Here is a 54858-nt window from a genome sequence, read left to right on the forward strand (position 1 = left end):
CACAGAAGTAGATAGGAGTCTGGGGGTGATTATTTTGAGGCAGAAAGACTCCATCAAGACGAAAAGAAAGTTGTTTGACTTCCACTGAGTCAAAGCGGTAGTTATTCGCTTCGGTGATAGGGAGTTGAATTAATTCAAAGAAGATAGAGGGGAATGATTGAAAGAGTTGATAAAAAATCGTGTCAGTTTTCATGCTCTTATTTTATAGCACTACGCGCTAAGATTAGGACGTTTTGCTCACCCCTAACGCCCCTTAATAAAGGGGGGAATAAGGACCGACTTTAACCCCTAAAATAGCTCAATCTTAATCATTACTGATTAATTTAAGATGTTTCCTTGGCGAACCCTTCCAGTCTCTCCCTGATGGGCTTTTTTCCGGATTCATCAATAAAAAACGGAGAATACTTGACAAATTCGGGGGGGGGGGGTAGAATGAGGCTGCTTATTGCTGTTAAGCAATGATTTATGGGGTATAAATATCAATTTTTCCCCATTATTAGCCATGAAATTAACTTGTCAATTAATCAAAAATGACTAATCAACTGCTAAAAGCCCTTTGCCTTCCTGGGGTGACTTGTGCCGTTTTCACTGCCATTCCCGCCCATGCCGCCATTTTTACCGCTACCTATACGGATACTGTTTCCTATGCTGATGTCGATAACGTTATTGTCGGTGATACTGCGGTTATCACCTATCAGCTTGACAATGGGGGAACTTCCCTGTTCAACCAAACATGGAACGCCAGTGACATTGTGACTGTCACCTTCAACTTTGGTAATGGGGCCCACGTTACCACCTTTAATCCTAATGGGGGTGATGGGTTGATTGTTAGCACAGGAAGCTTTGTCACCAATGCCTCAGGACAGTTAACGGCTGTTCCTTCTGAGTGGTATGATGCTACTAATCTCAATGTCGTCTCAACCAATTCTACACAAACACCTAACGCATGGTTCGTGAGTGGGTTCAATGCTGTTTACTTTACTAATGATTTCGACTACTCTGTCGATTTGACCAATGTATCAGGTAATATAGTTGCTGCTAACTGGACCATTCAACCTGCCCAGACACAGACAACCCCCGAACCAGGCACCCTTTTAGGCTTATTAGCGGTGGGTTCTCTGGGTGTATTGGCTTGCAAACGGCAATAAATGACCAATTCTATGGTAAGGAAGGTTTAAAAGCCTTCCTTTTTGGTTAGGGAAAAAGGCACTCTCGCCTATTGAATTTTGGGACATAATGGATAAGTAGCTAGACACAATTAATTACACATATCTAATACTAAGTAGGGTCTGCTGAAAAAGTACGGGCGAAGCATTCGGATAGAAAATCTCCGGTTTCACCGATAGGTTATTGCCCGAATGCTTCGCCCCTACAGAACGCGGGCCGATGAAGACGCAAGGTTTTGAACGACGATTCTCTCAAAATCTTGCACCTGTTTCGGAAGAAAAGCCCCAAAACCCTTACTTTGCCTACATTTCACATTTATTCAGCAAACCCTAAGTAGGTAGGTATTAAAAACTTTCAGATCCCCCCGCCTATCGGCACCCCCCTTATCAAGGGGGGCAGGGGGGATCAAACCTAAAATCCATTTTTAATTTAATTATAACCAGCTACTTAACTAGGGTTTATAACTGGGAAAATCGATATAACCTTCCTTGTCAAAAGAATACCAATCTTTCATCTCAGCATCGGGATTAAGAGGCCAATTATTGGCGAATCTTTCCACCAAATCGGGATTACTGATATAGGGGCGACCGAAAGCAATTAAATCCGCATCTCCTAACTGAATAGCGGCTTCAGCAGTTTCTTTGGTATAACCACAATTGCCGATTAAAGCACGATTAAAAACAGCCCGAAACTCGGATAAAAGCATCGGTTGACCCTTTTCATGAAAACCAAAAGCCAAGCCATCTAGCAGATGCAAATAAGCTAAATTGTACTCATTTAATCTTTGGGCAACATAGAGAAAAGTTTCTCGAAAATCCTCGGAACCCATGTCATTATAAACGCCATTGGGAGACAGACGCACCCCCACCCGATGACTGGGAAAAACAGTTAAAATTGCCTCGACTACTTCCTGTAAAAAACGATAGCGATTTGCCAAACTGCCACCGTACTTATCCTGACGCTGATTAGTGGCCGATTGTAGAAAAGTATCGATTAAATAACCATTAGCCCCGTGAATTTCTATGCCATCAAACCCCGCTAATTTTGCCCTCTGAGCGGCTTGGCGGTAATCGGCGACAATTGTGGGGATTTCCTCGGTTTCTAAGGCTCTAGGGGTCTCGTAGGGCTGTTTGCCGATGGGTGTATGCAACTCCCCCTTAATCTTAATTGCGGAAGGGGCAACGGGTAAAGCGCCATTTTCCTGAAAACTAGAATGAGAAGCGCGACCACAGTGCCACAATTGACAAAAAAGTGGTGTTCCTTTTCTTTGGGCGATTTTTGTCACCATTTGCCATGCTTGCGCTTGTTCATCGGTGTAGATACCGGGGGTATTTTGCCAACCGTTAGCTTGGGGAGAAATTACCGTCGCTTCCGTAATCATTAATCCCGCGCTGGCCCTTTGTCGGTAATACTCGGCCATTATCTCATTAGCAAGACGTTTTTCTCCGGCTCGCGCTCGCGTCATGGGGGCAAGCACAAGACGATTTTCTAGGTTTAAATCTCCCAATTTAAATTGACTTAAAAGAGCCAGGGAAGTAGTGAAGGAAGTCATCGAATTTGCCGATAGAGAGTTTAGGTTAATTTTACCGCAGTTAGTTAAAACCAGACAATCGCACCCAAGGATGATTGATTTTCTGGCTATCTGCGAGATTGTTCCTCTGCTAAGGGAGGAGAATTAATCGGATCAACTAGCTGAATATAATTAATATTGGTCATAAATCTGACTATAATTACAAGTTATTTAATTTATTCATCATCCAAAATTAAAGAGACAGAAACTATATTTTCTGGTAGTTAAGTCATGATGGTTCGGTATAAAATAGTGTAATTACGCTTATGTTTATCTGACCAGAAATAGTCATTGTCGAGATGTCTAGTAACTGGTGTTTTACCGATCAAATAGACTTCCTAGTGACTGAAACAAAACCCTTACTATTCGGTGCTTGCGAATTTTAAGAGGGTTTTTCAGAATCAGCATTTTTTAGTAAACTTACCCAAAAATACCCAAAAGAGGCAAACAGCCTCTACATTGCATTGATAAAAATGGGAAAACAGGAGTTTTTAGCAAGCATCATTCATTTAATTGTGCTAATCTCCAAAAAATAGCTATTTTTTCACAATTTATAGCGTTTCTCACACCTGTGTGGCACAGTTAAACCTTTGCTGATTAAGCCTTTCAACCTCAACAATGTACCTCTTGCGAACAGGAAATGCTATATTTAGAACTAATTTATGAGTAAAAAAAAAGTCTTGATCGACTTGGGCTTTGTGGCTAGTATGTAAAGCATCTAGCTTCTTCATTGGAGACACCTGAATGAAAGCCCTATTACTGTGGCCGCTGATGCCCAACTCCTTTTGGTCCTATCAAGAGACTTTAGACCTAGCCGGTTTAAGATCAACCAATCCGCCCCTGGGTTTAATTACGGTGGCAGCCCTGTTACCATCGGATTGGGAAATCCGGTTTGTTGATCGCAATGTCCGATTAGAAACGGCTTCCGATTGGGAATGGTGCGATTTGGTAATCATCTCCGCCATGATCATTCAGAAAAAGGACTTTCAAGAATTGATTGCCAAAGGGTTGCAGTTGGGTAAAAAAGTGGCGGTGGGCGGGCCTTACCCCACCTCCTATCCAGAAGTTGCCCAAAAAGCTGGGGCAGATTACCTGATTCTGGATGAAGGCGAACTGACAATCCCGCTGTTCCTGGCGGCCCTGGAGCGGGGTGAACCGAGTGGTGTCTTTAGAGCCAGCGAGAAACCCGATGTAACCATGACACCGATCGCCCGCTATGATCTACTAGATCTGGATGCCTATCTGGCGATTACCGTGCAGTTTTCTCGCGGTTGCCCCTTTCAATGCGAATTTTGTGACATCATCAACCTCTATGGCCGCAAACCGCGCACCAAAACCCCAGAACAAATGTTGGCTGAGTTGGAGACGTTATACCAACTGGGCTGGAGGCGCTACATTTTTGTTGTGGATGACAACTTCATTGGCAATAAGCGGAATGCCAAGGTGTTTCTGCGGGAGTTGATCCCCTGGATGGAACAACACCAGTATCCCTTTAAACTGATTACGGAAGCTTCCCTTAATCTGGCCGAAGACAGCGAACTGATTGAGTTAATGGTCAAGGCCGGCTTTGTGCTGGTGTTTATGGGGATTGAGACACCAGATACCGATAGCTTAATGGGCATTAACAAGGTTCAAAACACCCGCCAATCCCTGATCGAATCCTGTCACAAAATTACCCGCATGGGGCTGCAGATTATGTCTGGCTTCATTATTGGTTTTGACAATGAGAAATCTGGCGCAGGGCAGCGGATCAAAGATTTTATTATGGAGGCGAGTATTCCCCAGGGGCAGTTTAGCCTGCTCCAGGCACTGAAAAATACCGCCCTGTGGAATCGCCTGCAACGGGAAGGTCGTCTGGTAGATGGCATGGGCACTGTCCATCAGGGAGCCATGATGAACTTTGAGCCAACTCGCCCGGTGGAAGAGATTACCGAAGAATACATCGACGCTTTCTGGGAAATCTACGATCCTGTTAACTACCTGAAACGAACCTTCAACCATTTCATGATCATGGGGGGATGGCGCGGCAAATCGAACCGTAAATTAGATTGGCAACAGTGGCAATTGTTCCGTTCCTTGCTCTGGCGGCAGGGAATTGTCCGACCGACGCGGTTCCGTTTCTGGTGGCAACTGGCGGTGATTGCCTGGGTTAAGCCCCGTCTGCTAGAAGAGTATCTAGCGACCCTAGGGATAGGTGAGCATTTTTTTGCCTATCGCTATGAAGTAAGAGAACAATTGCTAAAACAACTAGCCGATTTGAAGCAACAGAAAGCAAGGGTAGCCCAGCTGGAAAAAACGCTCAAAAACTAGACAATATCGCCGACGAACAGTCATTTATCCCTAAACAGCGCTCTTGAATCCTACCCCAAAGTAGAGCAACAAAAAGCGAGTGGGGTTGTTTTACTGTCAAGTCAGGTAATCTGTCCCCACAATTCATTCAAACTTACATTCCGCACTTCAGTTTGTAACATAAAAAGTTACAAACAAGGGAAAAGACTAACTGAGTATTTATACTCAGAAATTCCTCGACCAAAACCTGAGATCATGAAAAAAAACACAAGAAATGTCTGCTTCAGCAGAAATACAACTTAAAAATATAGACCATTTAGGAATAGTGGCAGGACTAATTGATGAAATAGGAATAGTCGAAGTAATCAATGAAAAACTAGGTATTGATAAAAGAGAAAAAATTAGTTCGGGACAAGTCTTAAAAGCCATGATTCTCAATGGGCTAGAAATGGTGTCACACCCCTTGTATTTATTTAGGGCTTGCTGAATAATGGTAAAACCCTTTTAAAATAAGGCTTTTGACCTGTTAAAATCCGATGTTCATGCTGCGAATATAGGATTAAGACCTTCAAAAACCTGGCATTATCCTTCTTTTAGTACATAAACTGGTACAAAAAAAGAGGGCAAGAAAGCCTGAAACGACCCGCTGCTGACGACCGACGACCGACGACCGACTCCTAACCCCACCAACAAACTTTTTGCCGCAAACCCTATTTAGTCAATTTTTTGAAGACAAAGCTGTAGAAAAATTATTAGGAGATGAGATTAAAAGTGAATATTTAAACGATGATAAAATTGGTAGATTCTTGGATGAAATTTATCAAATAGGATTGAATAGTTTATTATGGGGGAGTAAAACAAAGATGGTTAATTGTAGAAAGTGAATCAAGAAAGAAAAGTGATTGGCAAAGGCTAGAAGAAAAAATTAAAAAAGAAGAATCAAAAGCTGAAAAGTTACTCAGGAAATTAGAAAAAGAAGAATTGGAAAATCTAGCGGTCGTTCAAGATAAATTGAATCAGATAAATAAGTTGCTTAAATTAGCCTTAATTAAGGAGGTTCAAGTTATTGAAATAGTTTCAAATTCTCGGCTAAAACCGATAAATTTAAACTATTTAAAATCTGGGTTTTTATCGGTCTTTTTTCATCCCAAAATATCAAGGAGGAATAAAATTCTCTGCCTAGGGAAGAATTGAGAAGCTGTAAGTTTTTTTGAGCGGTATCTAAATCATCGAAGCTTAAAAAGTAAACAGTATCATCGAAAATAACGGGTTGATTTTGATAGGGTAATATAAGGTTAAAATTCAGTTTTTTATAAAGTCCAGAAATGGCGATTTTAAAAGGTGAGAAGCTGTAAGAACCCACACCAAATATGCAAAAGTCTGGCTGATTTTGATAAATTTTGCTCTTTCTGTCTAGAAAATAATTTTTATGATTAACTAAATATTGCCAAGTTTTTGGTGCTATATCCCGTATATTTTCTGTAGATTCACCGATAAACTTCTGAGTTACCAAAATGTATTTATTGATAACCTTTAGGCGATTTTGTGCCACATCTGAACCTTTAAGGAGAGGATAAAGATAGGTGGTTTCAAGATTAACGACTTCCTTTAAACCATTGACAAAAATTCCATTAACTAACTGCAATTCCATGACTTTTGAGCAATCATGTTTAATTCCTGAACGCCATTTTTCTTGAGGATGCTTATGATATAAATATTTTAATCTAGTAAAAGCATTTAAATCTCTGACTAGGATATTATTTTGATAACCAATGCGCTGAAATTCCCCTTCTTCAAAACTATTGAAAACATCACAAAAGTAATTGTCTGAATGAGAATCAAATTGACAAAATAGAAGACAAGCATCTACATTTGCTTGAAAATATTTTTGAGTATTGATCGGATAAATTGCCGAGTAAACGAGATTAATTTTCTGAGTATAAATATAGTTCAAAATTTTTCTAGAAACGGCTGTTTTGCAGATAATTGCCAGATAAGCTGAACGATGATTAAGACATTCAATCAATTTAATTAACATCCATTCTGAAATATCAAAGTTACTTTTTCCTGTGATAGCATCTAAACCCTGATAACCTTGAAAGTTACTTTTTTGCGGTAAATTTTTTCCGTTAATAAGTCCTTGTTTTGAGTTGGTTATCCAAGGCAAATTCCCCAAGAATAAAATATTCTCTTTCCATGCTTGAGTCAGAGAATACCAGTCACAATCAAAAAAATTCTTCTGTTCAACTTGTATTCTTTTATCTTGGCATATTTGCCGATCTTGATTAATCTGAGTGATATAATTAGGATTAATTTCAAAGCCGAGGATTTTTTCAGTTTGTTTAAAGGTAAGTGCTGCTGCTTTTAAAAAGTTACCTATACCACAAGTTGGCTCAATAATAACATCGGGGTTAACATGAATTTGCCATAATTTTTGACAAATCTTTTCGGTTAACTCCGGGGGAGTTTGAAAGTCTCCATATTCAATTTTAACCTGAGAAGCTTGCATCACTAATTCTCTCTATAAATGGCTATTAATCCTTCTTCTTGACCGGCAAGATCGATTACCCTAGTATATTGTAATCTCCATTGTAAGGCATTAGAAATAGTTAAAAAACCTTGCCCCAGGGGATGAACAAGAATTTCATCAGCTATATTGGCCGCTTCCATTTCATCAACAGGTAAGTTTTTCTCTAAAATAAAAGCAATTAAATCATCTTTGTTTCCCTGATTGTTTAAGATGTTGCGGATACCACAAGTCATCTGGAAATCGGCTGTTCTTTCGGCACTGACAAAAATTGTCCTGATAATTCTTAAACTGGCAGTACGATTTAGGCTATCATCTAACTTTTCATAAACAAAAATAATTAAGGAATATCCCAGTCCAAAAATTTAGAGTGAAGATTCTTGATGTTGAGATTCCAAAGCTGAGAAGACAGCTGCCTCGTCACATAACAATTCTTGGGTCAATCTTGCCATAGATCATACAGGGTTTAAAATCAACTCTAGCAGCAAAATTTATCTAAGTAACTAAGCAAAATTAATATCGAATCTGTTTGACTTTCTGTTCTTTGTGCCTCTGTGGTTGCTCCCGAACCCTTCTGGGATAACCCGATAGAAAAGTGTATGTTAGGCTAGATTTAACTGGACTACTCGACTACTGCACGACAAGAATATCGATCGATCCGGTCTAAATTTTTAATTCCTGTAACTAATCCCTCGATACTATCAGGGTTTCATTTCGTGGCCTGGAAAAAGGACTGCTGGTGAAATCCCCAAGCTTTAGCGAGGAGCGAGGTGGGAAATGCTTGGACTTGCTGGTTATAAGCTTGTACCGCCTGATTGTATCGCATCCGTTCCACCGCTAGGCGGTTCTCCGTGCCTGCCATTTCGTACTGGAGGTTGATATACAGTTGGCTAGACTGTAACTGCGGATTCGTTGCGGCATACTGGTGGAAACGTGCGATCGCCTGATCGATTTTGGCAATAGCAGCGGCTTTTTGTGCGGGGGTTAGTGCTTGCAAATAGGACTGACGGGATTGCACCAGCAAGGTGACTAAGGCTTTTTCCTGTTGAGCAGATGCTTGTGTGACGCTGACGAGATTGGGGATGAGATCCGCACGCCGCTGGATTTGGTTTTCCACTTGCGCCCAGGCTGCATTTACTCTTGAGGCAGAACTCACCAGGGTATTATATGTCCACATTCCCGAAAGCGCAATCACCCCTATTATACCTACCCCCACAGATAGCAATCTCTGGCGTTGTTGTGTCGCCTTCTTCTGTCGCTCTAACTTTTGCTGGCGTTGCCTCTGAACTTCCCGAATCGCTTGTTGGATAAATTCAGCCGGAATCCGCACTTCTTTTGCAGCCTCTACTAATTCCGACTCGGCGAAGCTCTGCGTGTAATCAGCATAGTATCGCGAGGCAAGTTCTAGCACCTCTGGCACAATTTCTTCAGGAATGCGAATTTCTTTGTCGTTCATGGCTAATCTTAGAAAATTTCCCAGAGATTCACTGTGTTTGATCACAAACAGCCATTACCAACTGTCCCCAGCACCACCGCCGCCGCTATCTCCACCACCAAAACTACTGCCGCCGCTATCTCCGCCACCAAAACTACTGCCACCACTATCTCCGCCACTAAAACTACTGCCGCCGCTATCTCCACCACTAAAACTACTGCCGCCGCTAATTAGATAGAGGCTAATCCTATATATCAGGTAAAAAATAACCGAACCCAACCACAGAGCAACTAACCACATCCAGAAATGTTGTACTCCTCGGCTATCATTCTGGGGGGTATCTTGAGTCAACTCTTTACTCAAGGATGGTTCTAAGGAGACAATTATGGCTCTTGTCCCCGCCAAAGTCCCGCCATCAAAATCTTTTTGCCGGAAGCGCGGCGTTATCTGTGTCTCGATAATATTGCCAACTTTCCCATCGGGTAAAATCCCCTCTACTCCATATCCTGTCTCAATTTCTACGCGGCGGTCTTTGACTGAAATCAAAAATAGCACGCCGTTATCTTGACCTTTTTTGCCAATTTTCCAATAGTTGAAAAGGTTGGTCGTAAACTCTTTAGGAGAGGCGGCGGGAGCAGTTTCCGGTACAGTTACCACTGCTATTTCCGCTCCGTTTTTGGCTTCTAACCGAGCGATCATCTGGTTCAGTTGGGTTTCTGTTTCCGGTTGAAGAATCTCGGCTTTATCTGTCACCCATCCCCCGGAAACTTGTCGAGGATTGGGTACTTCTTGAACCGTCAGAGCTAGGCCAGGACAAGGAACTAGGAAAAAAGCTACGCAGAGCGAACCTAGCCAAATAACTGGATGAGATTTAACTACTAAAGCTTTCATGACTTTAACCCCCAGTAAATAAAGATTTGTGCCTTTCTGTTGCTGTATGTGACAGAAAGGCACTCTCGAACCATATCGCTGCTTCTATTATATTAGACTCCAGCTAAAAACCCTGCTCCCTCACTGACAAAAAATTTCTTCAAACCAATTAATAGCTCGATTTGCCAAAGCTTCTAGGGAATATTTTTGCTCCACTACTGCACGACAAAAATATCGATCGATCCGGTCTAAATTTTTAATTCCTGTAACTAATCCCTCGATACTATCGGGTTCAACTAAAAAACCAGTTTTTCCATCTTCGATAATTTCTACCGGACCACCGCGACGATAGGCAACTACGGGAACACCACAGGCTAAAGCTTCAATAGCCACGTTACCAAAAGCCTCAACCCAGCGCGGGGTCATCAACAGGCCAAAACAGTCGCCTAGCTCTTTTTGTAGGCTCTCAGTGGGCAAAAACCCGCGATAATCGACTAAATCGAAACTGTAGGTATCCTGTAAATTTTGCCAGTAGAGAGGATCGGAAATATGACCGAAAACCCGTAAAGGGACACCTAACTGTTGACAAGCTGCGATCGCATCTTCTAAAGCTTTTTCTGGGGCAATCCGTCCCACCCAGGCTAGACAGGGGGAGGAATCGGCCCGAAACTGATACAAAGATAGGTCTAAACCATTAGCCAAACAGCGATAGGGGGGAGAGAGGGAGAAAGTTTCCGCTTGGGCGAGGGTGTGAAAAGCCAGTAAATGGGGAAAATTGCTGTAGGTTTTTTCAATAATATGATCCATCGCCAAAGAAACGGAAGCCATGCTGACTAAATGGGCGACGGGAGTGGCAAAAAAAGGAGTGAGATAAAAAGGGAGCCAATCGTAGGCAAAATTAATAATTAAATCGTACTGATTTTGTATCTGTTGGGCGTAGTGCCACATATTGGCCAAAACGGCATTTTCGGGCATTAAAATCGGGGCTTCCCTGCCTTGACTTTGGGCGGGAATCTGGGCATTTCCTGCTATAGTGATTAAGGGAATATCATGCAACTGCGAGGCTTCTGGAGCCACTACCCGCACCAGATAGCCTTGCCTGGTCAGAGTGCGAGCGAGATTATAAAGAGTTAATTCTACGCCACCGCCGCCCCCCGAACCCAAAAATCCCACGGGGGTGGAGATAAATAACAGTTTTCGACTCAATTTTGCACCTCTGTGGGTGTGGTTTCAGTGAAGGAAGTATCCTGTACGTCATCATCTTCCGGTTCACCAGTGGTTTCTAGGGGAGCAATATCTAAACGGGGCGGTAATTGCAGATTTAACTGTCTAATTGCCCAGCGTGCTGTTTCTTGCACTTCTTCATCGGAATCATCGAGGGCATGACAAATTAATTGACTGATCTGAGACATGATATCGTAGAGTCTGGTTAAATCCCGAATGGCATTTTTCCGCACCTGTGGATTTTTATCCTGGAGAGAGATAGCCAAAGCTTGGTTCATCGGTCGCAGGGAGCGGGTACAGATTTGAGCGAGGGCTTCTAGGGTTAAACTGCGTTCGTAGGAATCCCCATCCACCATACTATCGACTAAAGGCTGCATTGCCCTAGAATCAGACATCTGTGCTAGTTTCCAAACCGCCCTTCTACGGGTACGGGGATCGTCATCGCGCAGACTTTCAATCAAACTCAGGATTAAGTCGGCGTTCGGAATACGGGAGGTAGCTTGTACGGGCAAAGAAGAAGCGAAATCATCCTCCCAATTGTCATTAATCTCACTGCTGGTTTTGGTGTCCGCACCGAAGGAATTGCCATTGCCCTCAAAAGAGTTGTCGGGTGGGTTTTTAGGATTGACGTAAGTTGTCTTTTTGCGCGGTTTTGAGGCTTTGCCCTTGGGACGATATTGAAAGAAAAGCGATAGTAAAGCTGCCAATAAAGCGATGGATAACAGAGCCGAGCCAGCAATTAACGGTATTGGTGAAGTCTCATTTCCGGCGGCTGCGTTGGCGGCCGCGGCGTTTTGACCTAGATACTTCTGGGTATTAGCGATCGCATTTTGAGCAAATGTATCGTTCGGACGTTGTGCCAGAGCTTGTTGAAATTTTTCTAAGGCGAGTTGGTAATTTCTTTGGGCTGTAGCTTCGTAACCAGCTTTCATCAACTGATCGTAAGTGGCGACAGTCTGGGGTTGCTCTAACCTAGGTGGAGTTTGAGCGTTAGCCGTGGGTAAAGTCTGGAAATTATGACCCCAACTGCTCACACCGATAGCTAACAAAAATAGGAAATTGGGTTTGATCATAGAATTAATGTAACTGTTTAGGGGGGGGGGGTAAAAGTTATGATAGCCTAAAAGCCATAAATGAAAAGCACTGAACTCCAGAGATGGGTCATAGACCGCGATGATTGGGAAAAGCCCTCGGTGAGCGTGGGGCGAATAGTACGGCTCCTAGGAGCGAGGATAGAGTCCACTGTTTAGAGCTTAGGGATTATCTGTGAAAAACTGGCTTAATTAAGCTTGCACAGGCGTTTTGCGCCATGTTCGACCTTGAATAGTCGTGTGGAATTGCCAATTAGCTACGGTTTCTGGATAATCGCCCCGATAGTGACCGCCTCGGCTTTCTGCTCGTAATAAGGCACTTTCCAGAATTAAGTCGGCGATGTCTAGAAGATTTAATGTCTCGATCGCTATTCTTATTTCTAACTGCACCGAGGGACACAAAAATAATTGTCCTTTGTCGGGAAGAAGATTCTGGAGAAATTGGCCCATCTTTAAGGAATGTAACTGTTGTTTCCACTGTTGCACCCGTAGGATAGCAATTTCTAACTCATTTTGAAATCGGCAAATTCCCGCATTTTCCCACATTAAAATCGGTAATTCTCTCCGTACTTTTTGCCAGTCTTCCTGTTCTTCCTGCCAGTTTTCCGCAATTTCTAAGGATTTTTCCCGTCTTTCTCCAATAAAGGTTTCTGGCTCCAGACCTATTTCAGCCAAACTTGCCGCAAAGACAATACATTCTAAGAGAGAATTACTGGCTAAACGATTGGCCCCGTGGACACCTGTACTAGCGGCTTCGCCGATCGCATACAAACCGGGTAGGGAAGTGCGGGCGTTTAAATCTGTGGCCACTCCTCCCATCCAATAGTGAGCGGCGGGGGCGACTGGAATCACATCCTCAAGCACATTAATGCCCCATTTTTGACAGATGCGGATAATATTGGGGAAACGATAACGCAGACGCTCCGGTTCGATTGGTCTTAAATCTAGATATACTTTGGCATGGGCGGGATCGTCGGAGGTTTTTTGCAAATGGCTAAAAATCGCCCGACTCACCACATCCCGGGGGGCCAATTCTCCTGCCGGATGGTAATCGAAGGCAAAACGCCGCCCCTGAGCATCAATTAAATGCGCTCCTTCGCCGCGCACCGCTTCACTAATTAAAAACCGCGGTGCCCCCGGCACAGTCAAAGCGGTGGGGTGAAACTGAAAAAATTCCGGGTCGCGAATCACTGCCCCAGCACGCCAAGCCAGGGCGACTCCATCCCCGGTGCTAACGGCGGGATTAGTGGTTTGGGCGTAGACTTGACCGCCGCCTCCCGTAGCCAGAATGACTGCTTGCGCTCGCAGCCAACAGAGATGATCTTGATGGAGTAAACAAATACCTTGACAGCGTTGCCCTTCCGGGTCAAGCCAGAGTTTCAGCGCGATCGCTTGGGGAATAATGGTAATATTGGGGCGTTCGACCACTTTTTCCATCAGGGTACTGACGATCGCTCTCCCCGTGCGATCAGCGGCGTGCAGCACCCTGGCCTGGGAGTGGGCAGCCTCAAGAGTACGGGCTAAGTCGTCTCCGGAGCGATCAAAACTAACTCCTAACCGCAGCAAATCAGCGATCGCTTGGGGGGCTTTCTCGACTAAAAACTGCACGGCATAGCGATCGCATAAGCCTGCTCCAGCTTTCAGGGTATCTTCTAAATGGAAAACGGGGGCATCCTCAGGGGACGTGGCCGCCGCAATTCCCCCCTGCGCCCAATCACTAGCCCCGGTTTTTAAATCTTCTTTGGTAATTAAACCCACCTTTAAGTTAGGAGGTAAACACAGCGCGGCATACAATCCCGCCGCTCCCGATCCCACCACTAACACATCTTGATAACTCGGCAGTTGCGAGGAAACGACCATTGAGGGATGAATTGATAAATTCTATTCATTCTAGCATTCCATTTCTCTATAGCTCTGGCAAAAATCGCCAGTCTTTCCCTTGGGGCAGTATGCCAGATTCTTTCTTTTGCCTCTTGCCTTCAGAAGCTGATCACTGAAAAAGGTGAGCGATCGCCCACCTAGAAATTTTTTTAAAACCGTAATTAACTAGATTTAGTAAACTCCGGGGTTAAAACGGTCATCACCCTCGATAAATTCTTTAGAAGGCTCAGTAACGGTAAATTTCTCCAGATTAGCCTGTAAACGCTCTTTTTGAGTATCCGAGAGTCCGGGGATATTGAGGACATCTTCCACTTCTTCGTAGGGGGCGTTTTTGATGATTTTACCGGCTAAATTGGGATAGAACCCTCTCAAGTCCCGGAAATCGCGAATATCACTGTTATTGAGGTCGATTTTCGCCCCAAATTCTGTGGTTAGTTTGGCATCGGCCGCATTTAAGACCGCCACGGGATGAGAGGGAAGGGTGATCGAGGTAAGATTGAGAGCTTGAGCGGGAACTTTGCCCCAAAAACTCCCGATAATCAAGGCAATTACCGCCAGCAGACGAACAAGATTCTTCATTGCAGTTGTGGTCTCCTAAAACCAAGGCAAATTAACGATCAGGACAAGAAATTAAGCCGTCAGCTTTCCGACTAGGCATAGGGTGGGTAGTTGAGATTTGCCACCGCAGCCTAGCTATTAGCTGAACGCTGATAGCTAGTTAAAAAAGTTATATCATGCCATTAGACCAGATCTTGACACTCTCCGCACTTTTCGGGCGGAGATTCTTGGGCTGAATCTTGCCTCTACTAGCAAAGCTAATTTTGGTCTTACAGTTTCATGTCTAGTCAGACTACACCTATAAGGCAAGCACTCTCAAAGACTACTCCCCAAGCGTAAATTTCTGTGTGTCCCACAGTATTTAATTGTTTGGCGTTCTGACAGTTTGGACTTAATTAAACACCATTGACTGTTAGAAATTTTGAGATGACGGAGTAGGACATTTAACTTGTTTCCTCACGTTCTCACGGTCAGCAACCTACGAGCATTCTAGCACAAAGTCGTCCTAAAAGGACGGGGTTTTCAACCCAAATTTCCGATAACCCATTTGGCCGTACTAGGGGAAGGATTTTGGGGGTTGGGTGATGGGGGAGCCGGGAGATCAGTGAACTGATAACTCAAATCTGATCCCTGATCCCTGAAAAGGCTGATGGCTAATGCAATTATTACAAATCCCTAAAATTATCAATGAAGAACAGCACTCCTATGGCATCATGGACTGTTGCTTGTCTTGAAATATCTATAAGGAAGACACAATTATGGCTCTCCAATTGGGTGATATCGTTCCAGATTTTACACAAGATTCTAGTGAAGGTCTGATTTCTTTTCATCAGTGGGTAGGAGATAGCTGGGTAGTGCTGTTCTCGCACCCGGCTGATTACACTCCCGTTTGTACCACGGAATTAGGTACGGTGGCTAGTCTTAAGTCAGAATTTGAGCGACGTAATGTGAAAGTGATCGCTTTGAGTGTCGATAGTGCCGAATCCCATCGGGGTTGGATTAATGACATCAACGAAACTCAAAACACTACCGTTAACTATCCGATTATCGCCGATGGCGATCGCAAAGTGTCGGCTCTCTACGGCATGATTCACCCCAATTCCCTCAACAATCTCACGGTACGTTCGGTGTTTATTATCGATCCCAACAAAAAATTACGTTTAACCATTACCTATCCTGCCAGCACGGGACGCAATTTTAACGAGATCCTGCGCGTGATCGACTCCCTGCAGCTCACCGATAACTATCAAGTGGCTACCCCCGCTAACTGGACCGACGGCGGCGATTGTGTGGTGGTTCCCTCTATTCCCACTGAAGAAGCTCGTAGCAAATTCCCCAAAGGAGTTGAAGAAATCAAACCCTATCTACGCATGACTCCCCAACCTAATAAGTAATTAGTGATTGGTAATCGGTGAACCAGATCCTGGAAAACTGGCAATCCGAAAACCATAAAGTCGTCAGGGAGGGTTAGCCATCCGTTTTAACGGATGCTACCCCTGGCAACAGGGGATTTATCTCCCTCTATCATTTATTGGTTTGATTGTCAATATATTTTTTCATAGTTTCCCTAGATGTGTTACCGGCAGTAGTGCCGAAAAGCGATTTCTTGGCTGGGTTAAAGACAATTCATTGACATCTATCTTAAACATAAGTTAAATTAATATTTAACAAAAATCGGCTTAAGGCTAAAAAAACAATTAACATTATGGCTCCAAATGCTTAGTAGTGGTTAGTTTAGCTAGATTGTAGATCGATGAAATTATCTAGAGATCGAGCAAGGAGCGTCAAGAATTCCGGGTTAGATCTATAAGTAAATTTTATTTTAAGTTTATTTAAGACTGTCATTACTAATGCAAGGCTGAGTCAGGCAGATTTTCCCGTAGTATCAAAAATGAAACTCGCTCCAATCGTTCAATCTGACTACGAGCGAGAGGCAATTGTAAAGACTGCCGCTTTCACTAGCATTTAATTAAGAGGAACAACCGATGGCAACTTATAAAGTCACCCTAAAAACACCCGATGGCGATCATACAATTGAGGTTCCCGATGATGAGTACATTCTCGATGTAGCCGAAGAAGCAGGACTGGACTTACCTTATTCCTGCCGCGCAGGAGCTTGCTCCACCTGTGCAGGTAAAATTGAATCTGGTAGCGTTGATCAATCCGATCAATCCTTCTTAGATGACGATCAAATTGAAGCGGGTTATGTCCTCACCTGCGTCGCCTATCCTACCTCTGACTGTGTGATCCTCACCCACAAGGAAGAAGAAGCTTTGAAGTAATCTTCAAGATTATCAGAAAATTCCCGTTAAAGCCATGGCTTTAACGGGAGTTATTTTATGGCTCAAAAATTTTTTCCCTAAACACTTGTGTGTTTTAGCTAAGGGTGCTATGATTGTTAATCGTGGAATTAATGGGTCGGTGCCCGAGTGGTTAATGGGGGCGGACTGTAAATCCGTTGGCTACGCCTACGCTGGTTCGAATCCGGCCCGGCCCACCACGATCAATGCCCGTGTAGCTCAGTGGTAGAGCACACCCTTGGTAAGGGTGAGGTCATGAGTTCAATCCTCATCACGGGCTTTCTCTTCCCTGCTCATTCTCGATAAACCGTTGGCGGATGAGATTGAGTAAGTCTTCAGCAGTATTGCGTTAACAGAAGTTCTCCCCTAGGGCAATTAGTCCTCGATCGCTTAAAATAGTCAAAATTACCTTATTTGTTGGCTCATGTCTCCCCTGGACAACATCGCTAAACTGTCTCACCTCACCCGCAGAGATGTTCAGAAAAATTGGTTTATCGCTACAGCAGCGGGAAAACCAATTCAACCCGTCACCCTCAATGAAAAACAATACATTATTTGGCCTGCCGGCAGACAAATTCAATATCTAACTCAAAAAATTATTGTCCCCGAACATTTAGCCGGTTATCCTTTAGAGGGAATGGAACTGAGATTAATCTTAACTTGGTGGGCGGAAGATGTCAAAATTTATGTTAATAATCAATTTATCCAAGCAGGAGACCTCTTTGATTCTTCCACCCGCATTTTACTTTCTAACTCGGTCTCTACTGGTCAAGAAATCCTTGTTACTCTGCGTTTAGTCAGTCCCAATCATGATATTGGTGGTTTGATGAAATCGCAGTTAATCTATGAATATAGCCAAGCGATCGATCCTAGTTTTGTCGCTGATGAATTAACCATTCTCCATAATTATCTGCAAACTTTTTATCCTGAAAAATTAGCGGCTTTTACCGCTACTCTCGATAATATTGACTGGGATAATGTCACCAACAAAGATAAATTTAATCGCTCCCTAGAATCAATTCGTCAATCCCTGCAAACCCTCGCTAAACCTCTCAAAGAACGCAGTTTTCATCTTCTCGGCCACGCACATTTGGATCTGGCTTGGTTGTGGCCGTTGGCAGAAACTTGGCAAGTGGCAAAAAACACTTTTCTCTCGGTTTTAAACCTGCAAAAAGATTTTTCTGCCCTCATATTTGGTCATTCTAGCCCCCTAATTTACGACTGGATAGAAAAACATCATCCTGACCTGTTTCAAGCAATTCTAGAGGCATATAAAGGGCAATCTTGGGAACTTTTGGGCGCGATGTGGGTAGAACCAGAAGTCAATTTGATCTCCGGAGAATCCCTATTTCGACAACTACTTTATGGACAAAAATATTTTCAAGAAAAATTTGGACAAATCACTGAAACTGCTTGGCTGCCGGATACCTTTGGGTTTCCCTACCAATTGCCGCAAATTCTTCAATCCTTTGGCATCAAATATTTTGTAACCGGGAAACTACATTGGAATGATACGACTAAATTTCCCCACGGTTTTTTCTGGTGGCAATCTCCCGATGGCAGTAAAATTCTTTCCCTAATGTCTCCTCCTAATGTTGCCGGAGTTATGGATACTAACCCAATTATTATGACCGATCATGCTCTCAATTGGGAACGGCAAACCGGCTTAAAAGATATTTTTTGGCTGCCAGGTGTTGGCGACCATGGCGGCGGTCCGACTCGTGATATGTTAGAGGTGGCCCAACGTTGGCAAAAATCTCCTTTTTTTCCCCAGTTAAAATTTAGCCAAGCAACAACTTATCTGAACAGTCTGGAGACAAGTAATCTCCCTATCTGGGATGATGAATTATATCTAGAATTCCATCGCGGTTGTTATACTACCCACGCTGACCAAAAGGCCTATAATCGTTACTGTGAAATCCTCTTGTATCAAGGAGAATTATGGTCTTCTCTGGCTAATATCTTACTAGAGATTCCCTATCCGAAAGTTGAGATAGAATCGGCATGGAAAAAGGTTTTATTAAATCAGTTTCATGATATACTGCCCGGTACTTCTATACCCGAAGTCTTTAGGGATGCCAATCAGTTATGGCAGCAAGTTATCACCACAGGTGAAGCAATTTTAGATCAAGCTTTACAAGCAATTGCCACTCAAATTAATTTACCTAATCCCCCCCATCCTCAAGCAAAACCTTTTCTAGTTTTTAATTCTCTTAACTGGGAAAGATCCCAGGTTATCTCTTTAGCTGTAGAATCTGTAAATTGCTCGGTTTATGACTTAAATAATTGTCTCTGTCCTTCGCAATTATCCCACGACAATCAACTGTTATTTATCGCTGAAAATATTCCTGCTGTGGGTTATAAGTTATTTTGGTTAGTTCCCAATCAGCAAGCAACCGAGAAAAATTTAACTAACTGCCAATTTATTTTAGATAATGGCTTGCTTAAAGTTACTATTAACTCGGAAACGGGGGATATAGATAGTATATTTGATATAATTAATCAAAAAGAAATCCTGCAAGCTGCGGGGAACCAATTACAGGGATTTAAAGATCAAGGACAATATTGGGACGCTTGGAATATCGATCCGAATTATCAACAATATCCCTTACCTAAAACAGTATTAAAATCGATCGAATGCTTAGAATGTGGTGCCTTGCGCTGGCAGATTCGCGTGATCAGAAGTTTAGCTGATTCGGAATTTTGTCAAGATTATATCTTAGAAAAAGATTCTCCTATTCTCCAGATTAAAACTATTGTTAATTGGCAGCAAGAACATACTTTAGTAAAAACCGCTTTTCCTCTCACCCTAAACAGCGATTTTACCACCTATGAAATTGCCTGTGGTGCGATCGAGCGTTCCCACGAACCAGAATCACCAAAATGGGAAGTTTACGGTCATAAATGGGCGGATTTAACCGATACAGAGGCAAACTACGGGGTGAGTCTTTTAAATAATAATAAATATGGCTATGATGCTACTAACCGGCAACTGCGATTAACTCTGTTGAGAAGTCCCCGATGGCCCGATCCCGAGGCGGATCTGGGGAAACAAGAATTTACCTATGCAATATATCCCCATCAAGGTAACTGGAAAACGGCGAAAACTGTCCATCACGCTTGGCAGTTAAACTTACCTGTCACCGTTGTTTTTATTACTAATTCTTCTCAATCAAACCAGTTGCCACCCGTGGCACAATGGTTAAAATTCTCGGCCGATAACTTAATTTTAATGAGTTTAAAACAAAGTGAAACATCCTTTCGGGGTTGGGTAATGCGCGTTTATGAATGTCAGGGAGAAAACGCTGTTATTGATTGGCAAAATCAATTACAATTAACAATAAAAGAATCGATCGACGGTTTAGAAAGAGCGATCGATCCTGTTGAGCAACTTTCTCCTTGGCAGATAGCCACATGGTTATTAAAGAATTAATCTTCGTGATCTTCAAAAGGATCGCTTAATTCGGCAGCTGGCGGTCCAAAAGCGGTATAAAGAGCTAAAACGGTAATCCCCACCAAAGCGGCAGCGATCGAAATACCCAAAATTGTTGCAGTTTCCATAAAATAAAATTTGCTTAGATACAGTCTGTATCTTATCTTAACAAAATATAACCGATCTCGCCGTCGATAGCGATCGCTAATCTGGCCAGTTGCATTGCTGTTATCTCATGCCCGATAATGCTGAAAGGATCGACTCAATAGCGATCAAACTAAACTAGAAGAATTATTATGAAGAAACTCCTACAGGGACTAGAAAGGTTCCAGAGTGGTTATTTTGATGAACATCGGCAATTATTTGAGCAACTCTCCCACGGACAAAAACCGAGAATCCTGTTTATCACCTGTTCCGATTCCAGGATCGATCCTAACCTAATTACCCAAGCGGAGGTGGGGGAATTATTCGTAATTCGTAATGCGGGGAATATAATTCCTCCCTACGGAGCAACCAATGGTGGTGAAGGTGCATCTATAGAATATGCTATCAACGCTCTCGGCATCGAGCAAGTGATTATCTGCGGTCACTCCCATTGTGGAGCGATGAAAGGTTTGTTAAAATTGCAAAGTCTGGCCGATGAAATGCCTTTAGTTTACGATTGGTTAAAGCAAGCAGAAGCTACTCGACGTTTAGTTAAGGATAATTACAAAGAACTAGAAGGAGAAGAACTGATCGAGGTGACAGTAGCAGAAAATGTTCTCAACCAGTTAAGTAATTTGCAAAGCTATCCAATTATTCGTTCCCGATTACATCAGGGTAAATTGTCCCTACACGGTTGGATTTTTCGGATTGAAACCGGCGAAATTTTAGCCTATGATCCCATCCTACACGATTTTGTCGCTCCCCATAGTAAAATTACCCATCCCGAAGCAGCAGACAATTTACCCTCTAGTCGTCATCTTCCCAATAGTCATCCCTTCAAGATTTCTGAGGATTATATCCGGACTAATGCGGACGTAAAAAAAGCGACTCCTGCGGTTAATACTGTGGCGAAAAAGAATGGCTCCTCAACCCAAAAACCGGGCTATAATTATTTAGACCCCTCCCAAGCTGATCGCATTTATCGCGGTTCGAGAAGTTAATTAGGGATTAGAGAAATTCTCTAGAGATGTGCTTATTACCGTCTCTAGAGTGGCAGTTAAGGGCAAGAGCCTTCCCGGTTGATAATGACCGTAATCCGGGACAATCAGCCTAACATCTGGTGACAGCATCGGCAAGTCAGCAACGCTCAGTGTTAGGAAAGCTAATAGCTATTGCTTTTTACTCAAAAAATATGGTATGATGGAAAACTGTCAGTTTTACGAAAGCCGATGAAAACGGAAGAGATTATCAAATCAATCGAAGCCGAGTATCTCAAGAGCGATCTGCCCATTATCCATGTCGGTGACACGATCCGGGTAGGGGTGCGAATCGTTGAAGGAGATAAAGAGCGGATTCAGCCCTACGAGGGCATTGTCATCGCCAAACGCCATGGCGGTATCAACGAAACGATTACAGTACGCAAAGTCTTCCAGGGTGTGGGAGTAGAAAGAGTCTTCCTGCTCCACTCGCCGCGGGTTGCCAGTATCAAGATCATCCGTCGTGGTAAAGTACGTCGGGCGAAACTCTACTATCTGCGCGATCGGGTTGGCAAAGCCACCAGGGTACAAGAACGTTTCGATCGCCCTCTCTAAAAATTTTCCGGCGACAGCCTAACCAAGAAAGTTGCTCAATCGCCAACAACTACGCTATAATAAATAAAGGCCTTAAAAAAGCCAAATAGTTTAGCGAATGGGCGCTCTTAGTTCAGTTGGTAGAACGCAGGTCTCCAAAACCTGATGTCGGGGGTTCAAGTCCTCCAGGGCGCGTTTGGTAATCACCAAGCCGATAACTGCAAAGGACATGATCTAAATGTCTGGGGGTTAGTGTGGGTTGTCCGGTGAAAATGATAAGTTAAGGATAGCTTGAGTATCATTTTAAGGAGTAGCGATCGTGGCCAAAAAAGAAACCCTAGAAAAAGACACGAGCGACAAGAAAGAGGGAAGCTCCTTTCAGGTCAAGGAATTCGTCAATGAAAGCAAAGAAGAACTCGCCAAAGTCGTCTGGCCTTCCCGTCAGCAACTTTTGAGTGAATCAGCGGCCGTGATGTTAATGGTGACTTTGGTAGCCACTCTCATCTATCTGATTGATAAATTCTTTGCCTGGGGTGCGGGGAAGGTGTTCCCATGAGTCTAGAAGAAGAACAGTTTCCCGAAGAAGTCAATCTCAGCAACCTACCGAAAAAACCCCGTTGGTATGCCGTGCAGGTGGCTTCTGGTTGTGAGAAACGGGTCAAAGCTAATTTGGAACAGCGCATCCACACCCTCGATGTGGCCGATCGCATTCTGCAAGTCCAGATTCCCCAAGCGGCCACCGTCAAAGTCCGCAAGGATGGTTCACGGCAACATGGTGAGGAAAAAGTCTTCCCCGGTTATGTCCTGATCAAAATGATCATGGATGATGACGCTTGGCAGGTGGTAAAAAACACCCCCCACGTGATCAACTTTGTCGGGGCCGAACAAAAGCGCCACTACGGACGCGGCCGCGGTCACGTCACCCCGCTACCCTTGAGTATGTCAGAAGTTGATCGCATCTTCAAACAAGCTCAGATTCAAGAACCGGTCGTCAAAATCAATATGGAAGTTGGCGATCAAATCTTAGTCCTATCCGGTCCATTTAAGGACTTTGAAGGGGAAGTGATCGAAGTTAGTCCCGAGCGCGGCAAACTCAAGGCCCTGCTCTCCATTTTTGGTCGGGATACCCCGGTCGAATTGGAATTTAATCAAGTCGAAAAACAAAACTAAATCATGGCTAAAAAAGTCGTCGCAATTATTAAACTAGCTTTACCTGCTGGTAAGGCTAACCCTGCTCCTCCCGTGGGTCCTGCTTTAGGTCAACACGGGGTGAATATTATGGCGTTTTGTAAAGATTACAACGCTAAAACCGCCGATCAGGCTGGGATGATCATCCCTGTGGAAATCTCCGTTTTTGAGGATCGTAGTTTTACCTTTGTCCTCAAAACTCCCCCCGCTTCCGTTCTCATCCGCAAAGCGGCCGGTGTGGAAAGAGGTTCCAACGAACCCAACAAGAAATTTGTCGCCACCATTACCCGCGACCAATTACGGGAAATCGCCCAAACTAAAATGCCCGATCTTAACGCTAACGACATCGAAGCGGCCATGAATATTGTGGCGGGAACGGCCAGAAATATGGGTGTCAAGATCTCAGACTAAATCTTATTTCGGGGAGAAGTTAAGCTTCGTTATTACCCAAGGAGCAACAAATCAGATGGTAAAAAAAGTTTCACGACGTTTGCGAGATGCCCAGGCTAAGGTAGAAAATAAAGCCTACGAGCCATTAGAGGCACTGACATTATTAAAGGAATTAGCGACGGCGAAATTCGACGAAACCGCCGAAGCTCATATTCGTTTAGGTATCGATCCTAAATATACCGACCAACAACTGCGGACAACGGTAAGTTTACCCAAAGGAACCGGACGCACGGTGCGAGTAGCGGTCATTACTCGCGGGGAAAAGGTACAGGAAGCGAACAACGCCGGGGCCGATATCGTTGGTTCAGAAGAATTAATCGAAGAAATCGCCAAGGGAATGATGGATTTCGAGGTGTTAATTGCCACCCCCGATATGATGCCGAAAGTGGCTAAATTAGGTCGTCAACTCGGTCCGCGGGGTTTAATGCCTTCACCGAAAGGGGGAACCGTAACCACGGATTTAACGGGAGCAATCTCTGAGTTTAAAGCGGGTAAATTGGAATTCCGGGCCGATCGCACCGGGATCGTTCACGTTCAATTTGGCAAAGCTTCTTTTAGTGCCGAGGATCTGTTAGTTAATTTGAAAGCTTTACAGGAAACGGTGGACAGAAACCGTCCTTCCGGAGCCAAAGGTCGTTACTGGCGTACAGTTTATGTTTCTTCCTCCATGGGGCCATCGATTCAAGTGGATATTAGCACCCTGCGGGATCTGAAATTAGCAGAAGGTTAATACAGTTATTTTTTCTGAAAAAGCCTCCAAGGGATTGGGGGTGTTTTTTTAGCTTGATCGCCCGATTGATATAGAATCAAAAGGCTACACTCAAGATTAATCGCTTGAATTATTCTCTTGTATCTGTTCTTAGAGCCAGCGTGTGGATTGTAGATTCCCCTAATACCCGCATTTTAGCCCCTTGTGCGATCGCACTAGGTAACTTTGATGGTTTGCACCTAGGTCATCAAACCGTCCTACAGCCAATTTTTCAGGATGAACCCGCTTATCCCACCGTGGTTAGTTTTACTCCCCACCCGCGGGAATTTTTTACGGGGGAAAAATGGCAGTTATTAACTCCTCTAGGGGAAAAAGTAGAGGTTTTAGAGAATTTAGGCGTTAAACAATTAGTTTTACTGCCTTTTTCTGCTCAATTAGCTTCCCTGACACCCTTGGCTTTTATCGAACAGGTTTTAGTAGCAAAATTACAGACTAAATCGATCAGTGTTGGTCAAGATTTCCGCTTCGGTTATCGTCGTCAAGGTACAGCGGAAGATTTATTACAGATCGCCTCTCAATTTAATATTAAAGTCGAGATTGTTGGTTTGAAAAACTGTGGGACGGGTCGAATTAGTAGTTCCCTAATTCGTCAAGCTTTGGCAGCAGGAAACGTTGAGCAAGCCGGACAAATGTTAGGTCGTCCCTACAGTTTAACCGGTCGCGTGGTCATCGGGCAACAGCTGGGCAGAACATTAGGTTTTCATACCGCTAATCTACAGGTTCCCCCCGATAAATTATTGCCGCGATTCGGGGTTTATTGCGGTTGGGTGCATCTCGATGGTTCTCGCTTACCGGCAGTTATGAATATCGGTTATCGTCCCACGATCGAGGGAAAAACTATCAGTGTGGAAATCCATTTATTGGATTGGTCGGGCTATATATATGATCGCATTTTAACGATGGATTTAGTGCAATTCCTGCGACCAGAACAGAAATTTAATTCTCTCGATCGATTAAAAAATCAGATCGAGATAGACTGCGATCACTCTCGATTAATTCTAACTTCTGTAACTGACAACTGCTAATATTTTTGGTATTCTCTTTCCACTTTACCCACGGCTTTCAATAAAGGAGAATCGAGGGAATCGATCCAATCAGCTACTTCTCGCGCTAATCCTAGGGTAACAATGCCTTGAGACGGTGGTAATTGACCAGCTAACGCCTGACTTTTGATGGTTTTCAGGACAGAAATTAAACCCTCAATCCGAGTCGATCTTTCTGTTTTCGGCATCTGTTCGGCCACGGTAATAGCTTGGTCAATTGATTGAACTAATTCCCTCATGTTCGTTTCCATAATATTCTAGCGACAGGAAAGAGATGTAACCGTTATTGCTCGCCCCTCTCCCCATTGTATATTGGCATCTCGCGAGTCTTTAATAAAAGTTTGCTGACCACCACCGGGATAACAATCAGCCGGATTCTGGGGGGCGACAATTCCTTGATAAACCGTTGTTCCCGCAGGTAAAGTCACCGATATTACTTTGGTCGCTTGATTGGGAGGATTCCACTTTTGATCGAGGGCTAAATTTCTGATCACCTCCACATTGGTGGTATATTGATCCGTGGTCAGAAAACGACCTTTTTTGTAATTTTCGTCACTATAATAACGGAAAAAAGTCTGGGGTTTTTCTAGGGTAACTGCCTGACATTCACTATTGCGAAAAGTGATGGCAAGATCTGGAGGAAGGGGACAGGAAGGAGCCTGATCTTGAGCCAATATTTTCCGAGAATTGAAAGTCAAATTTTCGGGTAAACTATTGGTTAATGTACTGGCCGCAATTCCTAAAACAAGACTAAAAACGAGCGAACTGGCTTTCATCTTCACTGATTAAGAGAAATTCTTCTCGATTTTACCGTACTGAACCGACTTAAAATCTTGATTTCGCCCACTGGCAACAATTCTTAACTAATTTTCTCCCTGCTCGTCACCCTAACCCTGATTAGCTCCCTAGCAGAAAATTTCTCGCCATTGTCTGTCAACTTTCCTCGCTAGTGTGGGCAAATTAGGAAAAGAATCGTTAAGATCAAAAAAACTTAACATTAATCTTCTTGACAAAATCCCCCATTTGTACTATGAGAGACGCTATTGATATTTTGATGGAAAATTTGAGCCAGAGCATCGTCGGCCAAACCGAATCGATTCGCATTGTGCTGGTGGCTTTACTCAGTGGTGGCCACGCTCTCCTCGAAGATGTCCCCGGAGTCGGCAAAACCCTGTTAGCCAAATCCTTAGCGCGTTCAATTAACGGTCGTTTCCAACGGGTACAATGCACCCCTGACCTCCTGCCTAGTGATATCACGGGAACCACGATTTGGAACCCCAACAGTCGCGAATTTGAATTTATCCCCGGCCCCGCTTTTGCTAACGTCCTGTTGGCCGATGAAATCAACCGGGCCACCCCGCGCACCCAATCGGCACTTCTAGAAGTCATGGAAGAAAAACAAGTTACCGTCGATGGAGAAGCGCGGCCGGTCCCCCAACCCTTCTTTGTGATCGCCACCCAAAATCCGATCGAATATCAAGGCACTTTTCCGCTTCCAGAAGCGCAAATGGACCGTTTTGCCGTTTGCCTGAGTTTGGGTTATCCCAGCGCCACAGAAGAATTAAAAATGTTACAAAGACAGCATTCTCAAGAGGCGGTTAAATCCCTAGAAGCTTGTATTTCCTTAGAACAGGTGGGAGAATTGCAAAGATTAGTCAGTCTGGTCCAGGTAGCTCCTGCTTTACAGCAATATATCGTCGATTTAGTCCGCGCTACCCGTGATCACGAAGATATTAGTTTAGGAGTCAGTCCCCGGGGTTGTGTGGTTTTGCAAAAAGCAGTTCAAGCTTACGCTTTCCTCGAAGGTCGCGATTATGCTATCCCCGATGATGTTAAGTTGATTACTCCCTACGTCTTCTGCCATCGTCTGATTCCTAGTCACGGTCGTCAAGCTAAAGCTATCGTGGAAAGACTTCTGCAATCGGTGGCGATCGAGGATCGCATCTATGCTTAAATTTCAGTTATCGATGAATGGTAAGTTACAGGGTATTTCTAAATTCGGCCAAATTGGTAGAGCCGATCTATTAATTGCTAGTATTGCCTTAGCTAACTCAAGGCTGGAGTAAAAATATTTTGAACGTGCTTCTGTTTTTACTTTTTTTGACCATCTTTCCATGCCAGAACAGTAATCAAAACGGAGGAAGCAGGAAGCCCTCGCTTTTAGCGATGGGTATGTCACAAAGCTTCCCCTAAAAAATTCAACAAACGGTGAGTTTTCCCAGCGTCCCCCCTATTCTGAAAAAACTCACCAGAAGCCTTTATCTCGCCCCTCACACCTTATCGAATCGGTCTCCTATCCGAACTGTCCCGTATCGATCCATTCACTCTTGATTAGCGACCACCAATCAGTTGCCAGACCATCGAGGACGTACTTGTAGGGCAGCCAGCCGTAGCCAGCGCTTCCCCAGCCAGTCCCCCAGGAGTTGCGGATGAGCAAGGCGCCGGTGGTTTCAATGCCACCGGGGTTAGTATTCTTAATCTTGAGGTTGTCGTCGTAACCGACCGCATCAATCGCGTGACCGCCGAGAACTTTCTCGCCCCGAGTCGGGTAAGGAATCTTGCCGGTCGTGTTGGCCTGACTGATGGAACTGTAAACGGTAAAGCCAAACATTGAGGGCAGCCCATTCGCCAAGTAGGTTTTAATCTGAGTTAATAGGTTGCTCCGTGTCGTTCCTGGGGGGTCGAGGCGATAGTAAGAGATCGCTTGGAAGCTCTGGGCAAAAGCGTAGCAGAATGCCGGCGGCTCCTTGTCAAAATCGGGAGTATTGTAGGGATAGTATTCTTCTGGTGGTACGCCAAACAAGGTGAGGGCGTACATTGTTGAGCGCAAGAAGGCTCCCGTATCCCCCGTCCAGTGCAACAAGTTGCGCGTCACTTTGTAGAGAAAGAGTCTGGAAGCATCGAGGTGTTTGCCAAAAGCTCGCCGCTCAAAATACTCCACCAGTCCGACCCCGGCGTGGGCCGTACAAGAACCGATAGTTTTTTGATCCTCAATGGGGGAACACCACGGCCTCAAGTCCACGCTGGCCGGCAGCGCTGCCACCGGGGCCTCCGCTCCCACTTGGGCGAGCATCGCCTTGACCGGCAGTTGCCCCAACGCTCTTAGTCGGGGTGCGACGACCTCGGATTCTGGTGTCAGGTCGCGGATATCGGGATAGTCAGGCAACCATCCCATTGCAGGAATTATAAATGTTTCAGTCATTTTTCTTTTCCTCCTAAGTCGTTACTCACTAGCCCTTGGCTATCTGAGAAGCCTTTACTCTCGGACTTGGAGCGTGACAGTAAATCGTTCGACAATTGACGGCTCTCCCTGCCACTCTCGCCAGAGCTTAAGCTTTAGTTGGCCTATCCCAGCCCGTTGCGCTTTAAAGGTCAGGACTCTCTGACCGCCCCCGCCGACTTTCGACTCCCCGGCAGGTACATACTCAGAGGACTGCAGCTCCACTAAATCGCCCCCGCCGCCATCAAGCGCCCACTGAAAGCCGGTAGTGGGATTCTCGTCGAGGGACAGTAGCAGCAGGTCATTGACCTGCATGGTGATGGATTTGCCGTTGTCAGTGCGAGTAAGGGTTAGCATTGTATCTTGACCGTTCCCTCCTTTCGGGTTCCACTCTGTCGCCCCACAGCCCTGGGAAAAGACCGGGGAAAGCACGAGGATTAGAGTTATGACAATCGCCACGGCCCACTTAAGAGAACGATCCATTATTTTCCTCCCTCGTCTCTATAACGGCCACAGGGATTTACTCTCGTTATTGCAGTTGGGAAATCGCGCCAAGCGCAGAACAAACTGGGAAACGATCTAATTTAATTATCTCTTGCTTTGGCCACCGAGAGATGGTAGGATGGAAGATTTGTGATTTTTCTTAATAATCGCCCTCGCCCACACGCGCCTCAAATACCCTTCAGAGCAGTCCTATCCGTAATTTGAAATAACTCCTCAATGCTCCCCCATTTCGCCCCCCTAGAGGAGAGAATTGCCGCGATCAAAACCCCTAGCGGGGGAATAACAACGACTAGCAATTAAACCCAAAACTAACCACCAGAGGGTACTAACTTGGGGACGATACCAAACCGTATCAAAAAAACCGTGGGCAAGAATTCCAGCCATAGCGGCAATTGCCCCGATTAACCAAAAGCCTTGACTGTCCATTTTATCGCGTAAAAGTTTAATTTGATGGATGCCTTGGCCGATAGTTGTGACTAATAACCAGAGAAAACAGGTAAAACCAATAATTCCCGTTTCTACCATGATTTCTAATAGCACAGAATAGGCACTTAAAGCCGTGTATTTTGGTTTCATGAATAGGGGGTAAATTTTCTTAAAAGCATCATTACCCGGTCCGATGCCCAAAAGCGGATAAGTTTGAATCATGCGGATAACTGCATCCCAAACATTAATCCGAAAGTTATTACTACTATCTCCCCGGCCAGCGAAAATACTCATCACCCGAATTCGCAGCGGTTCCACCAATAAAATCGCCCCTAAAATCACCACGGCTAAACTCCCTAAAATTAAGGGTAAAAGCCAGGTTTGCCAAAATAACGGTAGATAATTTTTGAACCAATAAAATAATAGCAATAAGAAGACAATTCCTAAGACCATCAAACCAATCCAACCGCCACGACTCTCGGTAAAAAATAAACAAGCGGCATTGGCTAAAGTTAATAAAGCTGCTAAAATTTTCGGTAGCCATCCCTGCCACACAAACAAGGCTGCACCGCTAAAAGCAATACCAGGGAATAAATAACTAGCTAATAAATTAGGATTACCGAGATAACTATAAACCCTAGTATCTCCCGCTAATTCTGAGGTGGGATCGTTCCAAGTTGCTAACTGTTCCGCACCAAAAATTTGCTGACGAATGCCGTAGATGCTGACTGCTAAGGCGGTTAAAACTAAAGTAGTCAGAATCCAATTTGTTAGGCGTGGCGAGCGCATAATTCGGGCAGTAAAGGCAAAAAAGATGAGATTGACAGTTAATTTAATTAATCCTTCCAAAGCTGCGGTTTTAACGGGAGAAAAAGCCGTGGAAACCGTGGCAATTCCCCAATATAAAAGTACCAAAAGATGTATGGGTGTCACCCCGATTTTGCCTTCATCCACAAGGGTTAAGAGTAGCCAATAACCCGCTATTGCTAACAGCAAAAAACCGATTTGACTGGTGGAAAAAAACGGCGCGGTGGCGATAAGGAGAGAGATTAACAGCGCACCCATCAGTTCTGTCCACTCCACAAACCGGCTACCCTGTCGCCATTGACTAAAAAGGCCGACGAAACGATGCAGATAGCTATATTTTGACCAAGAAGCGGGGGAAAAGTTCAGTAAGGTGATTTGTTTCCAAAAAGCATTCATAGGGTTTTTAGTTGCGGTTGTCACCGGCAAACTTTGATTAAGATACCGATTGTATCTTAATTGTTGACTCTTGGGAGCCAAAAGAGTTTCAGTCTGGTGTCTTAGGACAGCTTCACACAGTCAAAACCTAATAGCATAACCAGTCTAAGCATGGGGTGAACGTAAAGCTTGACCTAAACGAGTTAAGCCTTGGGAACAGTCAAAACGATCAAGATGTACTTCAATAAATGATAGGCGATCGATGTTACTCTGGGCAATTGATAAAGCCTTTTCTAATTCCCCTTCTGTCCTGACTTGACAACTCCAACTTTCCCCGTTAAATACTGCTGGTAATTGGTGATATTTCCACGGTTGTAGATCATTATAAATATTATCCTGAATTACCCGCTCGATCGTGTAACCATCGTTATTAATTAAAAAGATAATTGGATTGAGATGGTGACGGATAATTGTCGAAAGTTCTTGGGCAGTCATTTGAAAAGCACCATCACCCACAAAGACGATAGGACGAGTATTTGGTGCGGCAAAAGCTACTCCTAAACAGGCGGGAATTGAATAACCAATGGATAGATAAAATGCTTGACCGATAAAGTCGGTTTTTTGGGGCATTAATAAATCAATTGTGGCAATAATTGCGTCCCCTGTATCAGAAATAACAAAAGATTCTTGAGCGATAAAATGATTCATTCGCTCATAAAAACGAGCATTAGTTAATTTTTGCTCTGCCACGGGGATGAATTCTAAATCCTTCAATTCGGCTGCGGGTTTAATCTCTAGTGTAGCCGCTTCTTTGTGACTTAGCTTATCAATTAAACCATCGATAAAATCCCCTAGTAATACTGGTTGATAGAAGTGATGTTTAATTTTTATCTTCTCGGAATTGGCATTAATCAAATTATTGGGATTTAAATTAGCCGTAAATCCGCCTAAATTCATATCGGACATGATCGCCCCTAAACAGAGGACACAATCGGCATTTTCCACCCGTTGACTAACGTATTCGCGACTTAATGCCCCCACATAAGTGCCGATAAATTGCGGCTGCATTTCCGAAATTGACGACTTACCTAAAATAGTGGTAGCTAAGGGATAACCCGTTACTTCTAAAAGTTTCAGCAACTTATCTTGGAGTTTAAACCGATGGAATTCTACCCCCGCTAAAATAATTGGTTTTTCCGCTTTTTCTAATAAAAAAACCGCTTCTTCAATGGCTTCTTCTAAAGCGGCGGCATCCGTGAGATTATCGGTTAAATAAATTGGATTTTCTGAGGGGATACAGGGACGATAGACCAGATCCCGGGGAATTTCGATATACACGGGACGTTTGTGATGCAAACAAGCGGCTAAAGTTTGATCGATTTGACTGGCTGCTTGGGCGGAATTAGTGAGAATAACCGAGGCAACCGTGACTTTTTCCATGATGGACAATTGCAGATTATAATCGCCCGTGGTGTGGTGTAATAATAAATTATCCCGGCGAATCGATCGATCGGAAGCCCCACTAATTACCACCAGGGGAACTCTTTCAGCGTAAGCACCGACCACAGCATTAACCAGGCTAAATCCCCCGACTCCGTAGGTGACACAGACAGCGCCCATCCCTTTGACTCGCGCGTAGGCATCGGCGGCATAACCCGCGTTAAGCTCATTACAGGTACAAACTAATTCGATCGGACTTTCCACCAAAACATCCATCAAATCGAGGACATAATCCCCCGGCACCCCGAAAATATGATTAACCCCTAAATTATGGAGACGCTGGCATAAATATTCGCCGATCGTGATCATAGCAATTTTCTCCCCTGTGTTGGCACTTTCACGCCGATCATAACGATTTTTTCAAAAAATAGGCTCATGCCCAGTAATGAACTAGAAAGTAAAAATCAGGAAACCTTGATTATATCTAGGCGCTGGTGATCAATGCTATAGTATAAAGTCTGGGGTTTTTTCTTGGGTGTAAAAAAATATCTGCGGCACTTTTTCAGGTATAATTTTTACAGGAGATTCCCTAAAACTTTCGACTTAAATAAGGCTGACTGTTAATGATTTTTACTGAATTAGTTTTGCAAAATTTCGGTCCATACGCCGGTCGTCAAGTGATTAATTTACGTCCCGAAAAAGACAACAATCCCTGTCCGATTATCCTTTTGGGAGGCATGAATGGGGGCGGTAAAACTACTTTAATGGATGCGATTCGTTTGGCTTTGTACGGTGCGCGGGCAAAGTGTTCTACTCGCAATAATTTAAGTTATGCCGAGTTTCTCAGTCAAGCAGTTAATAATCAAGCTTCCCTCATCGATCAAGCTAGAATTGAACTGGCTTTTGAACATCTAGTTAATGAACAATGGCGACAATATCGTATCGTTAGATACTGGACAAAACAGCCCAAAGATGGTAGGGATACCCTCGGTATTTTAGATGAAGATTGGCCTGATCCCGCCTTAGCTAATACTTGGGATGAATATATTGAAACTTTATTACCTTTGGGTATTTCTAACCTCTTTTTATTTGATGGGGAACAGGTAAAAGAATTGGCAGAACAGGATGTACCTCCTGACAGCGTTAAGGATTCGATGCAGACTTTATTAGGGTTAGAATTAGCGGAAAGATTAGCCGTTGATCTCGATATTTTAGCTAGTCGTAAGCGCCGGTTATTAGCAGCAGAAAATGAACTGGCAACTATTGAAGCTATTGAGAAAAAATTAGCTCAGTACCAAGAAGATTTGGAATTGGCTAGACAAGAGATGGAAACTCAACAAAAAAATTTAGATTTGGTTAGAAATGATTTTGATGCAGTCTCGGATAAATTTCGCATTGATGGCGGAAAAATTGCCGCCGAAAGAAGTCAATTAGAGAGCAGAAAAAAGGATTTAGATAAAAAGTTAGATAAACAGAGAGAATATTTAGGTCAATTGGCGGGGGAATTTTTACCATTAAAGTTAATTTTTCCTCTCCTAGAAGCGGCTAAAATTCAGGGAGAAAAAGAGCTAAAATTTCAATCGTCTCAAGTCGCTCAATCGGTTTTAGAATCCAGAGATAAAAAGTTACTTGCTTATTTAGAACAACTGAATTTAACTTTAGAACAATTAGACAATATTAGAGAATTTTTACAGCAAGAAAATCAGTTTTTAGCTGAGGATAGCGATTCTTTGATTACTCCTTACTTAGATTTAGACGAGGAGGCGATCGAGTTATTAAATCGAGTCTTAACCCATCAACTACCGGCACAAATTAACCTCGCTTATCAAGCAATAGAACAATTAAGAAATCTGGAAGCTGACTTAGATAATTTAGAGCGAGAATTAGCAGTAGCAGCCTCTCCCGAAGAATACGAAACCCTGAGTAATAACTTAAAAACCGCTCAGAAAAAGTATCTAAATGCTCAAGCGGAATACGAGCAAAGCCACAAAAATTATGAGGAAATCAAAAAGAAAATTGAGAAAACTAAAAAAGAATTATTTGCCTATAGTGAGAAAGCTTTAGAATCGCAAAGTAACGAACATATCGTCAATGCTATTGTCAAAGCACAGCAAACTTTAAAAGTATTTAAAGAACGCTTAACTTTAAAAAAATTAAATAGATTAGAGGGAGAAGTGGCGGAATGTTTTCGTTATTTATTGCATAAGTCCGATCTGGTGCAGAAAATAGCGATCGATGCTGATACTTTTGGTCTATCTCTCTTTGGTCCCGATGGACAAAATGTGCCTAAACACCGTCTTTCTGCCGGAGAAAAACAACTATTAGCGATCGCTTTTTTGTGGGGATTAGCGCGAGTCTCTGGACGAGATTTACCCATCGCTATCGATACACCCCTCGGACGTTTAGATTCTTCCCATCGCCATAATTTAGTTGAACGTTATTTTCCCGCCGCTTCCTCTCAAGTCATCCTCCTTTCTACCGATACAGAAATTGGACAAAATGAGCTACTCTTATTAGAAGAACAGGAAGTAATCGCCAGAAAATACCTGCTAGAATATAATTCCCAACAACGTCAAACTACTATTCACCCTGACCGCTACTTTTGGTAAGATTATGACTGAGATAAATTCCCAAGAAATTCTCCCCCAATTAACTTGAGACATTGAATCAGTTATCAGTTATCAGTTCACTGTTTACCGATCACTGAAAAAAAGCTCTCCACTTCCCACTCTCCTATTAAACAGTATTGAGCATGACTAACTATTTTCTCATCGGTAAGAGCGAGGTAAAATTATAGATTATGGAATCACCGATCGAACGTTTTCGACTATCTCAAACCGCCAAAGATAGCCTAATAAAATTAAAACGCTACACTAAAATTGACCAATGGAATATCCTCTGTCGTTGGGCTTTTTGTCGTTCCCTTGCTGAACCGAGTCTCCCCTCTCCCGTTCCCATTCCTGCCGATAGCAATGTAGAATTATCCTGGAAAGTATTCGGGGGAGAAATGGCCGATATTTTCTTAATTGCCCTTAAACAACGTTGTCATCAAGACGGATTAGGAACCGATAAAGAAACTCTAACTCAACAATTTCGCTTACATTTACATCGCGGGATCGGTTATCTTGCCGGGGATGCCAAGCTAAAAAAAATCGATAATTTAATCGAATTAGAGAGAGAAAGTCTCAGAGAATCTTAAACAAGGGGGTTTATCCTTAAGTCTTCTGGGATAAACCGACAGAAAACTGTCAGCCTGGCTATACTTAACCCAGCTAAACTAATAATGGTTCAAACTCACCTTAAAAAACTTTCGGTCGGCCTAAAGTAGTGATATAAATAACTGCTTCATCGGAGGGAATTCCTAACACTTCATTAACTTGATCATCAAAAAAACCACCGATACCACTAACCCCTAACCCCAGATGAATAGCCGCTAAATTTAATCTCTGTCCCAAATGACCCGCATCTGCATGAAGATAACGATAGACTCGATCGCCATATTTAGCCACTGCTTTTGACAGATCCGCCGTATGAAAAACCACAGCAGCCGCATCTCGTCCCAAATCCTGACCTAAACAGAGATAATGTAACTCTTGCCGGAAATTTTTAAAGCGAATTTGCCGCAATTCTTGGGCTTTGGGAGCATAATAATAACAGCCTTCCTCTAATCCAGTTACTGCCGAAACAGCGATAAAAGTTTCCAATAAATCCAGAGCAAAATAATCGGGATTGGGGTCGAGATTTTGTCCGACATAATCTTGGGGTTGATAGGTGAAATGCAGCAGCGCTCGCAATTCGTCTAAACTGAGACTAGCACCACTATAAGCGCGGGTAGATCTGCGTTTAAGAATCGTACTTTCCAGATCGATTAAATCTTCCCCCCAATTGACGGGACGGGATGTCACGGAAACTTTTAGACAAAAAGGAAAATTATATTTATCTTCCCAATTAGAGGGGGTAACAGTTGCTTCTATCTTCTCATCTGTAGCTATGATAGTGGCTCGGTGTAGGGAGTTTAATAATTCTCCCTCGGGAATTTCGGGATAAAGAGTCGTGGTTGCCGAAGGGAGTGCCGTGGTACTAGGGGGGAGATTTTGCCGGATATTGAGCAGATCTGCCAAAGGAATCACCGTCATGACACTTTCTTTCTCGGAATCGAGATAAAGCAATTCATTCATCTGGATATCGTTAAAACCACCGATTAAATGGGCGCGATAGTCATTAATCGAGGCTGATAGCTCAATATTGCCTAATAAATGCCCTGTATCGAGGAAAATACGCCGATAAGCTCGATCTTCGTAGCGCCAAGCGGACCGATAAAAAATGGCACTGGTAACTACAGCGATATCGGTATTTTCTAAAACAGGATTCCAGAAACAAGCAGATTGTAGGTTGGTCCAGACATCACTTTCCCAGAATAAAAGCAGCGAGTGACTTTGACCTTGGTAACTGTAGAGACCGGCGGGTAAAAATTCCGTGCCACGGGAGATCAGATAGACCTCGGCGGGGTATAATCCACCAGCAGAGGGTGCGGAACGTAGGTACAAGGGACTCCCCATAGTGGCGATTTTGGCAGTTAACCCATAGCTACAGCCCAAAATTCGCGATATACGTCGCCAAAAGTCTCCTTTTTGGGGAACCATTTGACGGGAGAGGTAGGGTTTGAGATCGAACGTCTGACCGATTTTGTATTCTTTGAAGGGATGGGGTTGTTGACTCCAATCAAGACCTTTACTTTTTGAGGCGATCGTCTGGGGGTCGTATTTGGTCCGCTCGTGGTAGTATTGGGCGATCGAGATTGGCTGATCTGGCATGATAAAGATGGGCTGTCTAAGCTTTACTTTTTAGTTTGACATACTCCCACCCCTAGAAAACGGGTTTCTGAAAGAAACCCGTTTTCTAAATACTCCCCTCTCCCACCCCCCCTGCTCTACGATGTCGGGTAGGGTTGATTCATGAATCAACCCTACCCTTGATAAGGGGGGTGGGGGGTTGGGGGTGAGGGTAATTAACCATATCTGCCATTACTTTAGAAAAATAGTATAACTGCTATAATTATCCCATGGCGGCTCAACCCAGAGAAATTCGACGTTATGTTACCAGTGACGGCAAAGTTCCCTTTGCCCAATGGCTCGATTCTTTGCGGGATATTAAGGCTAAAACTAAAATTGCTCAACGCCTAAACCGGGTTAATTTAGGTAACTTAGGGGATTATAAATCAGCTTTGAGCAGGAGTTTATGAACTACGAATAGACTATGGTTCTGGTTATCGCGTTTACTTTGGACAAATCGGAACAACAATTATCTTACTCCTGTGTGGAGGAGATAAAAAAACGCAAGCTAAAGACATTGAAATAGCCCAAAAATATTGGCAAGACTATAGGAGCCGAGAAAATGCCAATCAGTGATAGTTATCATGATTCCCTGATCGAATCCCTTAAAGATTCCCATTATGCAGCAGTTTATCTGGGAACTCATCTCGAGGGAGATGAATATGAATTTGAATCAGAATTACTCAGACTCGCGTTCAATCACGTCCTAGAAGCCCTTGGCCCTCAAAATCTAACACCAGAACAAATCAAAATTCAGGCGAAGCAATTGGAAGAACTAATGCAAAAACCTGCACCTGAAGCCATGAATCAACTAACCTCTTGGCTTCAAGCTTTAGGATTGAAATTAACGATAACGGTCGCTTCAAAAATGCCAGAAATAAATCATGAAAATGACGCTGTTAGTTCAATCAAGATTACAGTGTAGTTTGTAGTTTGTAGTTTGGTTTTTTTGATGACAAATTGATAGCCGCTTAACGCACCCTACACAGAAAACGGGTTTCTTTCAGAAACCCGTTTTCTAAAATAAAATTATGACTACACCTAGCTTCACCATTCCCCAATCTGACCCTCCCCTTTCCCCTCGGCAATCCTTGCCGACGATGTATGATTTACCTAGTGACAATCCACTTGAACCCGGTTTGCCTGACGAATTTCACCTATTACAACCTCAGTTATTACTACTGACTTTCCAGCCTCCCAACTGGGAACCAGACCTAGTTTTTAGCGCTGCTGACCTCAACCTTTACTACAATGTCAGACACCCTCAATGGTACAAGCGTCCCGATTGGTTTGGGGTGGTTGGTGTTCCTCGCCTCTACGATGGCCATGACCTGCGCTTAAGCTATGTGATTTGGCAGGAAGGGGTTTCTCCGACGATTGTGGTGGAATTATTGTCTCCAGGTACGGAAAATCAAGATTTAGGCGAAGAACTACGCCAACCCGGGGAACCGCCAACTAAGTGGACAGTTTATGAACAGATTCTGCGGATTCCCTACTATGTGGTTTTCAGTCGCTATACTAACCAACTTCAAGCGTTTGAACTGGTAGGCGGTCGTTACCAACCCGTAGCTTTAGTGGAGGGACGCTTACCGATTCCTCCACTGGAATTGAGCTTGGGTTTGTGGCAAGGTTCCTATCGGGGGATTGAGCGGCTATGGTTGCGCTGGTTGACGCTGGAAGGAGAGTTAATTCCCCTTGCCGATGAGGAGTTAATTGCGGCGAAACAAGAGGCTTCTGCGGCTAAACAAGAGGCTTCTGCGGCTAAACAACGAGCAGAACAACTAGCGGCACGATTGCGGGAATTAGGGATAGATACTGAAAGCTGAAGGCTCGAAAACCCCTCAAAAAAGAGAGAGGAAACCCGCGCCTCCTCTCTCTGGGACATTATTTTCTCGCTTTGCGGACAGTACCCCCTAGCATTAAACCCCCTAGTGTGATACAACCAAGAACACTCGTAGGTTCGGGGATACCCACAGCAGCAGAAGCGACGGTCAACAAATGCCGAGAGATTTTTTGAGATTATTCATCGAAAATTTGGGTCTGAAACCCCGCCGTTTTACGGCGGCTTTGCTGTTAAATATTAGCACATTTACGAAATATATGCTAAAATATGAGACATGGAAAAGCTATCGCTACCGATTTTACCCAACACCAGAACAAGAGTCGCTATTGCGGCGCACTTTGGGCTGTGTAAGATTAGTTTACAATAAAGCTCTCCACGAACGAACACAAGCTTGGTACGAAAAGCAAGAAAGAGTAGGCTACGCTCAAACTTCTTCAATGCTAACCGAGTGGAAAAAACAAGAAGAATTAGACTTTCTCAATGAAGTAAGCTGTGTACCCTTACAACAAGGGTTAAGACATTTACAAACAGCTTTCACTAACTTCTTTGCTGGTCGTACTAAGTATCCTAACTTTAAGAAAAAACATCAGGGAGGAAGTGCCGAATTTACCAAATCTGCTTTTAAATTTAAAGACAGACAAATCTATTTAGCTAAATGCACAGAACCTTTACCTATTCGATGGTCAAGACAAATACCAGAAAGCTGTGAACCAAGCACAGTAACAGTCAGATTACATCCTTCTGGACGTTGGCATATTTCAATTAGATTTGATGACCCAACAATTAAGCCATTACCAGTAACAGATAAAGCCATCGGAATTGACTTAGGAATTAGTAGCCTAGTAATTACAAGCGATGGAGACAAGGTATCTAATCCTAAGCATTTTAAGAAACATTATCGGAGACTGCGAAAGGCGCAAAAAAAGGTTCTTCGGTTTGTGCTATGCAACGGACAGGATTATAAGAGATGAAACCCTTATAGAGAAGGACTTTGATGCGATTTTTGTCAATTGTTTTCGATCTAGAACGAACTAATCAATAGAACTCTTGTCAGATAAGGATTTAGTCGATTTATGCCACCCTATTGAACCATACCAAGTAACGAAGAACCCAAAAAAATCTGTCTAGAAAACAGAAAGACTCAAAAAATCGGGAAAAAGCGAGAATCAAAGTAGCCAAGATTCACGCCCAAATTACTGATAACAGAAAAGACCATTTACACAAGCTAACCACTCAATTAGTCCGTGAAAACCAAACGATTGTGGTTGAGAATTTAGCCGTCAAGAATATGGTCAAAAACCCGAAATTATCTCAGGCAATATCTGACGTTAGTTGGGGAGAAATCACTCGACAATTAGCCTATAAATGCCGTTGGTACGGCAGAAATTACATCGAAATAGATAGATGGTTTCCTAGCTCTAAAAGGTGTAGTAATTGCGGGCATATTGTCGAAAAGATGCCGTTAAATGTTCGAGAATGGGATTGTCCAGACTGTGGGACACACCATGACCGAGATGTTAACGCTAGTAAAAATATTTTGGCCGCAGGGCTTGCGGTGTCAGTCTGTAGAGCGACCATAAGACCAGAACAGAGTAAATCTGTTAAGGCAGGTGCGGAACCCCGCAAGGGAAAGAAGCAGAAACCTAAATCGTCAGGTTTGGGAATCGCCGTCCGTTTTACGGCGGCGAGGATGTCAAGTGTACATTTTAGAAGCAATTTGATTGAAGTCAACATAAAACTAGAGGATTTTACTCTATCATTACTATTGATAATTTTATATGTAGCCCACCCTACTGGACTTCAACGTCTGTCAAAGTTGGAAATTGATGGATACAATTTAGTTAATTTGATCCGAGCATCGACCGTAATAAAATCTATGGAATTTATCGCTGTTTTACTGGGAGTTTTCGGTTTAGGGACAGGTGCGGGTTTATTAGTCATCCGTAACTATTACCATATCTGTCAACCGAGCGAAGTCTTAATTTTTGCTGGTAGTCGTCGTCCCACGGCCACGGGCAAAACCATCGGTTATCGTTTGGTAAAAGGGGGCAGCAGTATTCGTTTACCTATGCTAGAACAAGTGTATCGAATGGACCTGACCAACATGATCATCGATCTCAAGGTGGTTAATGCCTATTCTAAGGGCGGTGTGCCGTTGATCGTCACCGGGGTGGCGAATATTAAAATTGCTGGGGAAGAACCGATTATTTATAATGCGATCGAGCGTTTATTGGGCAAGAAACGCAAGGAAATTGAACAATTGGCTAAAGAAACCCTCGAGGGCAATTTGCGCGGTGTCTTGGCGAATTTAACCCCAGAACAAGCGAACTCCGATCAGATTGCTTTCGCTAAAAGTCTCCTAGAAGAAGCGGAACAGGATCTGGAAAAATTGGGTTTAGTTTTGGATAGTTTGCAGATCCAGAATATTTCCGATGAGGTGCGTTATCTCGATTCGATCGGACGGAAGCAAAAAGCCGAATTACAGAGAGATGCCCGGATAGCAGAAGCAAAAGCCCGAAAAACATCGATTATCAAGGATTCCGAGAATCTACGCCTAACCGCTTTGCGTCGTATCCAAAAAGATTTAGAGATAGCCAAAGCTGACGCAGAAAAACGGGTGCGCGACACTCAAACTAAGCGCAGCGCCATGATTGCTGAGGTAGAATCGGTGGTTATGTCCGATTTAGCTAAAGTACAGGCCGAAGTGGCGGTACAAACTGCCCGAATTAAGCAGGTTAAACAGCAATTACAAGCAGATGTGATCGCCCCTGCGGCAGCGGAATGTCAACAAGCGATCGCAAAAGCCCGGGGGGAAGCGGCCAAAATTATCGAACAGGGGAAAGCGCAAGCGGAAGGAACCAAAAAATTAGCGGCTTCTTGGCAAGGAGCGGGAAATAACGCTAAAAACATCTTTTTATACCAAAAATTGGAGTTATTGCTGAAATTAATGGTCGCTAGTGTCCCAGAAGTGCAGGTGCAAACGGTGACGGTAGTGGACGGAGGTGATGGTAATCTTGTCCCGAAAATGACTGCCTTTGCTGAACAATTGCGTCAAGCTACCGGGGTGGATCTGGTACAAATGGCTAATCGCCTAGCACAAACCGAGCCATCTGTCAAGGGAAAAGACACAAATTTTGATTTTAAACAATTGCCCTCTTGAATCAGTGATCAGGAGACTCCGAGACAGGAGACTCCGAGACAGGATTCAATAGATTATTTTATTTATTCTCCCCATCACCCCATTACCCCACACCCCACACCCCACACCCCACACACCTTTAGCTAATAGCTGCAAACCAGAGATTGTCCACTAGAATGTTAATCAAGTTTGGAGACCACTGCCATGGATGACTTAATTAATGCTCCCTCCCCTTCTCCCCAAGACCTAGAAATGACGCGGACTCCCCCCTGGGGAACAGTGACGGTATTGGAGGAAGGTCCCCGGTATCGCATCAATCGCATTGTCATTAAACCCGGCCATCACATGAGTACCCAAATGCACTACCATCGCAGTGAACACTGGATTGTCGTCTCCGGTACAGCGCGGGTACTCTGTGATGAAAAAGAAACTCTCCTCAAACAAAAAGAATCTACCTATGTTCCCATGAATACCCGTCATCGGGTGGAAAACCCCGGTTCTATTCCTTTGGTGATGATCGAGGTGCAAAATGGCGAATATTTAGGAGATGATGATATTCACCGTTTTGATGATCGAGAATAGGACAGTTTTCTCCCGTATATACTGTAGTTATTTGCCAAAATCTCGATCGTGGATGAAAAAATTATCCTAGTTACAGGGGCTGCCCGTTCTGGGAAAAGTGAATGGGCCGAATATTTAGCCAAAATCAGCCAAAAACCCGTTATTTATATCGCCACCTCCTCGGTGGATGAAAAAGATCAAGAATGGTGCGATCGCATTGAAAGACACCGGCAGCGACGTTCCCCCCAATGGCAAACCCGAGAAATTCCCCGACAATTAAGCGAAACTATTGATAATAGCCCATTTACTCACTGTTTGTTAATTGATTCCCTCGGTACTTGGGTAGCCAATTGTTTAGAAATGTCGGCAGCTGAATGGTTAGAAATCAGCGATCGATTCTTGTATTCCCTCAAAAACGCGGCGGTTGATGTTATTCTGGTGGCGGAAGAAACCGGTTGGGGTGTGGTTCCCGCTTATCCCCTCGGTCGTCTGTTTCGCGATCGTTTAGGCGATCTCTGTCGTAGAATTGGCACAATAGCAGACGCGGTTTATCTAGTTACCGGCGGCCATGCTCTTAATTTAAGTCAATTGGGTCAGTCTTTGTCGATAATTGGGCAATAGAGAAGATGAGCAACGATTATCAGCGTCAAGTGATTGATTTTTATGCCCGTCGTCACGATTACGATAACGATTTTACTGAAGCTTGCGCCCTTAAATTAGTCAATTATCTCTATTTACAAAAAAGCCAATCTGTGCTAGACGTGGCAACGGGAACGGGATTTATAGCGGTCGCAATTGCCCCAAAAGTGAAAAGTGTCATCGGGGTTGATTTCACGCCGGAAATGATTGCCAGAGCCGAAAAAAAGCTAGAAGAATTAAATATCGAGAATATTGACCTAATTAACGCCGATATAGCTGCTATTGACTTTGCCGAGTCTAGTTTCGATCTGATTACCTGTTCTCTGGCGATTGCACTTTTCCCCGATATCCCGCAAGTGCTGGCAAAATGGTATCAATGGTTAAAAAAAGGCGGTTCGGTCGCCTATCGGCTGGCGAAATTGCGACTCTAGTGAACAATTATCGCCGAGAAATCGAGAAAAATGCCACCGATCAGGGAGTATGGCAAGATGCAACCACTTTTTTTGTCACTGCTAGTAAAAGTTAGAAAAAGATCATGAGTCAAGTTAAAACCATCTCCGGACGAGCTTTACCCTTGCGAGGCAACGATATTGACACCGATCGCATTATTCCGGCTCGTTTTTTGCGTTGTATCACCTTTGAAGGTTTAGGAGAACAAGTGTTCGCCGATGATCGAGCCGCTTTACAGGGGAGTCATCCTTTCGATCTACCCCAGTACCAAGGGGCGAAAATTTTGGTAGTCAATGGTAATTTTGGTTGTGGCTCTTCTCGGGAACACGCACCGCAAGCGATTTTACGTTGGGGAATTCAAGCAATTATCGGGGAAAGTTTCGCCGAAATATTTTTTGGCAATTGTATCGCTAATGGGGTTCCCTGTGTCACTGCTGAGGCTAAAACTATCGCCCATTTACAGGATTTAATTGCAGCTAATCCCGAAATTCCCCTCGATCTTTCCTTGACAACTATGACGGTGGAATGGGGGGATTTTGTCGCTACCGTCTCTATGAATGAAGGTTCCCGACAGATGTTAATAGAAGGGGGTTGGGATACCTGCGGACAGCTTTTACAAAATCTCGATCTGATTCAATCTACCGCGCAAAAGTTACCCTATTTAAGTTTCGTTTAGAGAAACAATCTAGGGTGAGGGTGCGTTAGCAATAGATTAACGTACCCCGGCAAGGATTTTGTTTGAGATGCAGCGGCTGTAAATATTAAAAAATCTGCCCTATGATTAATCCTGATAATAATCTCCAAAATATCCAAGAACCGATTTTAAACGCTCCCGAAGATGTGCGAAAAATCATCGATCGAGTTTTAAAATTGGAAAGAGATAAGTTATACCAGCGCAATCCTCGCAATATCAATGATGATGTTTTAACGATTATTAAAGAAGTAATTCAATAATTAGTGATCAGTTATCAGTTATCAGTTCACTGTTTACTGTTCACTAAAAAAACTTCCCCATCATCCCCTCTATATAAATATGAAACTACTATCAATAAAGTTATGTAATTTTCGACAATTTTATGGTAAGACTCCTGAGATACATTTAGCAGCGACTTCTCGCAATACAACGGTAATTTATGGCAATAATGGGGCAGGAAAAACAACAATTTTAAATGCTTGTACCTGGGTGCTTTATGAAAAATTTACGGCAGCTTTTGCCGAACCAGAGTTATTAGTTAATAAACGGGCAATTACCGAGGTAAGCACGGGAACCTCCCTAGAATGTTCCGCAGAAGTAAACTTTGAACATGAAAATAAACGCTATCAGGTAAAACGAAAATTTTTCGCCTATCAAGATGTAAATAGTAAAATTAAATACGGTTCAAATAGTTTATATATGCTCTACGCTGGTGATGATGGCAATTGGTACACACCCAATCAACCACCAGAGGATATTATTAATCAAATTTTACCCGAAAGTTTACACCGTTATTTCTTTTTTGATGGGGAATATATCGATCATCAATTTCGCAGTAGTAGCCAAGGTAAAATCGCCGAGGATACAAAAGAATTATTGGGAGTTAAAGTACTAGATCGAGCGATCGAGCATTTAAAAAAAGCCAAAAAATCTTTACAAGATGAGCTTAAAGATTTAGGAGAATCGGATTTAAAAAAGTTATTGAAACAGGAAAGTAAAATCGAGCAGGATTTCGAGAAATTAAAACAGCGTCAGCAGGATATTATTAACCAGTTATCCCAGCAGGAAGAATTAAAAAAAGCCGTGACTAATCGCTTATTAGAGTTAAGTGGTGCCGAGGAATTAAAACAGTTAAAAGAAAAATTAGAACAACAGGAAAGAAATCTGCGGCAAGATTTAGTCAGAACTAAGGATAAGTTAAAGAAATTAATTTCCCAGCAAGCTTATCAAGTCTTTTTAAAAGAAATTAATCAAAATTTTCAGCAATTAATCGATCGCCTACGACAACAAGGGGAATTACCCAGTGGTATCAAACAGCAATTTGTCCAACAATTATTAGAGCGGAAAAAATGTATTTGTGGCCAGGAATTACAGGAGAATAGCCAAGCTTATTTACAGGTACAAGACTGGATGAATAAAGCAGGAATGGCCGATGTGGAAGAAGCGGCCATTCGCTTATCTTCCACAGTCAAAGAAATAGATAAGCGGGTGTTAGATTTTTGGCAAGAAGTGGATAATTATCAAGCTAATATTCACCAGTGGCGCTTAGAATTATCTTTGGTAGAATCAGAATTAGATGAAGTGCGGGATAAATTTCGCCATTATCCCGATGAAGATATTAAAAATCTGCAATCTCACTTAGATGCGATCGAGGATTCCCTAAAAGATTTACGCTTGGAACAGGGCAGCAATAAAAATCAACTAGATATCTATGAGAAAGAGTTAGAATCCCTGCAAAAACAGGTACAAAAACAGCAACAAAAAGAGGAAAAATATAATTTAGGACAACGACGTAGTTTAGCGACTCAAGAGGCAATTAATCGCATTAGTGAGGTAAGACAGAGATTAGAAAATCAGTTTCGTTTGTCCTTAGAAAAACGGGTACAGGAAATCTTTAACTCAATTTCTTTTACTCCCTATATTCCCCGTATTAGTCCCGATTACGAGGTAAGACTATTAGAAAATACCACAGGATTCGCTATTCCCGTGGCAGCTTCCACCGGAGAAAATCAGATTCTCAGTTTATCTTTTATCGGGGGAATTATCGATCGAGTGCGAGAATGGAGTCAGAAAAATACTTTGATGGGAATTGATAGCAGCACTTTTCCTCTGGTGATGGATTCCCCTTTTGGTAGTCTTGATCATATCTATCGTCGGCAAGTTGCGATCGCTATTCCTAAATTAGCCAATCAGTTAGTTGTTTTAGTGACAAAAACTCAATGGAGAGGAGAAGTAGAAACCGAGATTTCTCCCTATATTGGTAAAGAATATGTGTTAGTTTATAATTCTCCGAAAGCAGATTGTCAAGAGGATTTAATTAATCTTCATGGTGTTGATTATTCTCTAGTGAAACGCAGTCCTAATAATTTTGAATATACGGAAATTATCGAAGTTAATCGATTTTCCTCCTGACTACTAAATTCTGTTGTTATAACTAAATTTTAACTTCTAATAAAACGATCGATTGCTGTGTTCATTACCCCAACACGACTGGATAATTCCACAAGTTCCGTGGTGACAATATTATAATCCCCTAAATATTTATGGAGATTAGTTCCCTCTTGTTGATTGCCAATTTCTACTAACCTTTCCTCTCGCAATTCTTGCAAATGATCGAGGATATTTTCTAAAGTATCTTCGAGGGGAGGTAAGGGAGAAGGAGGATTATTTGTTTGCAAAGCTTGGGTTAATTGCGTCAAAGCTTGGGTTATTTGTTGCGTGAACAGACTGAGATTAGGATGGGGAGGACTACCGCGATATTGTTCCAATTCCGTCAATAAAACTGTCACCCCGCGACCAAAACGAGGAATATAATTACTTAAAGTGATTGCCGGTTCCATTTGTGGAAAGGGTGTGCTAGGATCATCAATTAATCTTTGTAAGGCCGTTTGCATAGTTGTATTTGCTCGTCGAGCTTTATTGCGATGGGAAGATAAAATTGCAGTTTGATAGGATGATTCTCCTAAATAAACTGCCATAACTGACTGAAAATATATTTGATTAGCTTCTAATGCTTTAATGGCAGCGAGGGAAAAACGTTCATCTTCATTAAACCGTAAAAAACCGAAGGAAAGTGCAAAGGCTAAAGCACTACCGATTAAAGTATAAACTATTCTGATATACTCTAAATTAATACCGTCATTGCTGGCATCCAGACGACTGATGATTAAAGCAAAAATTGTGATAAAAAATACGGCCAAACTATAGTGAAATCGCACCAAGGCTAAAGCGATCGCTATAGAAATCACTCCAATAATTTCTAACCAGATCGGATTATCTATAATTGGCAACAGTGCCAAAACAAAAAACGAGCCTAAAATCGTGCCAAACACCCGATTAAAAAAGCGTTGAAAAGTCAAGCTAAAATCTGGTTTTAACACAATAACTAAGGTTAAACCAATCCAAAAACTATGGGTAATTCCTAGCTTATGGTAAATCAAGACTCCTAGCGCACTTCCCAAACCCAAGCGTAAACCATGGCGAAATAGGGGCGATTCTAGATTAAAATTAGCTCTTAATGGTTCCCACCAAGCTTTTTCTTGACTGTACTCTTTTTCTATCCCTTCAAAGTTCCGCTGCCAGGGATTTTTTTTATCGGAAAAGTTCTCGCTTTGCCGCAAATGTTGCGCTGTTTCACTGGCTATTTTTAGCTGTTTAAATAATTTTTTTAAACGATTATTTAATTGCGAAATTGCCACATAACTGCTATAATCATCCTGGGCATTTTCTAAAACTTTAGCTTGCAGGTTTTTTTGTTGCTCGATCGCCTTGAGTAATAGCTGCAAGCGCTCACAATCCAGTTGTTTATTTCTACCCAAAATTAACCAGGCAATATCTTCGCTAATTTCCGCCACTTGCACGAGAATATCTTCTAATAAAATACCCACCGTGGTCAGTTGTGGCAAGGGATGAAGATGAAGCAATTCTCGCAGCGCAATTAAGCTGGTATTAATGCGATCGCTATCTTCAATCAAGACGATTAACAATTCCCGCAGCTCACTTTTTCCCCAACGTCCCCGACGCGTCAAGGTGACAGTTTTCCTCGAACGTAGCAACAGCTGGCGGATTTTGTCAAAATATGGCTCCTCATTAGCATTAGAACGAGAGTGTAAGGGCAAAGAGCGGAGATAGGTGGCGATACCCTGAAAATTTTCCGCCGTTACCTGACGTAAAGGCTGATTAGGGCGAAAAGGCCAGATAAACAGGGCTAAAAAAATTGTCCATCCCCCTCCCAACACAGCGATTCCGGCCCGTTGTAAAGCGACGACAATATCTCCCGATGGCAAAGAAACAGCAAAAAGCAGCAATAAACTAATTACTACCCCAGCTAACGCCCCATTTTCCCCGTAAACTGTCAAATAACCCGCTAGAAACAACCCGCAAAAAACTATCACTACGGCCAATCCTAACCAAGCACTGGCTAATGTGCCGATAATCAAAGCTAGAGCCATCCCAATGGTCGTAGCGACCAGGGTTTTCGCTCTCAGGCAGTAAAGTCCCCCCACATCGGCTAAAATCAAGATTTGAGCCGCTAAACCGACCATTAACCCCAATTCTGACTGATCTAAAATATCACCGATAATAATCGGTACCGCGAGCGCCAATAAAGTCCGAATCCCCCGCTCGATCTCGATATCGCCACTAGGACGCAATAAAAAAGCAAATCGCTGAAGTAGCATATAGCAGTTATCTTAATGGTGAGGTATGAGGTTTTCGTTTTCGGGAGTCAGTATTCTCCGAGTCACCTGATTAGGTAACGATTTCTCTCCTGTCTCCTGACTTGAAAGAGGGTGTAGGGTGTGGGGTGTGGGGTGTGGGGAAGGAAACCTCTTTCATCTGTGGGGGTGAAAATTTTTTCATCGGGACTGACTCCTAACTCCTCAATTCTGCTCTATTAGGGCAGCCAACGGGGTTTAAAACCGGCGTTGAGTTCTTGAGGTAAAATTTTCGGGGTGCTATTGGGACTGAACTGATCAGGAAGTGGTAATAACCAGAGACGACCATCGGCAATGCTCGACCCCTCCCCGGTGACTAAATCATTTCTGACTCCAAAGGGTGTGGTTGCTAACTGATCAAATAATAAGGCCACGCCATCGGGAGACATACTCATCTGCACGTCACGATAATTAGGTAAGGCCAGCAGGGGCATCATTTTACCCGTTTTTAGCTCAATAATCGCTAAAAATGGTTCTTCTTTCACCTTGCCATCGCTGCCCATAACCAGATCGCTTTTCAGACAGTAAAGGGTTTTTTCCTGTCGCGGTTCAAATTCACAGCTAATAATCGGATTAGCTGTTCTTAATAGTAGTCTTGACTCTCCTTGATCGTCGAGCAGAAATAGCGATCGCTGATTATCTGGTTCTGATTTTACCATTAGTTTTTGGCGACCATCCCGGGAAAAAGCGAGTATTTTCTCGTAGGTGGGCAAAAATTGCGGTTTTCCCTTTTGGACATCCAAAGGAATCACCGCTACCCCTCCCGTTTGACTGACAACCGCTTTTTTACCGTCGGGAGATAGTAAAAAATTATCCGCTTGTATTCCTAACGGTCGCGATTGTCCATCATCGCTGATTACCCATAAACTGGCATCCCCCGGATTCCCATGATTAATTCTCTGCACGATTAGGGTTTTGCCGTTATCTGAGAGATCAAAGCGCAGATTTTGATAAGTTTTCGCATCTAAAAACCTTTCTATACGACCACTAGGCAAATTTTGACTATTTTCGTCATGATTTAAACCCGTGGTAATTGTGTAAAGTTGCTGTTTTGGGGTATCTCGTCCTAAGTCAGAGCGATCGAAGGCCGAGAATAAAATTCTATCCCCCCTCGGATAGATTTGAAAATCCGTGACCACCAGATCCCCAGGGGTAAGGATGGTTTTTTTCAGTTCTGTGACCTTATTTGCCCCCTGAATGATATTACAGACGATTAAACGGCCTCTTTCCTCTTGGTTGACTCCAATATAGGCAAAAGCTCGATCGTGGCTGTAAAATTCGCCGATCAAGTCCTCACCTTGAGCAATGGGTAACTTTACTTGATATTTTTTGCCGTAGATGGGCAATTCCGTCAAGGTATAGGTCAAGCGATCGCCAGACCAGCTAATTTTACCCGGCAAGGGAGGATCGATCACCACGCTGGTTTCTATATCGGAACGGTCAATCGGTCGATTAAAACTTAAAGTAAAATAATTGTCCCTAACGCCGATTTTTCGCCCTTGCCAGCTAAAATTCTCCCCTCGGGTCGGGACTTGATTTCCCTGGATCAAAATCGACGATATCGCGGCAATTAAAGCCAAAATACTCGCTAACACTAAGCGATCGAACCAAGCTAATCTTTTCATCAGTTATCAGTTATCAGGAGTCAGTTATCAGTTATCAGTATTCGGTCGTCAGGAGATTGCTTTTATTTATTCTCCCATCTCCCCCCTCTACAATAATTACTCGCCACCAGAAATACCTTGGGCAAATATCATACTTTGTGCTTTTTGTCAAAAAAACTTTTTTTTTGCAATAAAACTACATAAAAAAAAGATCATCGTTGTGGGTGAAATTGACTAATTTACCCGTCTTAATTAGGATTACCTTCTAGGTGTGGCAAGGGTTTTAACTATTGCTGGCCAAAAAAGCACAGAATAACCCACTATGAAATTTTATCAAATCGCTGTAACCAGCATAACATCGTTGTTAAATAACAATCTTTCTCAATTAATTCTTAAGAATTTATAAATATTGCGGAATGTTAATTTAAATATTCTCAAGTTTTTGCAGTCAATAAATAATTTTTGGTTATCTTTGTCGGAAAATAGAACTCCCGCAAAAATCCAACATCTACCATTGGGTTAGGAGTCAGAAGTCTCCGAGTCAGTATTCAGGACTCATTGTTCGCTTAATTTTTTAAGGGAAGGGTTTTAAAATTGCTTTAACCTTTATCCTGTATGCTTTTTAGCGAATAAGGTAAGCAGAAAAGTACCGAAAATGCGATCGCCAATTGACTCGCTCAAACCCTGATCAATTCGTTAACTTCCAAATGGTCTTTTTGTACTAATAAATATTCGAGTAGAACGCTCAATGCGTTTGCTAGACTGCATTTGAGACAATTCATCAAATTTTCGGTTCGAGAAATGAGCGAACGGTGAGTCAGGAGTTAGGAGTCAGTATTCAGGAGTTAGGAGTCAGTATTCAGGAGTTAGGAGTCAGGAGATAGGAGATTATTTTATTTATTCTCCCCACACCCCACACCCCACACCCCACACCCCACACCCCACTTTCTTATCAGCTTTAGTAATGATTGTCATCGGTTTTTTCAATCGAATAAATAAAAACGCCCCCAAAAAGGAAGCGTTTTTTAACTTATCATGAGGACTTAGCAAAATGTGTGCAGAGTTAGAACGCGGATGTTGGATGGGGATCCAGCATCTGTTTATTTTTAACCATTGATCGCCGCTGCCGTCAAGGCCATGGGGATAGTATCACCGGAAGCTAAATCGAGGGGGAAGTTATACGTTCAAGTGTATTTACAGCCCCCGCAATTGTCTCCCTTTTTTGGGTTTATTTATTTCAAAAATTATCTCTTTATTTGTATATTTTTAAACTTGTATAAAATTGATTTAAGTTTTGTAAAAAGTAGTTGACAAAATCCGATCGAGATCAAGGATAACCCTATCCTTAAGGTGGACAAAATATGGTAAGGTGGACTGAGTAATAAAACTTATCACTAACCTATTATCAGTGACAAGTGCCAAATTCACCAGAGAAGGCTAAATATAACTATGTCCAAACGGTTTAAATTCGACTCCTCCGAGATGATTTATCTCACCGATAAACTGATGAATGCGGCCAGCAATCGTTACTCGATCGTCGTGCAAGTCGCTAGACGGGCCAAACGCGTCCGCTACGATACCGTAGAAAATATCGATGACCCGATGATTAAACCCGTCCAACGAGCCCTGATGGAAATGACCGACGAATTAACCGAACCGGAATTATTACGCGATTAATCCCCTAAAATTGCCTGGAACCCACCCTTACATTTCATCGGGGTTGATACCCAGTGATCTTAGTCTTTCCGCTAGTCGTTGGGCTTTTTGTTCCGCTTCCTCTTTGGCTAAACGTTCTTGCTGGGCGAGCGCCGCAGCTGCCCTCGCCCTTTCCTCTGCGGTTAAATAGCGATTTCCCGATACTGGGAAGAAGGCGATTTTTATTGTAGGAAAGGTTAACCATAGCGATTGTTTTGACTAGGGAAATTACCAAGTATTCGGTTGAAAGTCGGCATCATTAATAATGGCCACCGTATCCCCAGAGGGTTTAATCACAAATAGACCTTTTTTATAAGCGTATCGATCGATCCCCTCGTTGATTTCAATTCCCGCCACCGCACCGTAAGCTCGATAGTTTTTATAATGGGGAAAAGCGATTTTAAAACGAGTCAATTTTTCAATAAATTCATCCACATCATCTTTAGATAATCTAGATTTACATTCCACCACCACGAGATCGGTATCATCGACGGCTAGGATATCAATTTCCATGGCGATGCCCTGACGCTTGACTCTGGCGCGGGGATAAACTTCTTTAATATCGAGGCCTTTTTCCTGAAAAAGCCGTAAAACCGCCGGTTCTACCAATTCTTCCACAAATCGACCCCAGCGAGTGGTGAGACTATCTACCGCTTTGCTGGTTCGTTCAACCGTCCGTTTCAGTTCTGCCATCGAGCGATCGCTTTCTAGTTTAGATTCGGCCAGGAGGTTCTCTATTTCGACTCTATGGCGATCATATTCCGCCTTGGATTCGGCAACCAGGCGATCATATTCCGCCTTGGATTGGGCAGCCCGGCGATCATATTCCTCAGCCCGGCGATCATATTCCTCAGCGGAAGCGCGGAATAGCTGGTAAATATCCTCAAGAGTTACCGGTTCACTCATAGACTTGCCTCTAAAACACCCCTGATCATTTTAGCGATTCCGTCGAGAAGCCGGACGAGAGCCAGAGAGCAAAACGGAAATAAATATTAAGAATTATTTAAAAGACTTGACAAATGTGCGGGGGGGGTAAAGTCTGTACGGAATTTACAACGCTCAAAGAGCTTAATTTTAGATGAAACTAAGTAGGGCTGGCTGAATAATGGTAAAACCCTTTTAAAATAAGGCTTTTGACCTGTTAAAATCCGATGTTAGTGCAAGAATATAGGATTGAGACCTTCAAATCTGCCTTCTGCCTGCTTCAATTTCTCTGACAACGCTCGAATTGAGGAATAAAAATGAACATCAAGTTTTCACCTGTTCCTGTTGAAGACCGAGAAAGGGGAAGAAACGGTAATTGTTACAATCCTGGTTCTCCCCTGACTGAAGGCATGAAAAAACAGTTTATGGAGGAGATTAAACCCATCTGTATCGAGATGGAAAGGAAATATGGCGTACCAGCAGCCTTTCTCGGCGGTCAAGCCGTTAATGAATCAGGATTTGGGTTAACTAGAACCGGATATTTTGCCAACAACTTTTGCGGACTCAAATTCGTAGGAGCTTGGGGACGAAAACCTCCTCAAATCATGAATGGTCAAGATTTCGGAGTCGAAACCTATCAGTTAATCGGTCAACCCGATGAAGCTTGGGATGGCTCAGTGCGAATCATCGAAAATTTAGGAGAAGATCGCCTTATCTTTGATGAATCTAGCCGCTACGATAACCGCTATTTCAAGTTTAAAAGTAAGCCTGAATTTTTTGATTTTCTCTGTCGGATTACCTACTTGAATGGCTCAGAAGGCCGACTCTACCCCAAAGATCTCCGCTACATTTTTGATGAATATCGACAAAACATCCAGCGCGGCATGAGTATCCGAGAAAGCTGTTCTTTAGTAGCTTGCCAGTTAGGAAAATCAGGATATTGCCATACGGAGGAAGGGAACGGAACGCCACCCCAGCGCCGATGCAACTATTACTCTAGGGTCATCGAAAATTTGGGTCTGAAACCCCGCCGTTTTACGGCGGCTTTGCTGTTAAATATGAGCATCGTTTACGAAATATATGCTAAAATATGAGACATGGAAAAAGCCTATTCTTACCGATTTTACCCGACACCAGAACAAGAGTCGCTATTGCGGCGCACATTGGGCTGTGTAAGATTAGTTTACAATAAAGCTCTCCACGAACGAACACAAGCTTGGTACGAAAAGCAAGAAAGAGTAGGCTACGCTCAAACTTCTTCAATGTTGACCGATTGGAAAAAGCAAGAAGAATTAGAGTTTTTAAACGAAGTTAGCTGTGTACCTTTACAACAAGGGTTAAGACACCTACAAACAGCTTTTACTAATTTCTTTGCTGGTCGTACTAAGTATCCTAACTTTAAGAAAAAACATCAAGGAGGAAGTGCCGAATTTACCAAATCAGCCTTTAAATTTAAAGACAAACAAATCTATTTAGCCAA

49 protein-coding genes, 3 tRNA genes and 5 pseudogenes are annotated in these 54858 nt (G+C 43.1%); 35 read left to right on the top strand and 22 right to left on the bottom strand.

Features of this window, described 5'->3' with window-relative positions:
- Positions 1-193: DUF2887 domain-containing protein (locus H6G48_RS18800; protein WP_190722820.1), on the bottom strand; the 193-nt coding region annotated here is incomplete at its 3' end.
- Positions 194-530: 337 nt separating this feature from the next.
- On the opposite strand from H6G48_RS18800, the gene H6G48_RS18805 reads away from it, so the two are divergent.
- Positions 531-1148 carry a PEP-CTERM sorting domain-containing protein gene (locus H6G48_RS18805; protein WP_190722821.1) on the top strand — a complete coding sequence of 206 codons (618 nt, stop codon included), beginning with the start codon at positions 531-533 and terminating at the stop codon, positions 1146-1148.
- A gap of 470 nt (positions 1149-1618) precedes the next feature.
- On the opposite strand, the gene H6G48_RS18810 is transcribed toward H6G48_RS18805, so the two are convergent.
- A complete protein-coding gene (locus tag H6G48_RS18810) occupies positions 1619-2719 on the bottom strand; it encodes an alkene reductase (RefSeq protein WP_190722822.1) in 1101 nt (366 codons plus the stop codon).
- 762 nt (positions 2720-3481) lie between these two features.
- Between H6G48_RS18810 and H6G48_RS18815 the strand changes: the two genes are divergently transcribed.
- The 3 genes and pseudogenes from H6G48_RS18815 to H6G48_RS18825 all read left to right on the top strand — a co-directional run bounded on the left by H6G48_RS18815 (position 3482) and on the right by H6G48_RS18825 (position 5910).
- Positions 3482-5047, top strand: a complete 1566-nt coding sequence (locus tag H6G48_RS18815) for a B12-binding domain-containing radical SAM protein (protein ID WP_190722823.1) — start codon at positions 3482-3484, stop codon at positions 5045-5047.
- A 253-nt stretch (positions 5048-5300) separates the two neighbouring features.
- Positions 5301-5501 (top strand): annotated as a pseudogene (locus H6G48_RS18820) (DUF4277 domain-containing protein); the annotation flags it as partial.
- A gap of 223 nt (positions 5502-5724) precedes the next feature.
- On the top strand, positions 5725-5910 hold the full coding sequence (locus H6G48_RS18825) for a DUF4277 domain-containing protein (protein WP_190722824.1): 186 nt from the start codon (positions 5725-5727) through the stop codon (positions 5908-5910).
- A 179-nt stretch (positions 5911-6089) separates the two neighbouring features.
- Here H6G48_RS18825 and H6G48_RS18830 read toward each other — a convergent pair whose 3' ends face one another.
- From H6G48_RS18830 to psbU, 8 genes are all read right to left on the bottom strand, one after another.
- On the bottom strand, positions 6090-7535 hold the full coding sequence (locus H6G48_RS18830; protein WP_190722825.1) for an SAM-dependent methyltransferase: 1446 nt from the start codon (positions 7533-7535) through the stop codon (positions 6090-6092).
- 2 nt (positions 7536-7537) lie between these two features.
- Positions 7538-7789, bottom strand: a complete 252-nt coding sequence (locus H6G48_RS25800) for a type II restriction endonuclease (RefSeq protein WP_199328855.1) — start codon at positions 7787-7789, stop codon at positions 7538-7540.
- 473 nt (positions 7790-8262) lie between these two features.
- Positions 8263-9009, bottom strand: a complete 747-nt coding sequence (locus tag H6G48_RS18840) for a LemA family protein (protein WP_190722826.1) — start codon at positions 9007-9009, stop codon at positions 8263-8265.
- A 54-nt stretch (positions 9010-9063) separates the two neighbouring features.
- Complete coding sequence (locus tag H6G48_RS18845) at positions 9064-9879, bottom strand: TPM domain-containing protein (RefSeq protein WP_190722827.1); 816 nt, start codon at positions 9877-9879, stop codon at positions 9064-9066.
- Between the two features lie 120 nt (positions 9880-9999).
- Positions 10000-11064, bottom strand: coding sequence for a glycosyltransferase family 4 protein (locus H6G48_RS18850; protein ID WP_190722828.1), 1065 nt, complete (start codon positions 11062-11064; stop codon positions 10000-10002).
- Complete coding sequence (locus H6G48_RS18855; RefSeq protein WP_190722829.1) at positions 11061-12155, bottom strand: HEAT repeat domain-containing protein; 1095 nt, start codon at positions 12153-12155, stop codon at positions 11061-11063. The genes H6G48_RS18850 and H6G48_RS18855 overlap by 4 nt, the downstream gene beginning before the upstream one ends.
- A gap of 210 nt (positions 12156-12365) precedes the next feature.
- Positions 12366-14033 carry an L-aspartate oxidase gene (gene nadB, locus H6G48_RS18860; RefSeq protein ID WP_190722830.1) on the bottom strand — a complete coding sequence of 556 codons (1668 nt, stop codon included), beginning with the start codon at positions 14031-14033 and terminating at the stop codon, positions 12366-12368.
- A 192-nt stretch (positions 14034-14225) separates the two neighbouring features.
- Positions 14226-14633: a photosystem II complex extrinsic protein PsbU gene (psbU, locus tag H6G48_RS18865; protein WP_104395577.1), complete on the bottom strand. Its 408-nt coding sequence runs from the start codon at positions 14631-14633 to the stop codon at positions 14226-14228.
- A 737-nt stretch (positions 14634-15370) separates the two neighbouring features.
- Here psbU and H6G48_RS18870 point away from each other — a divergent pair.
- The 5 genes from H6G48_RS18870 to H6G48_RS18890 all read left to right on the top strand — a co-directional run bounded on the left by H6G48_RS18870 (position 15371) and on the right by H6G48_RS18890 (position 20345).
- On the top strand, positions 15371-16006 hold the full coding sequence (locus tag H6G48_RS18870) for a peroxiredoxin (protein WP_190722831.1): 636 nt from the start codon (positions 15371-15373) through the stop codon (positions 16004-16006).
- 591 nt (positions 16007-16597) lie between these two features.
- On the top strand, positions 16598-16894 hold the full coding sequence (locus H6G48_RS18875) for a ferredoxin (RefSeq protein ID WP_190722832.1): 297 nt from the start codon (positions 16598-16600) through the stop codon (positions 16892-16894).
- Between the two features lie 133 nt (positions 16895-17027).
- A tRNA-Tyr gene (locus tag H6G48_RS18880) sits at positions 17028-17112 on the top strand.
- Positions 17113-17120: 8 nt separating this feature from the next.
- Positions 17121-17192 (top strand) — tRNA-Thr (locus tag H6G48_RS18885).
- Positions 17193-17336: 144 nt separating this feature from the next.
- Complete coding sequence (locus tag H6G48_RS18890; RefSeq protein ID WP_190722833.1) at positions 17337-20345, top strand: alpha-mannosidase; 3009 nt, start codon at positions 17337-17339, stop codon at positions 20343-20345.
- On the opposite strand, the gene psbN is transcribed toward H6G48_RS18890, so the two are convergent.
- Entirely contained in the window at positions 20342-20473 is a 132-nt protein-coding gene (psbN, locus tag H6G48_RS18895; protein ID WP_012266479.1) for a photosystem II reaction center protein PsbN, read from the bottom strand. The two genes, H6G48_RS18890 and psbN, sit on opposite strands and share 4 nt — an antisense overlap.
- Before the next feature lie 168 nt (positions 20474-20641).
- Here psbN and H6G48_RS18900 point away from each other — a divergent pair, with 168 nt between their 5' ends.
- The 8 genes from H6G48_RS18900 (at position 20642) to H6G48_RS18935 (ending at position 25492) form a co-directional block, all read left to right on the top strand.
- Positions 20642-21490: a carbonic anhydrase gene (locus H6G48_RS18900; RefSeq protein ID WP_190722834.1), complete on the top strand. Its 849-nt coding sequence runs from the start codon at positions 20642-20644 to the stop codon at positions 21488-21490.
- A 228-nt stretch (positions 21491-21718) separates the two neighbouring features.
- Complete coding sequence (gene rplS / locus H6G48_RS18905) at positions 21719-22081, top strand: 50S ribosomal protein L19 (RefSeq protein WP_002738040.1); 363 nt, start codon at positions 21719-21721, stop codon at positions 22079-22081.
- A gap of 101 nt (positions 22082-22182) precedes the next feature.
- Positions 22183-22255, top strand: a tRNA-Trp gene (locus H6G48_RS18910).
- A gap of 124 nt (positions 22256-22379) precedes the next feature.
- A complete protein-coding gene (gene secE, locus H6G48_RS18915; RefSeq protein WP_002761141.1) occupies positions 22380-22616 on the top strand; it encodes a preprotein translocase subunit SecE in 237 nt (78 codons plus the stop codon).
- Positions 22613-23230, top strand: a complete 618-nt coding sequence (gene nusG, locus H6G48_RS18920) for a transcription termination/antitermination protein NusG (RefSeq protein ID WP_147070770.1) — start codon at positions 22613-22615, stop codon at positions 23228-23230. The genes secE and nusG overlap by 4 nt, the downstream gene beginning before the upstream one ends.
- Before the next feature lie 3 nt (positions 23231-23233).
- Entirely contained in the window at positions 23234-23659 is a 426-nt protein-coding gene (gene rplK / locus H6G48_RS18925; protein WP_002735897.1) for a 50S ribosomal protein L11, read from the top strand.
- A 55-nt stretch (positions 23660-23714) separates the two neighbouring features.
- Entirely contained in the window at positions 23715-24428 is a 714-nt protein-coding gene (rplA, locus tag H6G48_RS18930) for a 50S ribosomal protein L1 (RefSeq protein WP_002765993.1), read from the top strand.
- A gap of 140 nt (positions 24429-24568) precedes the next feature.
- Complete coding sequence (locus H6G48_RS18935) at positions 24569-25492, top strand: bifunctional riboflavin kinase/FAD synthetase (RefSeq protein ID WP_190722835.1); 924 nt, start codon at positions 24569-24571, stop codon at positions 25490-25492.
- On the opposite strand, the gene H6G48_RS18940 is transcribed toward H6G48_RS18935, so the two are convergent.
- A complete protein-coding gene (locus H6G48_RS18940) occupies positions 25489-25761 on the bottom strand; it encodes a hypothetical protein (protein ID WP_190722836.1) in 273 nt (90 codons plus the stop codon). The genes H6G48_RS18935 and H6G48_RS18940 overlap by 4 nt on opposite strands.
- A 6-nt stretch (positions 25762-25767) precedes the next feature.
- Positions 25768-26286 carry a hypothetical protein gene (locus H6G48_RS18945; RefSeq protein ID WP_190722837.1) on the bottom strand — a complete coding sequence of 173 codons (519 nt, stop codon included), beginning with the start codon at positions 26284-26286 and terminating at the stop codon, positions 25768-25770.
- 254 nt (positions 26287-26540) lie between these two features.
- Here H6G48_RS18945 and H6G48_RS18950 point away from each other — a divergent pair, with 254 nt between their 5' ends.
- Positions 26541-27464, top strand: coding sequence for an AAA family ATPase (locus tag H6G48_RS18950; RefSeq protein WP_190722838.1), 924 nt, complete (start codon positions 26541-26543; stop codon positions 27462-27464).
- Positions 27465-27803: 339 nt separating this feature from the next.
- Here the strand turns inward: H6G48_RS18950 and H6G48_RS18960 are convergent, their stop codons facing one another.
- The 4 genes from H6G48_RS18960 to H6G48_RS18975 all read right to left on the bottom strand — a co-directional run bounded on the left by H6G48_RS18960 (position 27804) and on the right by H6G48_RS18975 (position 32651).
- Positions 27804-28712, bottom strand: a complete 909-nt coding sequence (locus H6G48_RS18960; protein WP_190722839.1) for a C1 family peptidase — start codon at positions 28710-28712, stop codon at positions 27804-27806.
- A 54-nt stretch (positions 28713-28766) separates the two neighbouring features.
- Positions 28767-29213, bottom strand: coding sequence for a protease inhibitor I42 family protein (locus H6G48_RS18965; RefSeq protein ID WP_061431877.1), 447 nt, complete (start codon positions 29211-29213; stop codon positions 28767-28769).
- Between the two features lie 258 nt (positions 29214-29471).
- Entirely contained in the window at positions 29472-30863 is a 1392-nt protein-coding gene (locus H6G48_RS18970; RefSeq protein ID WP_190722840.1) for an IctB family putative bicarbonate transporter, read from the bottom strand.
- A gap of 144 nt (positions 30864-31007) precedes the next feature.
- Positions 31008-32651 carry an alpha-keto acid decarboxylase family protein gene (locus H6G48_RS18975; RefSeq protein WP_190722841.1) on the bottom strand — a complete coding sequence of 548 codons (1644 nt, stop codon included), beginning with the start codon at positions 32649-32651 and terminating at the stop codon, positions 31008-31010.
- A gap of 254 nt (positions 32652-32905) precedes the next feature.
- Here H6G48_RS18975 and dndD point away from each other — a divergent pair, with 254 nt between their 5' ends.
- Positions 32906-34891: a DNA sulfur modification protein DndD gene (dndD, locus tag H6G48_RS18980; RefSeq protein ID WP_190722842.1), complete on the top strand. Its 1986-nt coding sequence runs from the start codon at positions 32906-32908 to the stop codon at positions 34889-34891.
- Positions 34892-35082: 191 nt separating this feature from the next.
- Positions 35083-35481 (top strand): DNA sulfur modification protein DndE, encoded by a 399-nt coding sequence (dndE, locus tag H6G48_RS18985; protein ID WP_052277560.1) that lies wholly within the window; start codon positions 35083-35085, stop codon positions 35479-35481.
- A gap of 100 nt (positions 35482-35581) precedes the next feature.
- Here the strand turns inward: dndE and H6G48_RS18990 are convergent, their stop codons facing one another.
- The gene (locus H6G48_RS18990; protein WP_190722843.1) at positions 35582-37096 is read right to left on the bottom strand and encodes a SagB/ThcOx family dehydrogenase; all 1515 of its coding nucleotides are present in this window, start codon (positions 37094-37096) and stop codon (positions 35582-35584) included.
- Positions 37097-37344: 248 nt separating this feature from the next.
- Here H6G48_RS18990 and H6G48_RS27250 point away from each other — a divergent pair.
- The 3 genes and pseudogenes from H6G48_RS27250 to H6G48_RS19005 all read left to right on the top strand — a co-directional run bounded on the left by H6G48_RS27250 (position 37345) and on the right by H6G48_RS19005 (position 38940).
- A pseudogene (locus H6G48_RS27250) lies at positions 37345-37690 on the top strand (type II toxin-antitoxin system RelE/ParE family toxin).
- Positions 37677-38039, top strand: a complete 363-nt coding sequence (locus H6G48_RS19000; protein WP_190722844.1) for a hypothetical protein — start codon at positions 37677-37679, stop codon at positions 38037-38039. Before H6G48_RS27250 ends, H6G48_RS19000 begins: the two are co-directional and overlap by 14 nt.
- Before the next feature lie 106 nt (positions 38040-38145).
- Positions 38146-38940, top strand: a complete 795-nt coding sequence (locus H6G48_RS19005; RefSeq protein ID WP_190722845.1) for a Uma2 family endonuclease — start codon at positions 38146-38148, stop codon at positions 38938-38940.
- Positions 38941-38998: 58 nt separating this feature from the next.
- Here H6G48_RS19005 and H6G48_RS26495 read toward each other — a convergent pair.
- Positions 38999-39088 (bottom strand): annotated as a pseudogene (locus H6G48_RS26495) (PEP-CTERM sorting domain-containing protein); the annotation flags it as partial.
- 126 nt (positions 39089-39214) lie between these two features.
- Here H6G48_RS26495 and H6G48_RS19010 point away from each other — a divergent pair.
- From H6G48_RS19010 to H6G48_RS19050, 9 genes and pseudogenes are all read left to right on the top strand, one after another.
- Positions 39215-39874 (top strand): annotated as a pseudogene (locus H6G48_RS19010) (RNA-guided endonuclease InsQ/TnpB family protein); the annotation flags it as partial.
- Positions 39875-40068: 194 nt separating this feature from the next.
- Positions 40069-40608 (top strand): annotated as a pseudogene (locus H6G48_RS19015) (RNA-guided endonuclease TnpB family protein); the annotation flags it as partial.
- A gap of 225 nt (positions 40609-40833) precedes the next feature.
- Positions 40834-42117, top strand: a complete 1284-nt coding sequence (locus tag H6G48_RS19020) for a flotillin family protein (protein WP_190722854.1) — start codon at positions 40834-40836, stop codon at positions 42115-42117.
- Positions 42118-42300: 183 nt separating this feature from the next.
- The gene (locus H6G48_RS19025; protein ID WP_190722846.1) at positions 42301-42678 is read left to right on the top strand and encodes a phosphomannose isomerase type II C-terminal cupin domain; all 378 of its coding nucleotides are present in this window, start codon (positions 42301-42303) and stop codon (positions 42676-42678) included.
- Between the two features lie 48 nt (positions 42679-42726).
- Positions 42727-43278 carry a bifunctional adenosylcobinamide kinase/adenosylcobinamide-phosphate guanylyltransferase gene (gene cobU / locus H6G48_RS19030; RefSeq protein WP_002755665.1) on the top strand — a complete coding sequence of 184 codons (552 nt, stop codon included), beginning with the start codon at positions 42727-42729 and terminating at the stop codon, positions 43276-43278.
- A 5-nt stretch (positions 43279-43283) separates the two neighbouring features.
- Positions 43284-43727: a class I SAM-dependent methyltransferase gene (locus tag H6G48_RS19035; protein WP_190722847.1), complete on the top strand. Its 444-nt coding sequence runs from the start codon at positions 43284-43286 to the stop codon at positions 43725-43727.
- 104 nt (positions 43728-43831) lie between these two features.
- A complete protein-coding gene (leuD, locus tag H6G48_RS19040; protein ID WP_190722848.1) occupies positions 43832-44422 on the top strand; it encodes a 3-isopropylmalate dehydratase small subunit in 591 nt (196 codons plus the stop codon).
- A gap of 101 nt (positions 44423-44523) precedes the next feature.
- Entirely contained in the window at positions 44524-44700 is a 177-nt protein-coding gene (locus H6G48_RS19045; RefSeq protein WP_012266504.1) for a hypothetical protein, read from the top strand.
- A 79-nt stretch (positions 44701-44779) separates the two neighbouring features.
- Positions 44780-46852, top strand: a complete 2073-nt coding sequence (locus H6G48_RS19050) for an AAA family ATPase (RefSeq protein ID WP_190722849.1) — start codon at positions 44780-44782, stop codon at positions 46850-46852.
- A gap of 29 nt (positions 46853-46881) precedes the next feature.
- Here H6G48_RS19050 and H6G48_RS19055 read toward each other — a convergent pair whose 3' ends face one another.
- The gene (locus H6G48_RS19055; RefSeq protein ID WP_190722850.1) at positions 46882-49119 is read right to left on the bottom strand and encodes an FUSC family protein; all 2238 of its coding nucleotides are present in this window, start codon (positions 49117-49119) and stop codon (positions 46882-46884) included.
- A 215-nt stretch (positions 49120-49334) separates the two neighbouring features.
- Positions 49335-50780, bottom strand: a complete 1446-nt coding sequence (locus tag H6G48_RS19060) for an Ig-like domain-containing domain (RefSeq protein WP_190722851.1) — start codon at positions 50778-50780, stop codon at positions 49335-49337.
- A gap of 1428 nt (positions 50781-52208) precedes the next feature.
- Here H6G48_RS19060 and H6G48_RS19065 point away from each other — a divergent pair.
- Positions 52209-52436 (top strand): DNA-directed RNA polymerase subunit omega, encoded by a 228-nt coding sequence (locus H6G48_RS19065; RefSeq protein ID WP_002761217.1) that lies wholly within the window; start codon positions 52209-52211, stop codon positions 52434-52436.
- Positions 52437-52682: 246 nt separating this feature from the next.
- Here H6G48_RS19065 and H6G48_RS19070 read toward each other — a convergent pair whose 3' ends face one another.
- Entirely contained in the window at positions 52683-53360 is a 678-nt protein-coding gene (locus H6G48_RS19070) for a YraN family protein (protein ID WP_190722852.1), read from the bottom strand.
- Between the two features lie 335 nt (positions 53361-53695).
- On the opposite strand from H6G48_RS19070, the gene H6G48_RS19075 reads away from it, so the two are divergent.
- Together H6G48_RS19075 and H6G48_RS19080 are read left to right on the top strand one after the other, a co-directional pair.
- Positions 53696-54472: a glucosaminidase domain-containing protein gene (locus tag H6G48_RS19075; RefSeq protein WP_242034696.1), complete on the top strand. Its 777-nt coding sequence runs from the start codon at positions 53696-53698 to the stop codon at positions 54470-54472.
- Between the two features lie 3 nt (positions 54473-54475).
- A partial coding sequence (locus tag H6G48_RS19080; RefSeq protein ID WP_190722853.1) for an RNA-guided endonuclease InsQ/TnpB family protein occupies positions 54476-54858 on the top strand: 383 nt, incomplete at its 3' end.

The sequence above is a fragment of the Microcystis flos-aquae FACHB-1344 genome, from assembly GCF_014698375.1.
In the GTDB taxonomy this organism is placed as follows: Bacteria; Cyanobacteriota; Cyanobacteriia; order Cyanobacteriales; family Microcystaceae; genus Microcystis; species Microcystis aeruginosa.

Excerpts from the sequence above, each read along its gene's own strand:
- H6G48_RS18855 (WP_190722829.1), bottom strand. The coding sequence starts at position 12,155 with ATGATCAAACCCAATTTCCTATTTTTGTTAGCTATCGGTGTGAGCAGT.
- H6G48_RS19035 (WP_190722847.1), top strand. The coding sequence starts at position 43,284 with ATGAGCAACGATTATCAGCGTCAAGTGATTGATTTTTATGCCCGTCGT.
- psbN (WP_012266479.1), bottom strand. The coding sequence starts at position 20,473 with ATGGAAACTGCAACAATTTTGGGTATTTCGATCGCTGCCGCTTTGGTG.
- H6G48_RS18990 (WP_190722843.1), bottom strand. The coding sequence starts at position 37,096 with ATGCCAGATCAGCCAATCTCGATCGCCCAATACTACCACGAGCGGACC.
- H6G48_RS18965 (WP_061431877.1), bottom strand. The coding sequence starts at position 29,213 with ATGGATCGTTCTCTTAAGTGGGCCGTGGCGATTGTCATAACTCTAATC.
- H6G48_RS19000 (WP_190722844.1), top strand. The coding sequence starts at position 37,677 with ATGCCAATCAGTGATAGTTATCATGATTCCCTGATCGAATCCCTTAAA.
- H6G48_RS18900 (WP_190722834.1), top strand. The coding sequence starts at position 20,642 with ATGAAGAAACTCCTACAGGGACTAGAAAGGTTCCAGAGTGGTTATTTT.
- H6G48_RS18840 (WP_190722826.1), bottom strand. The coding sequence starts at position 9,009 with ATGAACGACAAAGAAATTCGCATTCCTGAAGAAATTGTGCCAGAGGTG.
- H6G48_RS18960 (WP_190722839.1), bottom strand. The coding sequence starts at position 28,712 with ATGACTGAAACATTTATAATTCCTGCAATGGGATGGTTGCCTGACTAT.
- H6G48_RS18890 (WP_190722833.1), top strand. The coding sequence starts at position 17,337 with ATGTCTCCCCTGGACAACATCGCTAAACTGTCTCACCTCACCCGCAGA.
- H6G48_RS19005 (WP_190722845.1), top strand. The coding sequence starts at position 38,146 with ATGACTACACCTAGCTTCACCATTCCCCAATCTGACCCTCCCCTTTCC.
- H6G48_RS19075 (WP_242034696.1), top strand. The coding sequence starts at position 53,696 with ATGAACATCAAGTTTTCACCTGTTCCTGTTGAAGACCGAGAAAGGGGA.
- rplK (WP_002735897.1), top strand. The coding sequence starts at position 23,234 with ATGGCTAAAAAAGTCGTCGCAATTATTAAACTAGCTTTACCTGCTGGT.
- H6G48_RS18830 (WP_190722825.1), bottom strand. The coding sequence starts at position 7,535 with ATGCAAGCTTCTCAGGTTAAAATTGAATATGGAGACTTTCAAACTCCC.
- psbU (WP_104395577.1), bottom strand. The coding sequence starts at position 14,633 with ATGAAGAATCTTGTTCGTCTGCTGGCGGTAATTGCCTTGATTATCGGG.
- H6G48_RS19070 (WP_190722852.1), bottom strand. The coding sequence starts at position 53,360 with ATGAGTGAACCGGTAACTCTTGAGGATATTTACCAGCTATTCCGCGCT.
- nusG (WP_147070770.1), top strand. The coding sequence starts at position 22,613 with ATGAGTCTAGAAGAAGAACAGTTTCCCGAAGAAGTCAATCTCAGCAAC.
- leuD (WP_190722848.1), top strand. The coding sequence starts at position 43,832 with ATGAGTCAAGTTAAAACCATCTCCGGACGAGCTTTACCCTTGCGAGGC.
- H6G48_RS19065 (WP_002761217.1), top strand. The coding sequence starts at position 52,209 with ATGTCCAAACGGTTTAAATTCGACTCCTCCGAGATGATTTATCTCACC.
- nadB (WP_190722830.1), bottom strand. The coding sequence starts at position 14,033 with ATGGTCGTTTCCTCGCAACTGCCGAGTTATCAAGATGTGTTAGTGGTG.
- H6G48_RS18870 (WP_190722831.1), top strand. The coding sequence starts at position 15,371 with ATGGCTCTCCAATTGGGTGATATCGTTCCAGATTTTACACAAGATTCT.
- H6G48_RS18940 (WP_190722836.1), bottom strand. The coding sequence starts at position 25,761 with ATGGAAACGAACATGAGGGAATTAGTTCAATCAATTGACCAAGCTATT.
- dndD (WP_190722842.1), top strand. The coding sequence starts at position 32,906 with ATGATTTTTACTGAATTAGTTTTGCAAAATTTCGGTCCATACGCCGGT.
- H6G48_RS18815 (WP_190722823.1), top strand. The coding sequence starts at position 3,482 with ATGAAAGCCCTATTACTGTGGCCGCTGATGCCCAACTCCTTTTGGTCC.
- H6G48_RS18975 (WP_190722841.1), bottom strand. The coding sequence starts at position 32,651 with ATGATCACGATCGGCGAATATTTATGCCAGCGTCTCCATAATTTAGGG.
- H6G48_RS19025 (WP_190722846.1), top strand. The coding sequence starts at position 42,301 with ATGGATGACTTAATTAATGCTCCCTCCCCTTCTCCCCAAGACCTAGAA.
- H6G48_RS18875 (WP_190722832.1), top strand. The coding sequence starts at position 16,598 with ATGGCAACTTATAAAGTCACCCTAAAAACACCCGATGGCGATCATACA.
- H6G48_RS19020 (WP_190722854.1), top strand. The coding sequence starts at position 40,834 with ATGGAATTTATCGCTGTTTTACTGGGAGTTTTCGGTTTAGGGACAGGT.
- H6G48_RS19050 (WP_190722849.1), top strand. The coding sequence starts at position 44,780 with ATGAAACTACTATCAATAAAGTTATGTAATTTTCGACAATTTTATGGT.
- H6G48_RS18970 (WP_190722840.1), bottom strand. The coding sequence starts at position 30,863 with ATGAATGCTTTTTGGAAACAAATCACCTTACTGAACTTTTCCCCCGCT.
- H6G48_RS18845 (WP_190722827.1), bottom strand. The coding sequence starts at position 9,879 with ATGAAAGCTTTAGTAGTTAAATCTCATCCAGTTATTTGGCTAGGTTCG.
- rplA (WP_002765993.1), top strand. The coding sequence starts at position 23,715 with ATGGTAAAAAAAGTTTCACGACGTTTGCGAGATGCCCAGGCTAAGGTA.
- rplS (WP_002738040.1), top strand. The coding sequence starts at position 21,719 with ATGAAAACGGAAGAGATTATCAAATCAATCGAAGCCGAGTATCTCAAG.
- H6G48_RS19055 (WP_190722850.1), bottom strand. The coding sequence starts at position 49,119 with ATGCTACTTCAGCGATTTGCTTTTTTATTGCGTCCTAGTGGCGATATC.
- H6G48_RS18805 (WP_190722821.1), top strand. The coding sequence starts at position 531 with ATGACTAATCAACTGCTAAAAGCCCTTTGCCTTCCTGGGGTGACTTGT.
- H6G48_RS18950 (WP_190722838.1), top strand. The coding sequence starts at position 26,541 with ATGAGAGACGCTATTGATATTTTGATGGAAAATTTGAGCCAGAGCATC.
- H6G48_RS25800 (WP_199328855.1), bottom strand. The coding sequence starts at position 7,789 with ATGACTTGTGGTATCCGCAACATCTTAAACAATCAGGGAAACAAAGAT.
- H6G48_RS18810 (WP_190722822.1), bottom strand. The coding sequence starts at position 2,719 with ATGACTTCCTTCACTACTTCCCTGGCTCTTTTAAGTCAATTTAAATTG.
- dndE (WP_052277560.1), top strand. The coding sequence starts at position 35,083 with ATGGAATCACCGATCGAACGTTTTCGACTATCTCAAACCGCCAAAGAT.
- H6G48_RS18945 (WP_190722837.1), bottom strand. The coding sequence starts at position 26,286 with ATGAAAGCCAGTTCGCTCGTTTTTAGTCTTGTTTTAGGAATTGCGGCC.
- H6G48_RS19060 (WP_190722851.1), bottom strand. The coding sequence starts at position 50,780 with ATGAAAAGATTAGCTTGGTTCGATCGCTTAGTGTTAGCGAGTATTTTG.
- H6G48_RS19045 (WP_012266504.1), top strand. The coding sequence starts at position 44,524 with ATGATTAATCCTGATAATAATCTCCAAAATATCCAAGAACCGATTTTA.